The organism is Nocardia sp. SYP-A9097, from assembly GCF_009649815.1.
Classification (GTDB): domain Bacteria; phylum Actinomycetota; class Actinomycetes; order Mycobacteriales; family Mycobacteriaceae; genus Nocardia.
The window spans coordinates 57,672-115,342 of record NZ_WJIC01000017.1 but is presented as its reverse complement, the minus strand read 5'-3'; the positions used below and the strand labels follow the sequence as shown (position 1 = coordinate 115,342).

Sequence of the window (57,671 nt, the reverse complement as noted above, 5' to 3'; positions counted from 1 at the left end):
CGACTTGGGTTTTGTTGTTCCGGATGATGTTCTCCATGGTGCCGAGGTTGATCACCAGCTTCGCCAGCACAGCGGAGTTCTCCCGCATGGCCGTCAGGTACTCATCGGCGAAGGACAGCGTGCGCGAGATGTCGGCGTTCTGCCGGTCCAGCATGCCGACCAGGTCCGCGGCCGCGCCCACCGTCGCGCGAATCGACTCCGGGCTCTTGTCCAGCGACGCGGACAGTACGGCCAGGTTCCGCCGCAGCACCGTCCCGTCGATCTCCCGCACCGGCTGCACCGCGTCCTGGAACGCCTGGGTGAGGTTGTAGGGGATCATTACCCGTTCCATCGGAATTACCGCTCTACCAAGAGGTTTGGCGCCTACCGGCTCGGCCGCGAGATAGTAGCCGCCGACGACGGTGAGCATCCGGATATGGAGTACGGTCTGATCGCCGAGGAAGACGCCGTCCTTCGCGGTGAACTCCATGCGCACCCGGTCAGAGAGCAGCGTCAGCGATTTCACCTTCCCCACTGGGATTCCGGCGACGCGCACATCGTCGCCCTCCCGGATCGTGCCGGCCTGCGACAATTCCGCGCGATAGGTCTTTTCGGGGGTCGTCCCGGTCAAGTAGACGACTCCGATGGCCGCGACCAGGACGAGCACCGCGCACAATCCTCCAATGCCCCAGCGCAGATCGCTGTGCCGGAGGGCCGCGTCGGACCGTCCCCGCGAAACAGGTAGCCGCGCAAGGCGTTTCACGAGTTGCATAGGACGATCCTCTGTCCGGCGATCAGGATGCCGATGGGGTCGGGGGCCGATGCCGCGCCGTGCGAGCAGGTCGGCGGCGCATCCGGACCGGTTCCGGGCAGCGCGGCGGCGATCGACTGGATCAGCCCGGGCATCCGCTCGAAGACCGCGACCGCGTCGTAGGGGTCGGGAAAAGCCTGCTTGAGCAGTGCGTCGAAATCGCGGTCCTGCTGACCGGTGAGCCCGAAGGTGGTCAGCAGACTTCGCAACGGCTGCAACACCGGCGGGATCTGATTGGAGAAGTCGACCAGTCCGGGCAACTTGTCGGTGATGACAACGAACAGATCGGTAAGGGAGCCAAGGAGTTTCATCGCGTCCCCCGAAGCGCCGCCGATGTGATCGGAGACCTGGGCGATGTTGGTGACCAGGGTCGAGAGCACCGCCTGGCGGTCCGAGGCATAACGACTCAGCTTCTCGATCGCGCCTAGCGCGGGACCCAAACCGGTGCCATCACCCTCGACGAGGGCGAGCAGACTCGTGGTGAACTGGTTCAGATCGGCGGGTGAGAGTTCGCGCAACACCGGTTGCAGGCCGTTGAACAGCGCCGTGATGTCGAAGGCCGACACCGTCTGGTCGACACCGAAAGCCGTTCCCGCACGACGTTTTTCGCCGGGTTGATCCGGCTGCACGATTTCCAGATATCGGAAGCCGGTGAGATTCTGGTAGCGGACCGCGATCTTGGTGTTGGCGAACAACGGACGATCGGACGCAACGGTGAATCGCACTCGCGCGAGTGCGCCGTCCAGATCAACGCCCTGCACCTTGCCGACCTGAACGCCGTAGAGCCGCACGTCATCGCCCGGCCGCAGACCGTTCGCATCGGTGAACATGCCGGTGTAGCCGTCGGTGTGGCCGCTCACCGGCCGTTCGATGAGTTCGAAGACCCCGGCCAGCACGACCAGCATCGTCAGGGCCGCGAGTGCCACCCGAACCAGCAGGGAACGAGTCTTCATCGGCCGCCTCCACCGACCAGCGCAGCCAGCGGCGTCGCCAGACCGGGTACGAGATCGAGTTCGGCGCGCGCGGTGAGCACCGGTCCGTTCGGAGAGTCATGGAAGGCGAGGCCGAGCCGATCCACCAGCTCACTCAGCTGGGCAGCGGAGCCTTGCGGATCGCTGACCGAGCCGGTGATCCGGTCGAGCATCATCGTCATAATGGGAAGCAGCCCAGAGAAATACGGCTGTGCGGTGCCGAACAGCTGGGTGACCACCGGCAGCAGTCCGTTCTGGATGTTGGACCACAAATAGCCGAACTTGGCGATATGTTCCTCGTCCCGCAGATAGGAATTGTTGTAGCTGGCATCGAGCACGGTCAGGCCACCGGCGAGCATGGGCGGGGTCCCGGACAGGGCCGCGCCGTAGCGACCGAACAGCACCGAAGGCGGCATCTGCGCGGTCTCGGTGTACGACCGCACCGTCGTGCCGATCGCCTGCAGGAGCGGAGTGAACGCGCCCAGGTCCCGGGAGAAGGTATGTAGCAACCCGGTGAGCTGTGGGGTCAGCACCTGTTGGGTGAGATCGCCGGTGGAGTTCAGCAGTGCGGACAGGGTCGCGTCGCGAACACGATCGCGACCGGTGAGGTCCACCTTCGAGCCATCGGCCAGCAGCACGCCACCGGTATCCGGATGCAGTTCGAGCGCACTGATACCGAAGAGATTCCCCGGCACGTAGGCGACGGACAACGCGTTGGTCAACCCGAAGAGCTGGGAGCGGAACAGGCTCAGCGCCACCTGTTTACGGCCCTGTCCGGCGAAGTCGATGGCGTTGACCGAGCCGACCCGAACACCGTCGAGTCGGACATCTGTTCCTGGTCCGATCCCCTCACCGACGTAGCCGACGATCAGAACCACATCGATTTCGTCCGCCGACGTGGAATCGGGCGTCAACTGCCAGGCGGCCACGCCGAACAGCATGAGCACGACCGTGACCACACCCAATACTCGCGCTTTGCGCGGTCCGACTTCCGAACCCGGCAGTGCATATACGGGCATATCCTCACCCCGTGAACGCGATGGGAGATTGAAATCCCCACAGCAGAATTGTCGCGACCATATCAAGCGCGATGATTGCCACCAGGCTGGCGCGAATAGCGCGGCCCGATCCGATTCCGACGCCCTCAGGGCCACCCGTCGCGAAGAATCCCTGATAGCAGTGGATCAGTACGACGGCTATGGCGAACACCACCACCTTGATGATCGCGGCGAAGATATCCCACGGCACGATGAATTGATCGAAATAATGGTTGTAGGTACCCGAAGGGGTGCCATGCACAACGGTCACGATTACCTCGCAGGAAAAGTAGCTGAGAATCAGTGCGACCACGAAAGCCGGTGCCACCGAGATAATTCCGCCGATCACGCGAGTGGTCACGACGAACGGCACGGATCGGATTCCGAGCGATTCGAGGGCATCGATCTCCTCCGATATGCGCATAGATCCGATCTCCGCGGTCATCCGGCACCCGGCCTGCGCTGCGAAGCCGACCCCCGCCGCGATCGGCGCCATCTCCCGGGTCACGCCGAAGGCCGAGATGAGTCCACTGAGCTGCCCCAGTGACAGCAGGTTCAGCGCGCTGAAGGCCTCGATGCCGATCGAGGCCCCCATGGCCGCGCCCATCAGCATCATCAGCGGCACCACGCCACCGCCGATGATCACCGAACCACGGCCCCAGGTCATATCCGTTATGACGGTGATGGTTTGGCGGCGGTAGTGCACCAGGGTGTACGGCACCGAGGAGATCACCTGCCAGCAGAACCCGATCACGAATCCGATGGAGTCCACCGGCCGCATCGGATGTACGTGCCGCGGTAGCCGATTCACCCAGCGCAGACCGGCGGGACGGTACGGTGTGGCCGCCATCAGGCGATCCTGACCGGCAGGAACATGGTCACCACCTGCGTAATCGCGGTATTGAGCACCACCACCGCGGCCACCGACATCACCACCGCCGCATTGACACCGTCGGCGACACCGCGCGGACCGCCCTTGGCCTCCAGCCCACGCTGACAGGCGATGACCACAACCAGGAAGCCGAACAGCGTCGCCTTGATCAGCGAGACCCACACGTCGATCGGGGTCGTGAAGGAACCGAAGGACTCCCAGTAACTGCCCGGAGTGACATTCAAGACCGTCACCGAGACCGCGAAGCCCGCGGTGACACCGACGAAGATGATCAGAATATTGAGCAGCGGGGCGATCAGCATCATCGCGGCGATGCGCGGCACCACCAGGCGCTGGATCGGATCCACGCCCATCACCCGCATGGCGTCGACCTCCTCGCGGACGGTGCGCGCACCGAGGTCGGCGGCGATCGCGGCCGCTCCGGCGCCACCGAGCAGCATGGCCGTCGCCATGGGCGCGCCCTGTTTGATGACGCCGAGCCCGCCCGCCGCGCCGATCATCGAATCGGCCCCGAGCTGGGAGACGATATTGCCGACTTGTGCGGAGACGATGACACCGAATGGAATGGCCATCAGGATGCTGGGTATCGCGGTGACCCGAATCAGAAACCATGCCTGGGCGAGGGTTTCGTGCACCTGAAACCGCAGCCGGAATGCGTCCACCGCTCCAATTCGAGTCGCACTCGCTCCGATTCGCAGTGCACGGCCGAAAGTCGCCACGCTGGAAAGTACTGTTTCGGTGAAATTCCGGCGCAACACCTCCGCCGCTTTCGCCTGTTCCGTTGGTGGATCGAACAATTCCGTGCTGGACATCGAACTCCCTGCCGAACCGGGGCGCCGCTATTGATTCGGGAAAGAGTTCCACTCGGTCCCACCGGCTCCCCATGCCTTGGCGAGACGCTACCATATGACCTGGACCACATACCAGACATCAGTCCAGAATTTCGAACAGATTGATGTCAGGCATGTGTCCATAGGAGTCGGTACCCATCGGCCGACTGCTTCCGGTGCGCTCAGCGGCCGTCGAGCATGGTTGCGAGGGCGGTGACCGACCATGGTTCGGCCTGTAGATGATCGCGATATCCGAGCACCTCGGGTGCCGGGCGGGGGAATCGGCCGACAAAACCACCCGCCGCGATGAAGACCTCCCCGGTGATCGACGCCGAGATATCGGCGGCGAGATATAGGTACAGCGCGGCCGCGTACTCCGGCGGCGGAGCGTCGAGGGATCCACGCATGGTCACTTCATCGAGCAGGCCGCGCTCGTGCAGCCGCTGAATGTGCGCTTCATAGTCCGGCCCGGTCGACAAGCGGGTCTTGGCACCGGGGCAGACCGTGTTCACACGCACCCTGTGCTCCTTCAGCTCGGCTGCCATGGCCAGACTCAGGCTGGTCACAGCACCTTTTCCCGCCGGGTATCCGGTTCCGCCGTAGTCGCCAAGGTAGGCGAAGGATCCGGTATTGATGATCGACCCGCCCTTCCCTGCCGCCATCAGCGGCGCGGCTACGCGACAGGTGTTGAATACGGTCGTCAGGTGCGAATCCAACAGCGCCTGCCATTCGGCCGGGCTCACTTCGAGGATCGAGGACCGAGGCGGCTCGGCGATCCCGGCGCAGTTGACGAGAATATCGATCCCGCCGAAGGCATCGACGCACGCCGAGACCAATCCCTGGGCGGTGTCCATATCGGCCGCCGATCCGGCGAAACCGACCGCTTCACCACCCAGCTCCCGGATGCGCTCGACCGTGCGCGCGACCGCCTGCCCACTACGGGAATTGACCACGACACCGGCGCCGTGGCGGCTCAGCAATTCGGCCACCGCCGCACCGATGCCACTGCCACCTCCGACAACCACCGCCGCCCGACCGCTGAGGAGTTGCTTTTCGATCATGTGGCTCCTTCGAAGTGGCGCAACATCTTTCGGCCGATCAGGATCGAGATTGCGCTTTCTGCTGAGCAAGCACCGTGCCCACCACGCCGTCCAAGCGGGTGCCGGCAGGCCATCCCACGTAGTGGCACAGGAACAGCGCGATCTCCCGCAACTGTTCGGGAGCGAGTTCCTCGTTGCGCAGCGCGGCCCCGACCTGGATCTCGGCGGTATCGAACAGCCCTTGGGCAGTCAGGGCGCCGAGCAATAGGAGGCGACGATCGCGCACGGTGAGCCCCGGCCGGGACCAGATGTCGGCGAAGAGATGATCGGCAGTCACCGCGAAATGGTCGCCGGGTCCGTCACGGAATTCCCAACCGTAGACCTCGCTCATTTTCGCCAGGCCGCGCGTGCGGGTTTCGGCGGGAGAATCGGTGTGTGCGGGGATGGTCATGATGCCCTGTCCTCTTGATCGACGGCGGGTACGACGCCGAGCCCGCGGCCGAGGCCGTCCAGCCCGAGCGACGCCAGTGGAAGGGGGACGCCCAGGCGGTCGCCGAGCTCGACAGCCAGCGTCAGATCCTTCTCCCCGAGAGTGCGGACGTGGCTGAAGATGGAGAACCAGAAGTCCTCGGGATCTATCGCGGCCGTGTTGTCCCGCAACATGATCGCGCCGGGACCACCGGTCACCGCGTCGGAGTGGCGGACGACCTTGCCCAGTGCGGCGATATCGAGCCCGGCCGCCTCGGCCAGGCGTTGGGCTTCGGTTGCGGCCGTGAAGGATACGAAATGCAGCAGGTTGCGGGCGAGCTTCATGCGGGTGCCCGCACCCACCGGACCGGCGTGCACGATCAGATTGGCGAAGCTGCTGAACGGCTGCCGAATCCGGTCCACCGCGTCGGCGGTGCCGCCGACCATCACCGCCAGGGTTCCGGCTTTCGCCGCGCCTGCCCCACCGCTGACCGGCGCGTCGACGAACTCGACCGCCTGCTCGGCACAGACCACGGCGAGCTGCTCGGCGGTCCGATCACTGATGGTGGAGTGCACGGCGATCACGGTCCCCGGGCGGGCCGTGCGAAGGATTCCTCGCCGACCGATCACGACCTCACGGACCTGGGCATCGTCGACCACGGTCACACCGATCACATCGGCCTTGGCACCCAGCTCCGCGGCATCGCCCACACCTGTGGCTCCGGCCTCGACGAACGGCAGGATGGCCTCCGGTCGCACATCGCAGACCGTCAGTCCACCAGGCCATTCCAGCAGTCGCCGGGCCATCGGCTTACCCATATTGCCCAGACCGATGAACCCGACGGCGAGTCGATCGGCGGCATGCTCGGCGGTGCTCATGACCGGATGATCTGTCCGCCATCGACATTGAGGATCTGGCCGGTGACCCAGGCCGCCTCGTCGGAGAGCAGATACAGGCAGGCGCCGACCAGATCGTCGGGGGTGCCCATGCGCTTGATCGGGATGCGGGACACCATCTCCTTGACCAGATTGCCAGGGGTCACGGTCTGCGTGGCCTCGGTATCGATCGGGCCGGGCGCGACAGCATTGACGCGGATCTTGCAGCCACCCAGCTCATTCGCCAATTGCTGTGTGAGACCGTTGATTCCAACCTTGGCGAGGCCATAGAAGCCGGAGTACAGCCAGGCAGCGGTGGAGGACTGGTTGACGATGGAGCCGCCGCCGTTGGCGTTCATGTTCTCCCAGACGGCGCGGGTCATGTTCAACGCCCCGTCGAGGTTTACGCCCATGAACTTCTTGTAGTAATCCCAGGGCACCGTGACCAGTAGGTCGAGTTTCATATCGCCGTAGATGGCGGCGTTGTTCACGAGATGGTTGATCGCCCCGAACTCGGCGATGGTGAATTCGGCCAGTGTCTTGGCGGACTCGGGATCGGCGACATCGACGCGGTGATAGACGGCGGTGCCGCCGTCGGCGACGATCTCCTTGGCGACCTGCTCCCCGCGCTCAGCGTTGAGGTCGGCCACGACCACCTTCGCACCCTCTGCCGCAAGAGCTTTGGCGTAGACGGCGCCGATGCCCTGCGCGGCGCCGGTGACGATCGCGGATCGTCCGATGAAACGTGCCATGGTTGCACTCCTAGTCATGGGTGTAGGTGTTCGAAAGATCAAGCGGGCGTGGCGATCAGCTTGGTTTCGAGGTACTCCTCGAAACCGGCGACACCCATTTCGCGCCCGATGCCGGACTGTTTGTAACCACCGAACGGCGCGTCGGCGTGATACCAGAGACCACCGTTCACACTCAGGGTGCCGGTGCGAATACCGTTGACCACACGGTCGATTCGCTCGGGGTCGGTACCCCAGACCGAGCCTGACAACCCGTACGGAGAGTCATTGGCAAGCCGAATGGCGTCGGCGTCACCGTCGTGCGGGATGACCACCAGCACCGGGCCGAAGATCTCCTCCCGCGCGACGGTGGCGTTGTTGTCGAGATCGGCGATGACGGTGGGTTCAATGAAGAAACCGCGCGACCGATCCTCGGGACGGCCACCGCCGGTCACGATCCGCCCACCCTCGGCGCGGGCGATTTCGAGATAGCGTTCGACGCGGTCGCGCTGGGCGGCGGAAATCAGTGGGCCGCAAATGGTTCCGGGATTGTTCGGATCGCCGGGCCGCATTCCGGCCATGGTCTTGGCGGCGGCCGCGACGGCATCGGCGTATGCCGCACGCGGTACCAGCAACCGGGTGGTGAGCGCACAGCCCTGCCCGGCGTGCACTGCCACGGAGAACGCGGTGTAGCTCACCGCGGTCGCGATATCGGCGTCATCGAGGACGACGGCGGCGGATTTGCCGCCCAGTTCCAGAAAGGTGCGCTTGAGGTTCACCGCGCCGCCGGTCATCACCGCGCGGCCCGTGCGGGTGGAGCCGGTGAACGAAATCATGTCCACGCGTGGGTCTTCCACCAATTGCGCACCGATGCCGTGACTGTCGGAGGTCACGATATTCACCACTCCGGCGGGGATGTCGGTGTGTTCGGCGATGAGCGCGCCCAGCACCGCCGCGCACCACGGGGTATCGGGTGCGGGCTTGAGCACCACCGTGTTGCCTGCGGCCAGCGCCGGGCCGAGCTTGGCGAGATTGATCTGATGCGGGAAGTTCCACGGCGTGATCGCGCCGACGACACCGACCGCTTCGCGCCGGATCTGCCGTCGACTGTTGATACCCATCTGCTCGGCGGTCCCGAGATCGGTTGCCCAGCTGTAGTTCTCGCTCAGATCGGCAGCGAAGGACAGGTCGCCGACCGGCCCCTCCAGTTGCGGGCCGCTGGTGAGCATGACCGGCGCACCGGCCTCGGCGATGGTGATCGTGCGCAATTCTTCGATATGCGCACGCAGTGCGTCACGCAGCTGGCGAACACAATGGGCGCGGAAGGCGTGATCGCGAGACCAGTCGGTGCTATCGAAGGCGGTGCGCGCTGCCGCGATCGCGGCGTCCATATCGGCGGCGGAGGCATTGGCCGCGTGGCCGAGTATCTCCTCGGTGGCGGGATCGACCGTCGCGAAGACACCCGACCCACCGGGGAGCAGTTTGCCCCCGATCAGCAGTGGGGTGCCTTCGGCAGGGACCAGGTCATTCATCATACGACTCCCGAAACATGTCTGGACAGCTGTTCGGAATATAGTTCGGAAGGCTGATCGGGCGCAAGCGTCAATTGCGGTGCACGCCAGCGGGAATCCGCGCGGCGAAGCACTCGGCGACGGCACCATCGCCGACACCGAGGCTTGTCGCGGACTATTTCTCGTAGTACCGTCCGGACACATGTCCATCATCTGTCCGGACAGAGATCCCGGGAAGGATTTCCAATGACATTGGTCAAGCCGCAGCGTGTTTCCGGAGGCGGGGGCGAGCACGGGCACCTGGAGGAGTTCCGTACCGATCCCATCGCGTTGATGCGCCGCGTCCGCGCCGAATGCGGCGATGTCGGCTCCTTCGAACTCGCCGGCCGCGATGTCATCCTGCTGTCCGGGGCCGAGGCCAACGAGTTCTTCTTCCGCGCCGGCGATGACGAACTCGACCAGGGCGCGGCCTACCCGTTCATGAAGCCGATCTTCGGCGACGGCGTCGTCTTCGACGCTCCGCCCGAACGCCGCAAGGAGATGTTGCACAACCAGGCGCTGCGAGCCGAGCATATGCGCGGGCACGCCGGCACCATCGCCACCGAAGTCGAGCAGATGCTCGCGCGCTGGGGTGACGAGGGCGAGATCGATCTGCTCGAATTCTTCGCCGAACTGACCATCTACACCTCCTCGTCCTGCCTGATCGGGGTGAAATTCCGCAATCAGCTCGACGAGCGTTTCGCTCATCTGTATCACGAGCTCGAGCAGGGCACCGACGCGCTCGCCTACGTCGACCCCTACGCACCGATCGACAGTTTCCGCCGGCGCGACGAGGCGCGTGTGCAGTTGGTCGAACTGGTGCAGGGGATCATGGATCAGCGCGAAGCCAATCCGCCTGTGGGCAAACAGGATCGGGATATGCTCGACGTACTGATCTCGGTGAAGGACGAGCAGGGGGTGTCCAGGTTCTCGGCCAGTGAGATCACCGGCATCTTCATCTCGATGATGTTCGCCGGGCACCACACCACTTCGGGCACCGCGGCGTGGACGATTATCGAATTGCTGCGGCACCCTGAACTGCTGACCGAGGTGGTCACTGAACTCGACGAGCTGTTCGCGGACGGCTCCGAGGTGAGTCACAATGCGCTGCGCCAAATTCCGACGCTGGAGGCCACGCTCAAGGAGACACTGCGCCTGCACCCGCCGCTGATCATTCTCATGCGCATCGCCCGCGACGAATTCGAGGTGTGCGGACACCGGATCGCGCCCGGCGACATGGTCGCCGCGACTCCCGCGGTGTCCAACCGGATTCCGGAGGATTTCCCCGAACCCGACGCCTTCGAACCCGGCCGCTACCTCGATCCACGGCAGGAGGATCTGATCAACCGATGGACGTGGATTCCGTTCGGCGCTGGCCGGCACCGCTGTGTCGGAGCGGCTTTCGCACTCATGCAGTTGAAGGCCATCTTCTCGATCCTGCTGCGGGACTGGGAATTCGAGTTGGCGCAGCCGTCGGACAGTTACCACAACGACCACTCCAAGATGGTGGTGCAGCTCGCTCAGCCCTGCCGCGTCCGCTACCGCCGCCGTCAGCGGTGACTCCGACCGGAGTCCCTGGTCCACAACGTTGTTGACCCAACAGGAGGAAGCTGTGCCAGCTCCAACCCTTCCCACCGGATTCGATTTCACCGATCCGACCCTGTGGGAAACCCGCAATCCCACAACGGAATTCGCGGAACTGCGCCGTACCGCACCGGTGTGGTGGAACGCGCAATCGGATGAGACCTCCGGCGGCTTCTGCGACGGCGGCTACTGGGCGATCACCAAACACGAGGACATCAAAGAGATCTCGCGCAAGCCGGACCTGTTTTCCTCGCAACGCAAAGGTTCGATCATCCGTCTGCCCGGCGAGGTCACCATGGAGCAAATCGAACTGACCGGTGCGCTGTTGGTGAATATGGATCCACCCAAGCACACCAAGATCCGGCGCATCATCTCCAAGGGTTTCAGTCCACGCGCGGTCGAGGGACTGCGTGCGGCGCTGGCCGAGCGGGCCGAGCGGATCGTGCACGCGGCCAAGCGAGACGGTGGCGGTGACTTCGTCGAGCAGGTCGCGTCGGAGTTGCCGCTCCAGGCCATTGCCGAATTACTCGGTGTGCCGCAACAGGATCGGGGCAAACTGTTCCGCTGGTCCAATGCGATGCTCAACTACGATGATCCCGAATTCGGCGACACCAGCACCACCGACTCCTCCACCGCCGCCTCGGTCGAAATCCTCGGCTACGCCTGGAATATGGCCGAGGAACGGCGCGCCGCGCCCGGCCACGATATCGTCACCCAGCTCGTCAACGCCGACCTGGACGGCGAGGCGCTGGGTTCCGACGAATTCGGATTCTTCGTCATCCTGCTCGCCGTCGCCGGCAACGAGACCACCCGCAATGCGATCACACACGGAATGAAAGCCTTCATCGACCACCCGGATCAATGGGAGCTGTACAAAGAGCAGCGGTCACGAACCGCACCGGACGAGATCGTCCGCTGGGCCACCCCGGTGGCCGCCTTCCAGCGCACCGCCACCGCGGACACCGAACTCGGCGGACAACTCATCCGCGCGGGCCAGCGCGTCGGATTGTTCTACAGCTCAGCCAATTTCGACGAGGACGCCTTCACCGATCCGTTCACCTTCGACATCCAGCGCGATCCCAATCCGCACCTGGCTTTCGGCGGCACCGGCGCGCACTTCTGCGTCGGCGCGAATCTGGCGCGCCTGGAAATCGACCTCATGTTCAACGCGATCGCCGACGCCATGCCCAACCTGACCCAGATCGCCGAACCCGAACGGCTGCGCAATGGTTGGATCAACGGCATCAAGCACTGGCAGGTGCGTTATGCCTAGGGAGAAGGTAGGCAAGACCCGCCTCAACTGCCCGTGCGGTGAATACATTCGCGGCTTCGACGAAGCCGACCTCATCGCCAAGACACAAGCGCACCTGGCCGAGAACCATCCCGGGCACGACTACTCCCCCGACGAGATCCTCTTCATCGCGTACTGAAAGCAGGATCCATGTCCGAACCCACCCCTGCCGGAGTCGAAGCCACCCGTCGCCGTCTGACCGAGAAGCAAGCCGATACCGTCGACCGCCTGACTGCTTCGGCGGTTGCGGTGCTGTCGCGGGAAGGCTACTCCGGCACGACAATTCGACTCGTGGCCGCCACGGCAGGAGTGGGCACGGCCACCGCATACACCTACTTCTCGTCCAAGGAACATCTGATCTCCGAGGTCTTCTGGCGACGGCTCACCGCCTCTGCTCCGGTGCGGATCGACGGGGCGGGTCCGACCGACCGGGTCGTCGTGGTGCTCCGGCAGATCGCGCTGCTGGTGGCGGACGAGCCCGCCCTGGCCGGCGCGATCAGCAATGCCCTGCTCGGCGACGATCCCGATGTGAAGCATCTGCGCGTTCGGATCGGATCGGAGATCCGCCGCCGTCTCGCTGAGGCGCTGGGCTCCAATGACCGCGAACGCCTCGACATGCTCGAGTTGCTGTACTACGGCGCCATGCTGCGCAGCGGCATGGGCTATCTGTCCTATGCCGAAGGCGCCGATCTCCTGGAGATGTGCGTAAAGCGAATGTTGGCCTGACCTTTCGAAGAAATGAGCACAAGAATGCCCCAACACGTGCAGGGCGTGATCGCCCGGGCGAAGGGTGCACCGGTAGAGGTGACCACCATCGTGATTCCCGACCCCGGACCGGGTGAAGTGGTCGTCGACATCGCCGCATGCGGCGTGTGCCATACCGACCTCACTTACCGGGAAGGCGGAATCAACGATGACTTCCCGTTCCTACTCGGCCACGAAGCGGCAGGGATCGTCGAAAGTATCGGCGCCGGAGTGGATTCCGTCGCACCAGGCGATTTCGTGATCCTGAACTGGCGTGCGGTCTGCGGCAACTGCCGAGCCTGCAAACGGGGCCGGCCGCAACACTGTTTCGACACCTTCAACGCGACACAGAAGATGACACTCGAGGACGGCACCGAACTGACATCGGCCTTGGGCATCGGCGCCTTCGCCGATAAGACACTCGTGCACGCCGGTCAGTGCACCAAAGTCGACCCCGCGGTCGACCCGGCCGTCGCCGGACTGCTCGGCTGCGGAGTGATGGCCGGGCTGGGTGCGGCGATCAACACCGGAAACATCGGCCGCGACGACTCCGTGGCGGTCATCGGCTGCGGTGGTGTCGGCGACGCGGCGATCGCCGGCGCTCGCCTGGTCGGAGCGCACACCATCATCGCCATCGATCGCGATGAGCGGAAACTGGGCTGGGCCCGCGAACTGGGCGCGACCCACACCGTCGACGCGACCACCACCGATCCTGTTGCACGCGTTCAGGAAATCACGGGCGGGTTCGGCGCCGACGTCGTCATCGACGCCGTCGGCCGACCCGAAACCTGGAAGCAGGCGTTCTACGCCCGAGATCTCGCCGGCACCGTGGTACTGGTCGGCGTGCCCACCCCCGATATGACCTTGGAGATGCCGCTGATCGACTTCTTCTCCCGCGGCGGAGCTCTCAAATCGTCCTGGTACGGCGACTGCCTGCCCGAACGCGATTTCCCCACCCTCATCAACCTGCACCTGCAGGGACGGCTACCACTGGAGAAGTTCGTCACCGAGCGAATCGGCCTCGCCGACGTCGAAAAGGCTTTCCACACCATGCATTCCGGCGAAGTGCTGCGTTCAGTGGTGCTGCTCTGAGTGCACAACGTTCCACCAGCACACATCTGGCGGCCATGCACGCGCCGACTGCCCTGCACGCAAACAAACTCCTGCGACGCCTACTGTCCTGAGGTCCCGCCACGCACGTACGGCGTGGGCGTCCCGGGCTTCATTGCCGTTCCCCTGATGGTTGCGAGGCTCGGGCCTGCGGGAATCGACTCCAACTGCCGCGCAGCCCAGCAGGCAAGCCGCAACCCCGGGCGGAGCAAGGTCGAACCGGACCGCATGAACCACGTTGCCAGCGGCGAGATTCGCGGATCCGACGCCGCGCGCGGCGATCCGTATTGACCGCGGCGGCGCCCATCCTCCAGTTGCCAGTCGACTATGTCGTCGATCTCCTCGGAGGTGAGAGGCTCGAGCGAGAATCCCATTCAAGCCCTGTCTGGTTCCGGGTTGCCGAGGCGGCCAGCTATGACCCGCCACGGGTCTGCGAACGGAGTCGAGTCACCACGATAAGGCGACAGACGCTGAAAATACATACGCATCAGCGGCGACACCGCTACCGCCAAATACCGCAATAGCCTTGCCCTGGTGCGGATTTCATCGAGCATGGACGGAAACGAATGGTGCTGAAAACCCAATACCCGCTCGGAGCGGCTCGTATCCATCCAGTCCGTCACGAACCAGTTCTCCCCGCTCTGCGGATCACCGGGCTTGCCCACCGGGACTGCGTTCACGAGCCCTGCGGCAGCGGCGACAGATTTTCCGAGGTCGGATTGCCGAAGCCGGTGCGACGCATCCCCACCGATGAGGAAGACCTCGCGGGCGGAGGGTGTGGACACCGCCGTAGTGAACGCCTCGGCCACATCACGAACATCGACGGTGTGAATCCTGCCATCGGCCGGCAGCGCTGCCTCGAAACAGAGTGTGTCCTTGTCGATGTCGAGTTTCAGCTCATTCGTCAGTACTCCGCCCAGGCGAAGAATGACCCATTCCAGCCCCGACTCACGAACCAGCGCTTCGGCCTCCAACTTGTGGGCACCGTATAGATCCGTCGGGCCGAGCGGTGTTTCGGGCCTGAGCAGGCTCTCGGTGCGATGTGGATTGCGGGGCCCGTACACGGCGACACTCGAGGCGAGGACGAACCGCGGGGGCGTGGACAAACTCGCGGCGGAATTCAGCAGCGTCGCAGTGGCATCGACATTGACCGCACGCGCGAGTCGAGGCCGCCGGTAAGCCGCAGGCGGGATGATCGCGGCCAGATGGATGATCGCTCCGGGACGAACTTCCTTCACCAGGCTCTCGACTTGGTCGGTCACCGTCAGGTCGGCCCACCGCACTTCGACCTGCTCGTTTACCAACGCGGCAGCAGCGCGGCGATTCCCCGGCAGATTCAGATCCGTTGCTACGACACGGAACCCGCGGGCCACGAGCGCGTGCGTGACCGCCGATCCGACGAGCCCGAATGCCCCCGTTACCAGAACTCGGCCGGGCGTCCCTGCGTAAGTCATGACGCGAGAATGAACTCGGCGGCCTTCTCGCCGATCATGTAGGACGGAGCGTTGGTGTTGCCGCCGGTGATGCTGGGCATGATCGAGGCATCGGCCACCCGCAGCCCCTCGATGCCACGCACCCGCAATTGCGGATCGACCACCGCACGCTCGTCCACGCCCATACGGCAGGTACCCACCGGGTGGTAGACCGAGTGGACCCGATTGGGCAGCTCACGACGCAGCGCGGACTCGTCTCGAAAGTCGGGGCCGGGGGTCAATTCCTCGGTGATATCGGGAGCGATCGACCGGTTGGCCATGATCTCGCGAATGATCCGGATGCTCTCGATCAGGAATTCGGTGTCCGCGGGATCGGTCAGGTAACCGGGGTCGATCAACGGCGAAGCTAGCGGATCGATCGAAGCCAGCCGCAGCTCGCCACGACTCCGGGGATAGATCAGCGTCGGGAAGATCGTCAGTGCCGCGCGCCGGTCCACGGTGTACAGCTTGTCCAGGTCCTGGTTGGGCGACGGATAACCCCACGGCAGGACATGGATCTGTAGGTCCGGAATATCCTCGGCGAACGACGTTTTCGCGAAACCGACCAGCTCGAACAAGGTCCGGCCGAACCAGGTGCTACCAGGCTTGGCGAGCTCGCGCACCATCGCCGCGGCCATATGCGAAGGAATCGAACGATGGCGCGCCTGCGCGGTGACGAAGGTCAGCGGCACGAACAGGTGATCATGCAGATTCTGCCCGACCGGCAGGTCCGCATGCACCGGCAGCCCGAGCTCGCGCAGGTGTGTGGCCGGGCCGATGCCCGAGAGCATCAGTAGTTGCGGAGATGCCATCACGCCGGCGGAGACCACGACTTCCTTTGCCGCACGGATGATCCGCCGCTCACCCCGCGCGATCACTTCCACGCCGGTGGCCCGGCCGTGCTCGATCACCACCCGCGTGACATGAGTTCCGGTGCGCACGAACAGGTTCGGACTGGGGCGGTCGGTGAGGTAGCCCCGCGCGGAGCTGTAGCGCAGACCGCCGCGCACGCTCTGCTGGAAAACGCCTACGCCCTCCTGTGATTCGCCGTTGTAGTCGGCGATCTCGGGAACGCCCAGTGTTTCCGAGGCCGCGCCCAGCCACTGCTGTGCGATGGGCGTGAGGTCACGCTGGCGGGTCACCTCGATCGGACCACCCGCACCCCGTAGATCGCTCGCCCCACCCTCCCAGTTCTCCAGGCGCTTGAACGCGGGCAGCACATCGGCATAGCTCCATCCGCTGCAACCCTCAGCGGCCCAGCGGTCGTAGTTGGCACGGTTGCCACGCACGAACAACATGCCGTTGACCGAGCTCGAGCCGCCCAGCACCTTGCCTCGCGTCATCGGGATCGCACGATCGTTGGCGTGCTTCTGCGGAACCGAGTACTGCTTCCACGTCAACCGCTTCTTCAACCCGGGAACGGTGTGCACCATGGCGATCGAGCCTGGTACCGAGACCAGCCGCGTATTGTCCTTTCGCCCGGCCTCCAACAGGATCACACTGGCACCGGACTCGGCGAGCCGACTGGCCACGATGGCACCGGCGCTGCCGGCACCCACCACCACGTAGTCGGCCTCGACGGGATCTGATTTGCGGATGGAACGAGACATACCCAACTACCTCTGTTGTCGTTCAATACGATTCGGGCGACTGCGGCATCCTCATACCGTGGTGCTCGCATATCGCTGATCGGTGAGTGCGCGCAGGTTGCGCAGGAATCGCCGAAAAGCCAGGTTCATCAGCGGGCGCGCGAGCCGAATGGATATGTTCGTCGGCGCGTTTCCACTCATCGCCAGCGTCCAGGTCAACCTGCATCCACCGGGTGTGGGAACGATGCGGTAGTCCTCGGCGAACGCGGTGATCCCACTGGTCCCGCTCTCGTTGAACCGAAAGGCCAAGTGCGTGTTCGGTTCCCAGGCCAGGAACTCCTCGTTGCCGACCATCCCCGCGCGCATGTGCACCGTGCGGGTCGTGCCGACTCCACGCGGTTCCGGGCTGGTCCAGGTCACCGCGGTGATCACCGACGCCCACCGCGGCCACGCCGAGGCATCGGCCAGGACCTCGAACACCTGCTCGGGAGTGACGTTCAGCTCGACGCTGTTGGCAAAACGGTGCGGCGCTCTCTCCACGAACGTGGTGTCGACCGACTGGCACGGGTGCAGCGTGGACATCGGAGTCCTTCCTGAATTCTTCTCTCGGCAAAGCCCGCACAGCCGTGCGCACCTGCGCGACCATTCGAAATGGACAGCTGTCCGGACAGTACTACTAACATATGGACAGAACAAGGTCTAGAGACGATCGGGAGTGGCCCTCTACCGCGATCCCCCGTTATGCGAAGTTGCGAATATTGCCAACCGAGTTGACAGTTCACCCCAGCGGGAGAATTGTCGACAATCTTCAATAAACTATCTCGGGATCAGCTTATACACGCTGTCGCCCCTGTAAACGAGGTTCCCCATGGCCACTACATCAGACGCCACCACTCCAGAACCCAGAGAACACGCTCCCGGCAGCGATGAGGCGCTGCTGGAGAAAATGGGCTACAAGCAGGAGTTGAGCCGGTCCCTCGGCTTCTTCTCGTCCTTCGGTATCCAGTTCTCCTCCATCGCGATCGCCTCATCCACGTTCACGACCCTCATCGTCGGACTCGGATTCTTCGGACCGGCCTCGTTCTGGTCGTTCGTGATCGGCGGAGCACTGCAGGTGTTCACTGTGGGATTGGCTGTCGCGCAGCTGGTTTCGGCCTATCCACTCGCGGGCGGGGTGTATCAGATCACGGGGCGCATCACCGGTCGACCGTGGCTGGCCTGGCAAACCGGCTGGCTCCTGGTGATCGCGCACGCGGTATCGGTGACCGCGGTGTCGGTCAGCATGGCCCCCTTCCTGGCCAGCTGGTTCGGCATAACACTGGACTCGAATATGCAGACCGCTGCGTGGGCCTCGGGAATCATGGTGTTCGTCACCTTGTTCAACATCGCCGGTGTCAAGGTGGCCGCGCTGCTGAACAACATCGGCGTGATCGCCGAGATAGTCGTTGTCCTGCTGATTATCGGTAGCCTCTTGGTGGTCAAACATCCCACCCAGCCGCTGAGCTTCCTGAACAACACCGGGGGAACAGTTCTCGGCGGCCATTGGTGGGGGCCGGCGTTGTTCGCGATGATTCTGCCCGCCTACCTGATCTCGAGCTTCGACGCCACCGGCAATGCGTCCGAGGAGACCCAGGGCGCGAACAAGATGGCGCCGATGTCTTCGGTGGTGGCCAATGTCTCGGCTTACCTGGCCGGTGCATTCATGATCGCTTTGGTCTTCTTGGCCATCCAGGATCTTCCCGCGGTAATGGGCAGCGCGGTCCCGTTCAAGGACATACTCGACACCGCACTCGGCCGAACCTTCTCCACCGTCATCGAGGCAGTCGCCATTGTGGCGCTGCTTGCGGCCATCGCCATGTTGCAGCTGACCGGAATCCGCGTGCTGTGGTCGCAATCGCGCGACGGGCAAATGCCCGCCGCGCCATGGATGCGGAAGGTCAGTCGGCAGCAGATTCCGATCAACGCGACCCTCACGATGCTGGTCGCCTCGCTGCTGATCGGCCTGTGGTCTTCACTGCTTTCGGTGCTCGCCGCGATGACGGCGCTGGCGTGGGCGTTCGCCTACACGGTCGTGGTGGTCGTCGGGCTCTGGGCGCTCGCGAAGAAGAAGCTGCCCGAACATCCTTGGCATTACGGCAAATTCAGTGTGGTCATCTTCGTTCTCGCCGTGATCTGGTCGTTCGTGATCTGCGGCGTCCTGGTGGCTTCCGATCCCGTGCACGTCGGGCTGGGCCTGGTCGGGGTGATCGCCGCCGGTTGTGTTGTCTACCTGTGCATTCCCGCGAGCCGACGCGGACGATCACGGGACACCGCACCGGGTCATGTGTAGTCAGCGACAACGAACAGGAGAACAGCGATATGAAGCTGCAAAGCATCGCGTGCTATTCGGTGGACATCCCGGCAACAGGCGGCTCGTATGTGATGTCACACGGGCGCGACCTGGCCGCATTCCCGGCCACCATCGTCAAGGTCACTGCGGACAATGGCCTCACCGGCTGGGGAGAAGCGGGAACGCTCGGCAGTAACTATCTGAACGGCTTTCCCGCCAGCGTCCGCGAAACCATCGCGGAGCTCGCACCTTTCGTGTTGTCCTGCGATCCGATGGAGGCGGGCGTTCTCGTCGACGGAATGGACGCCCAGTTGATCGGACACCTACCGGGCAAGGCAGCCATCGACACCGCGCTGTGGGACCTCCGGGGCAAGGCCCTCGGCCTACCGGTGGCCGCCCTCCTCGGCGGCGTCAAACAGCGCCGACTCGGCGCTTTCCAGGCCATCAGTCTGGCCAGCCCACAACATATGGCCGACGAAGCGCTTTCCCACGCCGAGTTGGGTTTCCGACGATTTCAACTGAAGCTCGGCGAAGATCCGATCACCGATGCCGCACGCACCCGGGCCGTCGCAGAAGCGGTGCACGGCATTTCGGAGTTCATGACCAGCGACGCCAATCGCGGGTGGACCGTAGGGCAGGCCAAACGGTACCTACAGGCGGTCGGCGACATCGACACCTATGTCGAGCAACCTTGCGCGACCATGACCGAACTCGCCCACCTCGCCCACCTCAGCCGACTTCCGCTGATGCTGGACGAAAGCGGGCAAACCTGTGAAGATGTGCTGACCGCACAGCGTCTCGGCGTCGCCGACGGTCTCAACCTCAAAATCACTCGGGTCGGCGGTCTCACCAAGGCCGCCCGCATCCGCGATTTGGCCGCGGCCACCGGCATTTCCATTCTGGTCGACGAACCTCAGGGGGCCGATCTGGCTACGGGGACCATGGCACAATTGGCCGCAACCATCGACCCGCGCGGCTTCCTCGGAGTCTCCTACTTCATGGGCGACCATATGACGCTGTCCTATCAAAAGGACCGGGGCGCGACGGGTCCCACCTTCGAAGCGGGAGCCGTCGTCCTCGGCGAGGATCCCGGACTAGGCGTCTTGGTCGATGAAACCCTTTTCGGCGAGCCGATTTTCGTGCTGACCACCAAGGACCTTTGATCCATTTCGCCCGGTCCGGGCAGCAGGGTGGGACCTGGAATGCACTGATAGGTCCCACCCTTCGAGGACGGTGGCACCTATCAGTGCAGGTAGGTCGCGGTCTGGCCGGCCACCAGATCCACCAGATCCCGCTGTGCGAGTTCGAAGTCGAGCCGATGCAGTCCCCAGGTGTCATTCGGGAGAGCGGGCAGTAGTGCAGCGCCAGGTCCGGAGACCATCAGCACGTGCGGTCCATCACCGCCGGTGCACTGCGCACTGAACCCGCCGGAGGCATTGCCGACGCCGATGCCGTGGAGCGAGGCCTGGAGATTGTCGTGCAGCGAGGCCGGATTGGTGCACAGCACCTCGTAATCGGGTCCGTACGGGGGGTTCCCACGGACGGTCGAATCATCCGGGACCTGCGGCGAAACACCAAAGGCTGTATCGGACGGCGGCGTTTTCGAGAAGGACGAGTACGCGATGACGCAGCCGATCTGGCCCGGATCTGTACACGCCGGAACGGACGAGAAATCGCCGCCGACCATCGAACCCTTCCGGACCAGCACGTCGCCGCCCAGCAGCACCGCCGAAACCAATTGCGACTGCACGGGTTTCCCATCGATCCGATTGTGGATCAGCGTCCGGAGCATTCGGGCGCCCTGCGAATGCCCGATGAGCACCACGCCGCGTCCGTTGTTGTGGTGGGCCAGGTAGTCGTCCCAGGCGTGTTCGACGTCCTGGTATGCGAGGTCTGCCGCGGTGCTGCGGTCCTGCGCTGATGCGGAGAACCAGGTGCGCAGCGTCGCCTGCCGGTACACCGGAGCCCACACATTGCAGTCCGTGCCGAAGGGTCCGGCCTGCGCCCGCGCCACTTCCCGCAACTCCAGCGAGGCGTCGAAGTTCGCGTTCGCGGTCTGCTGCCAGGAAGCGGTGGGATAGACATAGAAGCAGTCGACGGGCGCGCCCGAGCGGCCGCCGCACGGGTCACCGACTCGGCCGGGGCCGCACAGCCAGGCGCTGGTCGGTTCGGTCGCTGCGGTAGGACCGGTGATCGCGCAACCCGCGACGACCGCGAGCACCGCGCTGCACCAGAGCACCGAAATCAGGATACGGATGGTCAACACGGAACCCGAGCGGCTTACGCCCGTTCCTCGAAATCCCTATGGACGTCTGACCACAGGGATACCGCGCGTCCTCGGGACCCGAAGAACTCGATTTCGCGTTTGATGCCCGAACTCTGATCCCACCCGGGAACATCCAGGACGATCAACTCGTCCATCATCTCCATGAATACCGCATCGATCGGAGCCCAGAGCTTACCGACGACCGCGGACTCCTCCCCCAATGCCTCATTGATCGGATGCGACATCGACACCTGGCTGAAAACGGCGTGGCCGGAGCGCACGATCGTCGCGGCAACCTCGTTGCACTGCAGGAAACGTACGTACACGATCGCCGGATCGGAATTGCTGTAAGGACAGGCTAGGAAGATCTTTCTCATACCGCTTTCGATTTCATCATGAGACGACTGCCATGGCGGATATCAATTCGGCCAGGTGTCGGAGAGGGTGTATCCGGTCGGGAAGGGGTCGGCGGGATCCAGGCCGACCTGACTCAGTTCGGTGATATAGGCCTGTCCGCTCACCCGTGGGACAACGGCCGGATAGTCACCTACCCTCGTGTCACGGACGATCGAACTGGTGAATCGGCTGCCGATGATGGACTCGTGCACGAACTGCTCGCCGATCGCGATCTCACCCCTGGCCGAAAGCACCGCCAAACGGGCGGAAGTTCCTGTCCCACAAGGTGATCGGTCCAGTCGTCCAGGGGATACGACCACCGCGTTGCGGGCGGTCAGCACACCGTCGACACGGGACAGCGGACCCGTGAACTCGGTCTGGGTGATACCGGCGAACTCCGGGTTCTCCGGATGTACGACCGGTATCTGTTCAGCGGCTGCGGTTTTCAGCTTTTGGCCGAGACCGCAGATGTCACGACCCTCATCGGGGGTGAGTGCCAGCCCGAACTGGCGGGCGTCGGCCAGGGCATAGGCCATGCCACCCCAGGCGACGTCGACGGTGATCGTGCCGTATCCGGCGAGCTCCAACGGCACATCGAGGTGGTAGGCGAAGGCCGGCTGATTCTCCAACTCGACGCTGGTCACCTTGCCGTTCTCACAGGTGCATCGAATCTTGATCAGTCCGGCCGGTGACTCCAGCACCAAATCGGTGACCGGCTCGACCATTTCAATCATGCCGGTCTCCAGCAACGCGGTCGCCACACACATCGTATTGCTGCCCGACATCACCGGATACTCGGCCGATTCGGCGATGACATAGCCCAGCTGCGCATCCGGATGTGTCGCCGGGACAATGAAGTTCACGCAATGCGTCACCGAGCCGCGCGGCTCATGGAGCAGCAATTGCCGGAGGTTGTCACGGTGATCCCGGAAGTAGCGCATCTTTTCGAAGACCGTCGCGCCGGGCACGTCCCCGATGCCGCCGGTGACCACATTGTTGATCTCGCCCCCGACATGGCATTTGACGACATTGACGACCCGGCTCCAACGCATTGCATTCCTCCGTTGCTGAGTGTGCTTGTCACGGACTTGCGATGTCATGACGATCCCGCACGGGCAGCGGCGCGTTGTCGCCGGGTGCGCCGAGGGAAATAGGATGAGGCCGACGGGGAGACGATGGCCCGCCGGCCTCGGCACGGATCTGCTCTCAGGAACTACCGCACAGATCCGTGCAGTTCAGGGGCTCAGCTCGCCGAGTAGTTCAGTCCACTCTCGGCGATGAGCTTGGTCAGTTCGTCCTTCTTCTCGGCGGGCAGCTCGCCGTACGGCGCGCGCGGGACGCCGAGATCGACGCCGACCGCGGCGGCAGCCGCCTTGGTCGAGACCGCGTAGCCCTCCTTACCGAGGAAGTCCAAGACGTTCCACAGCCGCTTGAAGATCACCAGTGCCTCGCCGTGCCGTCCGGCCTTCGCCAGCTCGTAGATGGCGACGCATTCCTTCGGCGCGAAATTCGGTGCGCCCCAAATGGATCCGGCGGCACCGGCGGCGAAGGCGGGCAGCACGATGGTGTCCCAGCCGACGAAGGTCTCGATCGCGTCACCGAGATTGAAGATCAGGTCGAAAGCCTGCTCGATGGAGCCCGAGGTGTCCTTCACGTACTTGACCGCGTCGGTCCGTTCCAGCAGTTCACGGTAGAAGGGGCGGTCGTAGTTCACCCCGGTGATACCCGGCAGGTTGTAGGCGATCACCGGCACGCCAGCGGCCGCGCCGACGGTCGCGAAGTACTCGATGATCTCCGGCCGGGTCGGCGGCTCGTAGAACGGCTGGACCAACAGCACGGCGTCCGCACCCGCGTCGGCGGCGTGCTTGGACAGCTCCACCGCTTCGGCGGTCGAGGTGGAACCGGTCTGCGGTGCGACGGGTACCCGCCCGGCCGCCTGTTCGATGACGACCTCGTTGACGCGCTTGCGCTCGGCGAGGGTCAGGGCCGCGAATTCGCCGGTGCTGCCGCCGGGAACCAGGCCGTGCAGGCCGTTTTCGATCAGGAAATCGACGTGGTTGCGCAATGCGCCCTCATCGACCGATCCGTCTGCGGCGAAAGGAGTCGATACGGCGGCGAGAATGCCGCCCAGCTTCTTGGTCATGGGAATTCTCTCTGTTGACGATGGAATCGGCCGCAAGCTGACAGGCCACCCGGTCGAGCGTGGAGATGCTCGCTGATTCGACAGTAACACTTTTGCATATTGTCGACAATAGTCTGGTCGACTTTAATCGGGAGTGGCCGATTCGATCCCCTCACAGATCGAGTCGGCCACAGTCATCGGGCTTGAACGACGGTGCGTCAGCGATAACTGCTGGGGTGCAGCGTGATCTGGCCGAGGGCGAGTGACGACAATCCACGCTCCGCGGACTCACGCCAACTCGGGACGGAACCCGGCGTCCCCGAATCCGCCGAAGCCTCAGCTATGCCGATGGTGACCGGCCCGCGCGACACATCGAGCCGGTCCAAGATCGACCAGGGCACCCGGAACACCCGCCCGGGCGTCGCCGGCCAGGCCACTCGCCGCGCGGCGACGATCGTCCCCTGCTGTGCCAGGGTCACCGTCGGAAACCTCACGAACTCATCGGTCCACAGCAGTAGGCGGTGGCGGGGCGGGGCGGGGTCGGTAGGACGGACCAAACCCGGTGCGGCCCAACGAAACGGCGGCGCGGCCAGAATCCGGAGTGTCCCGTCGTCCTGCGCCGGGAACGGCGCGCCATTCAGGTACTCCGCCACTCGGTCCGCGACGAAGGTGCCGTCCAACGCGGCGATATCGGCGGTATCGACAGGATGCAGTGTGTTGCCCGCGGCGAAGACGCCGGATTGGCTGGTGCGCAGAGCGGTATCCACCAGTGGCCCATTGGTGGCCGGGTCGAGCTCGATTCCGGCAGAACGGGCCAATTCGTGATCGGGGATCCAGTCGCCGGTGAAAATCACTGTGTCACAATCGATCACGCGCCGGATACCGGTATCGAGGTCTTCGATCTCGACGCCTTCGACACTACCGCGCCCGATCACCCGCACCACCCGGGTACGGGTGGCCACCGGAACCCGCAGAAAAGCCCGCCCGGCGATATTGAACGCGCCGTAGGACTCCGGTGCAGGGTACTGGCTGGTCATCATGACCGGCCGACATCCGGCGTGCCGCAGGGTGAGCACCGCCGACCAGCTCACCAGTTCGGCACCGACGATGACAGCGCGGCGTCCGACCTCGCGGTGCTGCAAATGCACCATCTGCTGAAGCTGACCGGTGGTGTACACACCGGCCGGGCGATCGCCGGGGATCAGCCGGGCCGGTCGGGCACGCTCTCGCGCACCGGTCGCCAGGACTACCGAATGAGCCGCTATCCGCAGCAATCCGTTTGGCGTCGTGACGTCGAGCGATCGGTCGTCGTTTATCGCCGTCACCGTTGCTTCGGTGAGAATGCTCGCCCCGGCGAACTCCGCTTCCGCGACAAGTCTTGCCGCGTACGCGGGCCCGCTGATGAAGGTGTGCATGTCGCGAATCCCGTACCCCGGGTGCGCGCAGTGGCGTGGCACGCCCCCGGCCCGGGCCTCCCGGTCGAGCACCAGCACCTGTCGAGAGTGTTTGTCGCACAGGCGTTTCGCGGCCGCCAATCCGGCCGGGCCCGCTCCGATGATGGCGACGTCGGTGGCGATGACGGTGCGGGTGGAATCGGTGGCGGTCAACGTACGGACTCCTTGCTCGTAGTTGCGGTGCCGGCCGTCGCAGTCACGGCCGCCCGTCCGGCGCACGGATGCTGTTCGACGATCGCGGTGACCTCCGCGCCGCAGAAGAACCCTTGGCAGCGGCCGTTCATCGCGCGCGTGCGACGGCGCAGCCCGTCCAGATCCGTTGGGGGAATGGTCGATTCGTAGGCATCGCGGATCTCGCCGGCGGTAACCCGCTCGCAGAAGCAGACGATCTTGCCGTACCGACTGTCCCGGGCGATCAGTTCACCGTCCTGGTAGGGCCGGGTGAACGCCTCGCCGATATTCGGCATGCGAGGAGGGGCGGGCAGCTCGGCCCGTCGGGGTCCCAGCGCACCGGTCAGCAGGTTCTCGACATATTCGGCGACCGCCAGTCCGGAGGTCAGTCCGGTGGAGCGGATGCCACCCACGAGTACGTACCGCCGATCCGCGTCCACCTCGATCAGATAGTCCGGATGATCGATGGCCGCCCGCAATCCCGCGTACATGGCGGTGACCTCTTCGCGCATCAGCGCGGGCATGAGCTTGGCGCCCTTGCCGAGCAGGAATTCCACGCCCGTGTCCGAGGTGCCGGTGGCATTGCGATCGGTCAGATCCTCCGCCGTCGGGCCGAGCATGACATTGCCGTAGATGGTCGGGCTGACCAGCACGCCCTTACCCAGCGCGGTCGGTACCGGAAGCACGATCCGGTTCACCAGCGGCCGGGCGAGCTTGTCGAAGACGAACAGTTCACCCCGGCGCGGGGTGACGTGGAAACGGGCGAATCCGAACGCGTTGTCGAGGTAGTCCGCGCCCAAACCCGCCGCGTTGACTACCCAGCGGGCGCTGATCGGTCCGTCGGAGGTGTGCAGTACGGTCCGGGAATCCTCGACCGTGACGGCCTCGACCCGGCGGTTCGTATGCAGGCTCACCCCGCGTCGTACGGCATCGGTGGCCAGCGCCAGATTCGTTGTCCACGTGCAGATGATCGATTCATCGGGCACCGTGAGGCCGCCGAGCGCGCCCGGACCGAGTGCGGGGACCGCATCGTAAACCGCTGCGGCATCGACGATTTCGCAGCCGTGGTATTCATTGCGAATGGCCTTGTCCCGCAGTCCCGGCAGGGCCGCCAGCTCTTCGTCGGTCCAGGCGACCAGCAGGGCTCCGGTGCGCTCGATCGGAATACCGGTGTGGCCGGCGTACTCCGACAGCAATTCGTAGCCACGCCGCACCAGCCGCGATTCCAGGGTTCCCGGTTTGGCGTCGAAGCCGGTGTGCAGGATCGCGGTATTCGCTTTGCTGGTGCCGTCACCGACATCGCCGCGCGCTTCGATCAGGGCGATCTTCAGGTCGTAGGCCGCCAGCGCGCGTGCGATGGCGGACCCCACGATCCCGGCCCCGACGACCGCGAAGTCGTAATCGGCTGCTGAGCTAGGAACGGACATCGTGCACTCCTCTCGGAAGGTTCGCCTCGGCAGCGGCCCTCCACTGTTCACGGAACTCGGTCGCGCGCTCGCGTGACCAGCGCGGTTCGTGGACGCGGGCGGGCGCCCGCGGTCCGAGGGCCTCCTCGATCGATATCGACGGCTCCCATGCCACTCGCGCGCACGCCGCGGCGCCCAGCGCGGTGGCGTGCACGCTCGGATAGACCTCCACCGGCAACCCGGTCAGGTCGGCGGTGGCCTGCATCAGCCGCTCCGACGCTGTCAAACCGCCGTCGACCCGCAGGCTCGACAGCGGATGCCCCAGATCGAAGATGGTGGCATCGACCAGCTCGGCGGTCTGGGCCGCGATACCCTCGAGCACCGCCGCGATCAACTGCCCGCGTCCCGTGGACAGCGTCATGCCGGTGAACGAAGCCGTCGCATCACTGCGCCACCAGGGCGCGGCCAACCCGGCGAAGGCCGGCACACATTTCGCACCGGCGGAGTCCGCGGCCGCGAGAGAATCCAATTCCCTTGGGCCGGAGATCAATCCGAGATCCTGCAGCCAGCGGACAGCCGAGGCTGCCGTATAGACCTGCCCGTCCAAGCAGTACCCCGTGCTCTTACGGATGGTCGATGCGACCGAGGAGGTCAGACCGACACCGGAACGCACCGGCACCGCACCGGTATGCGCGAGCAGGAAGACACCTGTGCCGAACGTACATTTGGCGGTGCCGGCCGTCAGACAATGCTGGGCCAGCAGCGACGCCTGTTGATCAACGATGAGGCCGCCGACCGCCATCGACGCGCCGAAGGCATCGGTGCTGCCCACAATCGTGTCGTTGTCGACGATCTCCGGCATATCCTCGCCCCCGAGTCCGAAGAGCTCCAGCAGTTCCGCATCCCAGCCGCCGTCGTCCAGATCGGCGAGCAGCGAACGACTCGCCGTGGTGCGGTCGGTGACGAAAGCCCCGGTGAGCTGGTGCACGATCCAGCTGTCGGTGGTGGTGACCACGCCCCGGCGAGTGATGTTGTCCCGCAACCAACTCATCTTCGGTGCGGAGAAATACGAGTCGAGCACCAGACCGGTGCGCTGTTCGATCCGACGCCGATCAGGCGCGAGGGCAAGGCACTGCGGGTCGGCTCGGCGGTCCTGCCACACGATGACAGGACTCAGCGGCCGCCCGCTCTCGCGATCCCATGCCAGGACCGACTCACCCTGGTTGGCCACGGATACCGCGGACACGGGCGTACCCGCCTGGGCGATCGCCCGACGCCCGGTCTCCAGCACCGAGTCCAGCAACGCCGCCGGATCCTGCTCAACTCCGCCACCGTCGAAATAGTCTGGGCGCAGCGGAGTTTCGGCAATGGACAGTAGTTGGCCGTCGTCCGCGACGACCAATGCCTTGGTCCCCGAGGTGCCTTGATCAATCGCCAGGACGGCCACTGGGTTCTCCTTTCATCAGTTCCGGCAGCGGCTCATATCGCACGGTGTGGTCCTGGATCCGCCAGACCTCCACGCCGCCGTTGTAAAGGTCGATCAGCCAACAGAGGCCGCGCCGGGACGGGACGGTCGTTGTGATCCGCCCCCAAGCCGAAACCCGGCCCGACCCCCGTTCGACCCGCCGGATCCACTCGCCGACCTGGAGAGGGCGGACGATCTCATCGGACATTTGCGGTCATCAGCTTCATCCGAGATTGACGATGACGTGCTTCTCGCGGGTGAACTCGGCCAGCCCGGAGGTCCCACCCTCCTTGCCGTAACCGGATCCCTTGAACCCGCCCAGCGGTCCCTCCGGACCGACGACCATGTGGTTGTTCACCCAGACCACGCCCGCCTCGAGGGCGTTGACATTGCGCAGCGCACGTCCGATATCGCGAGTCCACACCGAAGCGGCCAGCCCCTGCTCGACCCCATTGGCTTTGTTCAGCGCGTCGGCCTCGTCGGTGAAGGTCTGCACGGTCGCCACCGGGCCGAAGATTTCCTCCTGCACCAGTTCGTCACCTTGGCGCAGCCCGGTGATCAGCGTCGGCTCGAAGAAGTAGCCGGGACTGTCGATGACGTTCCCGCCGGTGAGAACTCGCGCATGCGGCGGGCGGTTGGCGACCAACTGCGCGACCCGGTCCCGCTGCTGTTCGGAGATCAGCGGTCCCAGCACGGTGGACTCGTCGTGCGCGTCGCCCACCTTCGTCGCCACCAGGCTCGCCGCGAGCGCCTCGGTGAACCGATCGTGAATGGACTCCGCGACCAGCAGCCGGGTCGATGCCATGCACTCCTGGCCCGCGTTGAACAGGATGCCGTTGGTGAGAATGGGCAGCGCGGCGTCGAGATCGACATCCTCGTGAACGATGACCGGCGCGTTGCCGCCGAGCTCGAGCACCAGGCGCTTCGGCCCGACACCGGCGGCTGCGGCAATACTGCGGCCGGCGGCCGTGGATCCGGTGAACGACACCAGCGCTACGTGCGGATGACGCACCAGCGCATCGCCGACCACACTCCCCTGACCGTTGACCACATTGAGTACGCCGGCGGGCAAAATCGTCTGTGCCAATTCCGCGAAGCGCGCCGTCGCGAGCGGAGTCAACTCGGCGGGCTTGAGCACCAATGTATTTCCCGCCACCAATGCGGGCGCCACCTTCCACACCGCCTGCCACAACGGGAAGTTCCACGGGGTAATGCCCACCACGACGCCGAGCGGTTCCCGCCGCACGAAACTGGTATTGCCGGGGCTGTATTCAGCGGACGCCATCGACGACAGCGTCCGGCCCGCACCGGCGAAATGTCGCAGCGCGTTCACAATGCCCGGCAGCTCGTCGTCCCGCACCGCGCTGAGCGGTTTGCCGGCGTCGAGGCATTCCAGCTGGGCGAGCTCTTCAAGGTTGAGCTCGACGAGATCCGCCAGTTGCAGCAGCAGGTGCGATCGAGTGCCAGGCGAGAGGGCCGCCCATTCGGGGAACGCCGCGTGTGCCGCGGCGACCGCCTGGTAGGCGTCCTCGAGGGTCGACTCGGTGAATTGCGCTACGACGGCACCGGTCGACGGATCGCGAATTTCACGAGTCGTCTCGCCCGATCCGGGCACCCGCACTCCGCCGATCAGATTGTTGATTTCGCGTAGAGGCGTAGTCACTGTCATGAGCTGGAATTTCCCTTCGACGAGGTGAGGATCGCCCTCACAGTTGTTCCTGGTTGGTATCGATGGACTTGCCCCGCCTGCTCGCGGGGATGGCGCGATAGATCACACCGCCCGAGACGATGACCGCCAGCATTCCCAGGCCGACGTGCACCGGATCGGACTTGATCAGCAACGCGCACAGCACCAGCGACCAGACGATGGAGAGGATGAAGATGATCGGACTCACGCGGCCGTAGTGCCACGGATGCTCCGGCAGCTTGCCGCGAAGTACCGCGTAAGCGCCGACGGTCACGACCACGCCGTAGGACAACCCCCAGGCCAGCGCCGTCATCGCGGTAAGCACGGACAGCAGGGACGACCACAGGGCAAAGACCACCGACAGTGCGAAGATGGTGAGCGTGGCATTGAACGGAATACGCTGTGCGCTCACCTTGCGCAGCCAGGGCGCAGCGGGAATCTGGCCGTCGCGGGCCTGCGCCCACAGCACTCGAATTCCGGTGAGCTGCAACATGACCAGCGCGGCGAAGAGCGCGACGATCGCGACGGCCTCGAAGACGTTCGCGAATGCCGTACCGACGGCGGTATCCAGGATCAGCTTCACGGGTGTGTCACTCGCCATCACGGCGGGAAGGTCCTGAATCGCCAGCACGATCAACGCGATCATGAAAATGCCGATGATGTATGAGGAGACGTTGGCCAGCACCGATGCCAGCGGGGCTTTGAGGGCCGCGCTCTTGGTCTCTTCGGAGGCGTTGCCGGTGGCGTCGAACGAGGAGATCAGGTAGGCGGGCAGGATCATGGCCAGCAGGAACGGCACGAACCAGTGGCCGGAGTTCACCGTCCCGCCGGAGTCATTGAGGAACGACAGCGGCTGGGTCGGATGTTTGACCACCAGCAGCACGCCGATCAGCGCCACCACACACAACACCTCGGCCGCGACCCCGATGTTGTTGAAGATCGCGGCAACCTTGACCCCGGCGAGATTGATGAGCGTGCCGAGCACGATCAATCCGATCGCCCAGGGCATCGCATCGCTCTGCTCGGTGAAGGTCACACCGAACCAACCGGCAATGAACGGGGCGATACTCACCGCGACGGCGGTTACGGCGACGGTATGGGCGATGAGCAACCACCAGCCGGTCTGCCAGGCCAGCCACGGCTTACCGGTGATGCGCCCGGTGATCTGATAAACGCCACCAGCCAGCGGATAAGCCGAAACTAGTTGTGCGACAGCCAATCCCACCGTGAATACCTGCAACCCGCCGCCGATCAGGAACGACCAGAACGAGGCCGGGCCGAAGAATCCGAAACCGACGATGAGGGTGGTGAAGACGCTGGACGCGATCGCGATCGAGGTGAACTGCACCCCGAACGACGAGAACAGGCCCAGCGAGCGGTCGAGCTCCTGCTTGTAGCCGAGCATCTCCAGATACGCCGTATCGGCATCGGCGACGACCGGTTCGAAACTTCCGGTGGACTCCGGCGAAACGTCCGACAGCTCGGGTTGCTCAGGAATTGTTGACATGTACGGCCTCGCTTGCCTGATTGAGCGTGGTCCCTCGGCGCGAAGTGGCCGGGTTACCGATATGTGAGCCGCGAACGGCGGCTGAAGGATGGACAGCGATGTCGATTCCTGAAGGATATCAGTCTACTGTCTTTTGTCGACAATAATACTAACTCCCTGTGTCTGCGATCACAAAGCGTTTCGCCGAAGTTAATTCTCGGTCATCGCAGACCGAGGTGCCGTTCCGCCGCGGTGAGCTCGACCAGCTGCCGCGCGGTCGAGTATCCGAGACCGCGCAACCGCGCCGCGAGGACGATGAACAGTTGCCCGGCAGTCACCGCGTCACCGAGCGCGTGATGCCGGTCGGTGACCGGAACCCCCAGCGAATCACACAACCACTCCAGACCGGGCTCGCCGTGATGGCCGGCGGGACCCAATCCGGCGGCACGCGCCATGGCCGCGGTATCGATGACCGGGGCCGCGAACGCGCGCCCATTGCGCCGGAAAGCCCTTGTCAGCAAGGCGGATTCGAACCATGCCGAGTGCGCCACCAGCACTGCACCCGACAGCAGCCGATCCAGGCGGTCCACGGCGTCACCTTCGGGGGGCGCGGCCAGCAGATCACACGGCCGCAACGTATGGACGGCAATGGACGGACCCGCCAACGCGGTGCTGGGCCGAACGAGACCGTATTCGCCCTGCGACGACAGCACCACGCCCGCGCGAATGGGGACGGCACCGTAGGAGACGATGCTGTCCGCAGTGGGGTCGGGGCCGGTGGTCTCGAGATCGATGACCAGGTACTCCGCCGCGTCGACCGCACAGGCGAGCGGGTCGGCGCGACGACGGAACGAACCGATCATGACAGCCGGGAGACCCATTCGCTGTCGAGGCGGTTCTGCACCTCGGCCACCGATCGGAAGGCCTCGCGCAGGTAGCGGCGGGTCAGCGTATCGAGGTGGCCGGGCGCCACCCACGTCGTCGGGCGAATGCCTTGGCGGATGGCCTCGATCTCATTGCGCAGGATGAGTTCGTAGACATATTCGAACGCGCGGACAAGGGTTTCGCATTCGTCGCCGGTCAGCAGATTGGCATCGGCACCTCGGCGCAGGCGGGTGACCGTCGATCCTCGGTCGTCACCGGTGACGATGGCGATCCACCGCCCCAGCGATGCGATCGGCGTCAGCCCACCGGCTTTCAGATCCAGATGGCCACGATTCGCGCCGGAGTGTTCGACGACGAAGTTGCGCACGAAACCCACCGGTGGCCGGCGCGCGACGGTGTATCGCAGCAGCGCCGCCAGATAGTCGCGGCTGCGCGTGGTGCCGAGCATCGCGTCCGAAACCGCCCGTCCCACAGAAAGATTGGTCAACGGCCTGCTGTCGGCGATCATGGAGGACAACAGCAGCGCGTTCTCCTGGGTGGGGGTCGTGATCCATGAGGTAGCAGTGCTCACCCAGTCAGGCAGCGACTTCGCGAACGCGGGGTTGGTCGCGTTCGCGCCGTCCGCACACCGGGCCAGACCACAGCGCTCCACATTGGTCAGGATGTTGTCGGCCCAGTGATGCAATCGGCCGAAAGGTGAGGGCTGACCGGGCAGGTCTTCCCAGACCAGTCCGGTGTCGATATCCGAGAGCGGCAACGGTTCCCGTCGCGCCACCGACCCCAGCACCAGCCAGGATGTCCCATGCGGCACGAGGTCGTCGCCGATCTCGGTGAGCGCGATGACCTTCTGCAACAGGGCATCTATTACCGCGGAGAGCAGACCCGCCACGTGCATCACCGATACACCGGTGTCGCACAGCTCCACCCAGGTCGGCTTCAGCAGCGCCGCCGCGGCGGCGAGTTCGTCGATGGTGGTCGCGGAGTCGATGGCACGGCGGATCACCAGCGGATTGCGCACCTCGGCGGAGGCCAGGTCCACCACCCGCAGGATTCCGATGGGCCGCTCGCCTTGACCGGCCACCACCAAGTGGTGCAGTCCGGATTCGACCATCGTCAGGAAGGCGTCGGCCACCAGTGTGTCCGCGCCGATAGCGGTCGCCGGGAAGGAGGTGATCTTCTCGACCGGCGTATTCGCATCGAGACCTCCACTCCCCCAAGCGTTTCGGAAGTCGTTGTCGGTGACGATGCCGTATTCGTCACCCCGCCTCAGCAGGGCGCAGGACTGTCCGGCCGCGGAGATGATGTCGGCGGCCTCGGCGATGGTCGCATCGATGGGCAGCCATACGACCGGACGCATCTGCTCCCGCGCCGCCCGCACCGACTGATCGACCAGACCCGAACGCGCCAGGCGCTCGCGGGTGACCAGAGTGCCGTAGTGGCGGAACCGCAGCCGCTCGGGATGCTGCAATCGCGGCCGCGGATCGGGCAGCCGATAGCACAGTGTGTCTTCCGAAGCCCGCACCGAGAGCGGCGGCGCGAGCCCGGACAGCACCGAAATATGGCCGAAGGTTTCCCCGGGGCCGAGCACGTCGATCACCCGGCCACGGTCGAGCACCTCGACCTCGCCGGTACGGACCACATAGAAGTGGTCAAGCGCTGCGGCACCGGCTTCGACGATCACCGAGCCCGCGGTGAAGTACTGGACATCCACCAGCCGGGCGAGCGTCTGAAGGTCGTGCGCCTCTAGGTTGTCGTACGGCGACTGACTGCCCAGAAAGTCGCTGTACTCACGCATCCGGCGTACCGGTCCGCCCAGCTTCGGGTATCACACCGTGCACATGACGATCGATCTCCCGGGTGATGGCGGCCAAGTCCCCGGAGTCGATGATCGTCATCAGCCGTTCATGCTCGGCGACAACATCATGCAGATCAGCGAAGGACCGGTGATCCACCGACAGGAACATTTGCAACTGCGCTTCCCAGCCATGCCAGAGATTGAGCAGCAGTCCATTTCCCGACAACTCATAAAACACCCGGTGAAACCGCATATGCGCGCGCACGCTCTCGCTGAGGTCACCCCTGTCGGCGGCGCGGGCCATATCCTGTAGTGCGCGCAAAGCCTTCGATCGGCCCGGTCCCTGGAGTTTCGGCAGCGCCAATTCGATCGCGTACGGCTCGAGCCGCCGCCGAATGTCGGCCATCTCCTCGACCTCACGGGGGCTCACCTGCGCGACGAAGGCGCCGCGATAGGCGACCTTTTCCACCAGGCCCTCATCGGCGAGGATGCTGAAAGCCTCACGCAACGGCGCCCGGCTGACGCCCAGATCCGCTGCCAGATGGGCCTCTCGGAGCTGGCTACCCGGCGCGAGCTTGCCGTCGAGAATCGCGCTGCGCAGCACGTCCGCGACCGCGCCGGGGGTGGTTCGCTGCGCGATTTTGCCGAATGTGACCTCGTCGTCGGCGGCTGAGCCTGCCCGCTGCGGACGGTTCGGGGCGACAGTCATCTGCTGTCCTTTCTGACGCCGGCCTTCGGCGGCGTGCCCTCCATGGCTGATCACACACCGCTATCTGTCGAAGGTTCTGTTGTCGACAATAGAGCAAAAAACCGTGCTCGGTACTAACCGCCATCCGTCGCGACATAGAAATGGCCGCGTTCCAGCACCGGGTCGAGAATCCCGGACTCCAACTCGTCGGCCGCGTCTTCCAGGCCCGCCGGATCCCGGTGCTGCCCGGGGTAACCGATCAGCGCCTTTACCTCCGGTGTCATGAAATACGCGCCGGCCACGACATTCGACACCGGAGTGAAAGCATCGATGTCCTGCGCCCAGAGCTTTTTCAACGCCGCGCGTAAGTCCTCGTCCGGCACCCCGGCGAGCTCATCGATGACCCGGATAATGGTTTCGAAGGCGTCCGCCCGCGCGGCCAAAGCCAGTTCCAGGTATCGGTCGTAATCCTTCGCTTCGCTGGCAACCGGATTCGGACCGGCGGCGGGGATCAGACAATCGGCGATGCGTAGCAGTCCCTGCCACTGCAGGTGATCCAGCGGCCGCGGTGGGAGCAGGCGGCGCGGTGGTACCGACGGCCGCGGCGTTTTCGACCGCAGCGACTCGAGCGGCGAATTATGTGTCATCGTGCGGCCTTTCCGTTGAGGTCCTCGACGAGTTGTTTGCCCACTCGCAGCGCGAGGGCCGTGATCGTGCAGGTGGGGTTCGCCGAACCGGAGGTGACGAAGATGCTGCCGTCGGCAATGTAGAGGTTGTCGACGTCGTGGGCGCGGCCGTAGGAATCGACGACCGACGTCGCCGGATCGTCGCCCATGCGGGCGGTGCCGAGCAGATGGCCCGGTTGGTCGATCCACAACTCCTTGGTGAAGATCCGCCGGGCACCGGCCGCCTCGTGCAGTTCCACCATTCGATCGACGGTGAATTTCAGGATCTTGCGGGTGTTCTCGCTGACCCGGTACTCGATCTTCGGTGCGGGCAACCCGTCGCTGTCGACCTGATCTGCCGACAGGGTCACCCGATTGTGTTCTTCGGGAAGGTCTTCCACGTTCGCCGCCCACAGGATGCCACTGTTCGCGGCACGGGCGACATCGTGAATCGCCGGCCCCCAGAGCTCGTCGAAGTCCAGCGCACTGTGTTCGAGGATGGCGTTGAGCGGCCCGGGTGTCGGCAGGGCATGCAGCTTGGCCCCGCGGACGAAGTCGCGCGCGGGATCGGTGTCGTAGAACTGCATCGAATGCAGCAGCTGGCCGGCCGGGCCCCGCCAGCTCTCCAGGTTCTCGTCGTAGAACCCGATCGCGCTGCAATTAGGGTGCAGCATCAGGTTGCGGCCCACCTGCCCGGAGGAGTTGGCCAGACCGTCGGGATGCGATTCGTCGGCCGAGAGCAGCAGCAGTCTGGGTGTACCGATTCCGTTGGCGCACACCACCACTGCCCGCGCGGGCTGGAAATGGATCGTTCCGGAGCGATCGATCCACTCCGCGCCGGTGGCCTGCCCAGATCCGTCGGTGCGCACCCGGCGCACGCGCGCGCCGGTCTGCACTTTCGCACCGGCCTGCTGCGCCTGCGGCATGTAGATCAAATCGAAGGACGCCTTGGCGCCCTGCGGACAGCCCCATTCGCAGACGCCCATTCGTGCGCACTGCGCGAGGGTCTTATTTTTCTGACTGGGAATGGCGTTCGTGCCGGGCCACCAGTGCCAGCCGAGTTTGTTGGCGGCCGCGGCGGCCGTCATGCCCGGCTTGCCCAGCGGGTGCGGCGGCAGGGGGTACTCCAGCCCCGACGGATAGGCGGTATCGCCATCCAGGCCGGAAACGCCGATGAACCGGTCGACCTCATCGTGATACGGCTTCAGGTCGTCGTAATCGATGGGCCAGTTGTCGGCGACGCCATCGAGGGTCTTGACCCGGAAATCCGACGGGAGCAGACGCGGCCACTCCGCACCGTAGAAGATGGATCCGCCGCCGACCCCGTTGAACATCACCGGCCACATATCCGAATCGGTCACGTCGACCGGGTAGTCGGCGGGCAGGGCGCGCACGTTCGGGTCGTGCGCCCAGTCGTGCTGGATGAGCAGTTCCCACTCGGGATGGTTGGCCGGAAATTCGCTGGGATTGACCCAGTCGCCCTGTTCCAGGCACAGCACCGAGAGTCCGGCAACCGCGGCGGTGTGCGTGACAACCGCCCCGGACGGACCCGCACCGATCACAAGCACGTCAACGGGTTCATGCTGGACGACATCAGCCACGGGCTCAGGCTCGAGAGTAGTCACGTCGACCCCTTTCGTCGATTGTCGACAGGTTCACAATACGTGCGGTCGCCGATTTCGCCGCCCGAACCGGGCGACGCGGCGAATCCGATCAGGCTCCGGCGAGAACGCCGCCGTCGACGACGAACGCCGTTCCGGTGATGGCGGTCGAGTGGTCCGAGAGCAGGAACGCGACGGAGTGCGCGATTTCCAGCGGCAGGATCGCACGACCGATCGGCTGGAAGTCGGCCAGCCCGGATTCCAGGGCTTCGCGCCCGCCGAGTGCGGTGTAGTGCGGCACGTTCAGTGGAGTGTCCACGAAACCGGGGCACAGCGTATTCGCCCGGATCCCCTGCGCGCCGAAGTCCAGCGCGATCGCCTTGGTCAGCGTCAGCACCGCTCCCTTGCTGGCGGTGTAGGTGGTCAGCAGCTTCTCCGCGCCGATCGAGTTGATCGATCCGAAGTTCACGATCGACCCGCCACCGGCCTTCAGCAGCTCCGGGATGGCGTACTTGGAACCCAGGAAGACACCCTTGACGTTCACGTCGAAGGTCAGCTGGTAGTCCTCGACGGTGGCATCCAGGATCGTGCCCGGAATCAGGATGCCCGCGTTGTTCACGATCCCGTCGAGTCGGCCGAACCGCTCCACGGTGAACTCGATCAACGCTTTGATCTGTTCCTCGCTGGTCACATCGACCACACGACCGACCAGCCGGTCGCTACCGACATCGAGCTTGGCCAATCCAGATTCGGAATGCACGGTAGCCACCACGCGCGCACCCTCCTCGTGGAGGTGCAGGGCGGTGTCCAAACCGATTCCGCCGCCGGCACCGGTGATGATGACAACCTTCTCATCGAGCAAACCCATTGACGCCCATCTCCTTCAGGACCGAGTGCACTCATGCACATTGGTTATTGTCGACAATCGACTGACCCAGTGTGCCTGCCCGGGTCCGCGAAATCAAGCGGCAGCGCCTCCCACTTCCGGGCTGAGGATCACCGTCCGGCAAGCACCAAGACCAGAGCCAGCACAGCCGGTGCGGTCTGGATCAACACAATTCGCCGGGAGACCGTCACGCCGCCATAGCAGCCGGCGATCGCGACGCAGAGCAGAAAGAAAATGAGCGCCGCGGAACTGGTCGGTCTCGACGCGACCAAACCCCAGACCAAACCTGCTGCGAGAAAACCGTTGTAGAGGCCCTGATTGGCAGCCATGGCCTTCGTCTGCTCGGCGAGTTCGGCGCTCACACCGAAGATTCGGCGGACCCGTGGCGTGGTCCAGAGGAACATTTCGAGCACCAGGATATAGCCGTGCAGAGCGGCGATCAGGCCGGCGAGAATTTGTGCGGATAGATACATGAGGCGACATCCTGGCAGATCATCGCCGGTTCTACGGGCAGCGACGAGCCATTTACCCGCTCCAATTTTCGTTCTCCTCGGCGGTTGATCGAGGTCGGCGCCCGTGGGGGGTGGCTGTTCGGACGGAGTTGTGGGCGTTGCGGCCATTCGGGTTTGCGTGCCCGGCACGCGGTCGGTCGCGGTGGTTATCTACAACTCGGCTGCACGTCATGTGAATGGCGTTCCGATTCATCGAAGACGACGACTCGAGGGCCCCTCGTCGCCCGTTCGCGCGACTCCAATCGGTATGCAGGCCAAGCGCTTCGGACCAGCGGCTCAGCTCTTCGACTCGTCACCTGAATGGGAGTACAAATCATGCGTCATGTTCGAATGTCACTTGCGTCGGCTCTGACCGGCGCTGCCGTGCTGGCGACACTGGTGACCGGGACCGGCGCCGCCAACGCGGCTCCGGACACACAAATCGACTGGAACACCCACGTCGAGGGCGGCACGGTCGTCGCCCAGGTTACTTCGGGGGGCTTCCGGCGTGCGGGCGACGCGATCGAACTCACCAACTCGGCCGGAACGGTCGTGCTGCGGGTGCCGCTCACGTTCAAACTGGCCGGACGGTCGATCCCGTTCAGCGCGGATATCAGCGGTAGCACGCTGCGTTTGACCGCTGATCAAGCCCAGTCGGCAGCGCTCGACCTCGCCCCGGTTTCACCGGTGCCCGCCAATGAGCCGGTGGCCGCGAAGGCGACCGCGATCGCCGCGCCGGTCGGCACGCAGGCCGCCGAACCCACGCAGCACGATATTCCGGGAGCCATTTCGCTGGGCACCGCGATCGGTGCGGCCGTGGGTGGTGCGATCGGCTTCGCCGCGGGCTGCGCACTCGGTGCGCTCGGGACCGGTGCCGCCACCGGTGTGCCGACCGCCGGTATCTTGGCCATCCCCGGTGCGATCATCGGCTGCATCACGCTCGGAATAACTTTCATCCAAGCCGGAACCGTCGCGGGTGCGGCGGTCGGTGCGGGGGTCGGTGCCGTGGTCGGCGCCATTTTGCCCGCATGATTCGCTGATCCCACGGCTACCGCCGAATACGCGAGCCAGCAAGCTGGCACACTTGCCAGGCCCGCACCACGCGGGCCTGGCAAGACCGTATTGAGAGCAGCGCCTCAGGGAATTCGAGATCGCCTGGGACCCAACGCCTTCCGCGAAACTCCTCGGCGACAATCTGATCGTCGCCACCGGCGACAGGATCGATTTCCGGCGAACCCTCGAAGCGACCCCGGCAGCCACGGAGCCTACTCCGGAACCCGCCCTACCCTCACAACCACGAGGGCGATCACCTGTGATCGCTGCGGACGGGACGAGCGACGGGGTATGAGTATCCCCAACAAGTGACCTGAGAGCGTCTACAGCGCAACGCGTTCTGCGAGTCTCCCTCTCATGTTCACGAATAACGTTGTCAAAGAGGGTGTTCCGGCTTCCGGACGCTCTCGAAGAATCCCGCGCGGACTACGGGCTGTTGCCGGAATAGCGGTGCCGGTGATGTGCATCGCCGCTTTCGTCACCGCCGCCGGTTCCGTGGTGCACGCCGACGAGCCAGTGCCCGCCCCTCCGTCGTCTTCCGCCCCTCCGTCGTCTTCCGCCCCTCCGTCGTCTTCCACCCCTCCGTCGTCTTCCGCTCCCCCGTTGTCTTCCGCCCCTCCGTCGTCGTCCGCCCCTTCATTGCCTTCCGCCTCTTCGCCGTCTTCCGCGGGTTGTAGCCGACCGGCGCCCGCGAAAGGGGAAACCACCGTGAGTTTCCGGGGCAGCCAGAAGTCGGGTAAGTACACGCAAAATGTTCCGGCCAACACGGCGAATCAGCCGTTGCCGGTCGTCATTGCCCTGCACGGCTTCCTGGAGAACAGGGCCATCTCCGATTTGGGCAGCGGTTTGGGCGATTACGGTTACCAGAAAGGCTTCGTCACGATCACCCCGCAGCTTGATCGGCTGGGGTTGTCGCAATGGGACGTCGGCCAGGGCTCGGCGGACATGACCTGGGTGTCCGAGGTGCTCACGCACGTGGAATCCACCCTCTGTGTCGACCAACGGCGAGTCTATGTGACCGGGCTTTCGATGGGCGCGTTCGCCACCAGTTCCATCGGCTGCCAGTTCGCCGATCGTGTCGCGGCCATCGCTCCGGTAGCGGGACTTCGGGACTTCGACTGGTGCCATCCGTCACGGCCGATACCGGTGATCGCGTTCCACGGCACCAGCGACCCGATCGTTTCGTATACCAATCCGCCGGTAACCGATATCGCGGCAGCCTGGGCCCGCCGCGACGGATGCACCGGTGGGCCGACAAGGACGACGATCGCCTCCGATGTCGTCCTGGACAAGTATTCGTGCCCGACCGGGGTCGACGTTCAGCTGTACTCGATCATCGGCGGCGGTCATATCTGGCCCGGCAGCACCTCACCGCTCTACCCGGAGTTCATCGTCGGCAAAAATACGAAGTCAATCCGTGCCACGACCCTGATCTGGGACTTCTTCGCCGCTCATCCGATGAGCACCTGACCGATCCACTCGGTTCGCGGATACGCGACTGAGCCTGCCCCGCCCGAGCTCTCTCGGGCGGGCTTCGCTTTGTGCTCACCCGGCTTGCGCATTTGGGCCCGCGGTCTTGGCTACAGCGGCTCAGTTCCGATCATTTCGTACCGAGAGCGGTGAGCGGCCGGTCCAGCGGATGTAGGCCCGCCGGAATTCACGCCCGTCGCTGAAACCCATTTCGCGGGCGATCGCGTCGATGGTCAGCGTCGACTCGCGCAGCAGGAGGGTCGCGCATCGTGCGCGGACCCGATCGCGAACTGTACTGAATCCCTCACCCGCAGAGGATAATTGGCGTCGCAACGTCCGTTCGCTGAGATTCAGGCGCCGGGCCACGGCGGTCACAGTCAAGGGTGTGCGAGCGTGGCCTTCCAGCAGAGCCTCGACCGCGAGCACGATGTCCTTTTCGACATTGTGCGAGCTGATCAATTGACGGCAGGCGGCCGCGGCGACGGTACGGGTCGGTTCGTGGTGGTGTGGCAGCCGGTGGGCCAACAGGGCAGCCGACACGCGCATGCGAGTGGCTCCCGCGCCGAATACGACCGGGCAGCGGAAGAATCGTGCGTACTCGTCAGCGTAAGCTGGTGCCGGATAAGATAATTCGACCGACGATGGCGATCGACCGGCGCCGAGCATGGTTCGCAGGAATGTCACCGCGGTGCACAGCGCCTCCTCGAAAAGGAAGATCTCCAGCGCCGTATCGGTTTCCCGCTGGCGCAGGTTCAGCACGACCTCGCCATCGAGTATCTCGAAGTCGACGTCGACCAAGCTGCCCGACGCCAAATGCAATTCGGAACCGAGCGCGAGGGCGTCGCCGAGTGTCGCGCAGGAACTCAACGCGACACCGAGCAGCCCCATCGATATCAGGATGTCGCGCTGACCCAGCCGTATGCCCCAGGGGCCGGGAGGAAGTGCGCGCAGGGCGCGACGCAGCACGGTGGCGGCTTGGTCGTAAGAAACCGGCGCATTGCCGGAATCAAGCAGTCGCTCGGCATCCAATCCGGTTTCGGCGAACCAGGATCCGGCCGACAGGCCGAGATGCAGGCCGATTTCCACCACCCCGGACAGCACGATCGGGGGAATGACCGCGTCCGTGAGTGCTTGCGGTTGCGGCGCCACGTCACACCTCCTGATAGACACACCCGGCGTGGCGATCACCCGCTGTGAATTCGATTGCCGTGCAGGGATTCTGGCAAATCCCAGCACCCGCCATGTGACGGCGGGCACCGGGTGGGCGATTGCCACGCCGGATGCTCTTTCAGCTTGCCAGCGGGGACTTTTGCGGCCAAGCGGCATACCTGACCCGAAAGTCGCATACTTCCGCTACATCTCGACGTCGATGGTGTGGTCGCGCAACATCGACTTCTCGTCGCGGGCTACACCCTCGCCTGAGAGACCGAGGGTTGACGTAGTGATGGAGCCGACAATTCGTACTGTTGACCAGGTGCTTCCGGCGCTGTTGAGTAACGCTTCAGGAGCACGACGACCGGATGGGCCCCAATGATTGTCAAGGAGTGGACCGGATCCGAGGTCCAAGCGCTGCGAAAGGTCGCGCTCCGCGAAACGCAGGAGGAATTCGCCGCGTCGACGGGTTTCTCTGTGCACACGGTCCGGAAATGGGAGAAGACGACCTTCGCTCAACCTTTGCGAGGCCGAGCAGCGGAAGCGATGGATACGTTGCTCGCCCGCCTCGACGATCGGCAACGGGAGCGGTTCCACGCTGCGGTGCGCCGCCCGCCGATGGAAGCGATCGGTCCGGCTCGCGAGTGGCACGACGCCCTGAACCCATCAGCCGCCCGAGGCTCATACCCGTTTGTGGGTACCAGCACCACCTACGATGCCGGGCTCGCGGCCGACGCCGAGAAGTCCATGGAATTCGCCGAATGGGCCGGCGATACCCAAACGGGCCGGTTGGCGGTCGACGCCTTGGCCTACGAGTTGGCCAGGATCGCACAGAGTTACGTCCACGGTCCGCCACAGCCGGTGCTGTCCGAGCTGGCGGTTCTTCGAGGCGAAATACGTCGAGCGCTACAGGCCGGGCCATCTCCGCAACGAGCCACCGAATTGCTGTTTCTGGGTTCGCTGGCGATCGAACTTCTCGCCCAGGCCACCGGCGTTCTCGGCACCACGATCGTCGCCATGCAGCACGCCGTCGCGGCCGAATCGCTGGCAGAGCAGGTTGGCTACCAGGACTTGCGAGCGTGGGTCATCGGTACCAAGGCGCTGATCGCCGAATGGAGCGGAAACCTCCCGGCGGCACTGGCTTTCGCGCGACAGGCCGCGGCGTTCGCCCCTACCGGGCATCAGCGGCTCCGGCTGGCGGCGATCGAAGCGCGATGCGCGGCTCGGCTCGGACAGCACCGGGACGCCCGCGCCGCGATCACGCGGATTCTCCATGGCATCGAGGGCGGATCCACCGGCGCGGACGCCGTCGCGCAATTCGGTGGGGCACTGCACTTTCGGCCGGCGAAGATGGCGTGCTACATCGGTACGACATACCGAATCCTCGGCGACAATCGAAATGCCGAACTGTGGGCGCTGGAAGCCGTGCACGGGTATTCCACCGGCCCGGCCGAGGAACGTTCGTACGGCCACGAAGCGGTCGCCCGCGCCGACGTGGCGATCGTCCGCATCGAACGGGGCGCGATCGACAGCGCCGACGAGGTCCTGGAACCGGTATTCGCCATGCCCGATTGCCAACGCGTGCACCGTGTTATGGAAAGCATGCGCGCTGTCCAGAAGTCGTTGCACACCACCGGCGGTACATCCGGTGCGGCCGCCGCGGCCCTCGGTGCGCGCATAGACGGTTTCACCGCCACCGATCTATCGAGACCGGAACAGACGTTGCCCTGCTGGACATCCGGTGGCGGTCTCAGCCTCAGAGTGGGCGACACCGGTCAGTAGCGGAAGTGATTGCCCCACAGCGGAGTCGGTCACGAACAGCGCCGCTCTTCGCTCGGATACGCAGAGTTCGAGGTTCACCCGGGCAATCACAACCGTAAGCTCGGGTAACGAAGTAGAGTTGATTCCGCTCGGCCTGTCCGACCGCAGGTCCTGGAACTCCCAAACCGCGAGGACCATAGCCGGCTCATTCTTAGCCCGGCCCTTCGATACGCCCGCATATTGCTGCCGCTACCCGGCACGAAGACGCCTCGATACCTCGCCGCCAGACCACCGCCGCCGACCTGCGGTCGAACCCAGCGGACCGCGCCGAACTCGCCGCACGCCACAACCGAAGAGGAGTTGGCCATGCAACACACACGCTTGGGAACATCGGGATTGAAGATCAGCCGAATCGCACTGGGCTGCATGAGCTTCGGCGACCCCGCCCAGCGCATGTCCTGGGTGCTCGACGACGCCGCCGCCGAGCCGATCTTCCGCCAGGCCGTCGAACTCGGAGTGACATTCTGGGACACCGCGAACATCTACGGCTTGGGCACCTCGGAAGAGATCGTCGGCCGGGCGTTGCGGAAGTACACCAAGCGCGAGGACGTCGTGCTGGCCACCAAATTGTTCATGCCGATGCATGAGGGCCCGGGCGGCTCAGGTCTGTCTCGCAAAGCAGTCTTGGAGCAGATCGATGCCTCGCTGCGCCGCCTGGGCACCGACTACGTCGACCTGTACCAGATCCATCGCTTCGACCCGGACACCCCGGTGGAGGAGACGATGGAGGCACTGCACGACGTGGTCAAGGCAGGCAAGGTCCGCTACCTAGGCGCATCCTCGATGTGGGCGTGGCGCTTCGCAAAGATGCAACACGCCGCCGAGACGAACGGCTGGACCCGGTTCGTGTCCATGCAGGACCAGTACAGCCTCACCCAGCGAGAAGAGGAACGCGAGATGTTCGGGCTGCTTGCCGACCAGGGTGTGGGGTCGATCCCATGGAGCCCACTGGCCGGGGGGAGAATCGCCCGGCCCTGGGGCGAGGTCTCGACCCCCCGCGGCGAGACCAACACGGGCAAGGACCCGTGGGGCCGCCCGACATTCCTGGACACCGACCGAGCCATCGTCGAAGCCGTCGCGAAGATCGCCGAGGCCCGCGGCGTATCGATGGCCCAAATCGGCATGGCATGGGTCCTGAAGAACCCGATCGTCTCCGCCCCGATCGTCGGCGCGACCAAACCCCATCATCTCGCCGACGCCGTCGCAGCCCTCGATATCGAGCTGACCGACAAGGAGATCGATTCCCTCGAACAGCCCTACGTTCCTCGAATGCCCACCTTCTTCTGACCCGTACACAACAATCTGAATCGCCCCTGGGCGCTCACCAAGGTAGTGGGTGCGCCTCGACGCACAACCCGGTGAGCGGCCGCCGAGATGGTCGCCGGAGGTTCTGCTCGGTGACCAACCGTTCCACACACCGAATTCAGCGCAAATGTACGACTTTCAGGTCAGTGCGAGCGCTTGGCCGCACTCGTCCGGGCGGCCAAGCTTGAAGCGCACCCGGCGCGGCAGTCACCGACCGCGATACCCGTCATCACCGGACGAGTACGGTGACTTCGCCAGATCTCTTACACGGCAATCGAATCCGCCGTTCTGGAGCCGCGCCGGGTGCCCTCATCGGAGCGCCCGCCGCGTATGCAATTGACATCGGCCATTACGAGTTCCCGGCCCGATCGCAATCGCCACCGATCGCGGCGTCAGCCGCTGCCCCACCTGATGAGCTCGCGGCAGATTCCGGGGTCTGCTACAGCCATTGACCACGCATAGGAGATTCCGATCGGTTCGGCAATGCAATTCGGGGTTGTGCTCGGCGATGATGAACGGGTGATGAGCCTTTCGACCGCCGGGGTAGCGGCGTTTTCCGGTGCCGTGCTGTTCGGTTCGGAGATTCCCGGCGAGTACCGGATCGATCGGTCCGGGTATGAACCATCCGGCGCACCAGAGGTCGTCGTGCGCGCGGTGGACGTCGATGACGTGCGACGGGCGGTGACTCTGGCTGCCGAACAAGGTCTTTCGGTGGTGGTGCGTGGAGCCGGAACCGGATTGGCCGGTGGCGCGTCGGCCGGGGCGGGGACGCTGGTGCTCGACGTCAGTGGGCTGCGCCGGATTCTGGAGATTTCGACCGTCGACGAGTGGGCGGCCGTCGAAGCGGGCGTGAGCGGGGCGACGCTGGACGCGGCGGCCGGACTGCACGGTCTGCGCTATACGCCCGATCCGGCCAGCATCGCCATCTCGACGATCGGCGGCAATATCGCCACCAATGCCGGTGGCCTGCGCTGCGTCAAGTACGGGGTGACCGGTGACGCGGTACTCGGGCTCGGCGTCGTGCTTGCGGACGGCAGCCTCGTGCACACCGGCCGCCGAACGGCGAAAGGTGTTGCGGGGCTTGATCTGACCAGGCTGTTCACCGGCTCGGAGGGAACGCTGGGGGTGATCGTGGAGGCCGTGGTCCGATTGCAGCCGGTACCGGTGCAGACGCTCACCGTGGCGGCCTATTTCGATGATGTCGAGCAGGCGGCCGCCGCCACCGCGGCGGTACTGGCCGCGCGCGTACGTCCTGCGATGCTGGAACTACTGGACGAGGCCTCGTTACGGGAAGCGCAGGATCTGCTCGGCGTGCGCACGCGGTCCGCCGGTGCGTTCGTGGTGGCGCAGGCCGACGGATTCGGCGCCCGGGCGGAGGCCGACATCATCTCGGATGTGTTCCGGCAGTACACCTCTCGCATTCAGGTGGGCGATGATGCCGAGGCTGCCGCAGAACTGCTGGCGATCCGCCGCGCGGCCTTACCCGCGCTCGAACGGCACGGGCGGGCCTTGATCGAGGACATCGCGGTGCCGCGGTCCCGAATCGCCGAGGCGGTGCGCCGGATCACCGAGGTCGCCACCCGCCACCACAGTCGTATCTACACCTTCGGACATGCCGGGGACGGCAATCTGCACCCGATCATCGTGGTGCCCGGCGACGATGCGGGCGCCGCTGCGCGTGCCACCGCGGCCGCCGATGAAATATTCGCCACCGCACTGGAATTGGGCGGCACCATCACCGGTGAACATGGTGTGGGAGTGCTCAAGCGGCAATGGCTCGAGCGCGAACAGGGACCGGATGCCCTGCGAGTGCAGCGGCAGATTCGCCGTGCGCTGGACCCGCAGGGGCTGTTCAATCCGGGAAAGGCGTACTGATTCCGGTCGCGATCGGCCGCCCGGTCTCCGAACTCCACTGCGACCAGGAACCCGGGAACAGCGCCGCATCGATGCCGAGGACCCGCAGCGCGGCGATATCCACCGCCGCGGTGACTCCGGAGCCACAGTACGCGCCCACCCGGTCGGCGTCGCGGACCTGCTTGAACAGCGCTTCCAATTCGGCTGCCGGACGGAAGAATCCGTGTTCGTCCAGGACCGCGCCGCTGGGCACATTCCGGGCGCCGGGCACATGCCCCGGCACCGCATCGACCGGTTCGACCTCGCCGCGGAATCGCTCCGGTGCCCGCGCATCGATCAGTGCGCCGGCGTCGGCCAGCACCGCCGCTTCGTCGGCGTCCACCGTCGCCAACGCACCGACATACAGATCCTCGTGCTCGATATGCACATCACCGAGCGGTGGATGGACGGCGCCCGCGGCCACCTCACGCCCGGCCGCCACCCAGGCACCGAGGCCACCATCGAGAATGCGGATATCGGCGATTCCGGCTGCCCGCAGCACCCACCACGCACGCGCTGATCCGGCTCGATTCCAGTTGTCGTACACGATGATCGGAACACCGTCCCGCACTCCCCAGCGCCGGGCCGTCGCCTGCAGCGCCGATCCCGACGGCAGCGGATGACGTCCCCGGCCCAACACCGAGTGGTCGGACAGTTCGGTCTCCAGGTCAACGTACACCGCTCCGGGAATGTGGCTCTCGGCGTACGCATCTCGCCCATCCGGGCGATCCAGCTGCCACCGCACATCGAGTACGACGATCGGTTCGATCGCGGTGATCAAGTCAGCCAGTTCATCGACGGTGATGAGAGTTTCTGCACGGGAAGGCATTATGCGACACCTCGTAGTCGTCGGCCGGTCATGGAACGGTAGTGCGCGGTAATCGCATCGATGGCAGTGCGCTCGATATCGTGAGCGAGCCCTCGCCGCGCGACCAATCGCACATCGATCGACCCCATCGCGGGCAGCGCGGACACCTCGGTCACTCCTTCGGGGACGGCGGTATGGAACGGCAGCAGGGCGATTCCCAGTCCGGCTTTGGCCGCGGCCAATACGCCATCGAGATTGCCGGATTCCGCGGTCACCGACACCTGGTAGCCGAGTTCGGTGAGTCGCTGTACCGCACGCTGGCGCAGTCCGCACGGCTCTTCGAAGGCCACCAGGGAGATGGGTTCGGGGAGGCGCGGCAGCTGCCAGCGCGGCCCGGCCACCCAGCGCAGCCCGAGTTCGCCGACCTCGCTCCCGACGGGATCGCCATTGCCGCCCAGCACAACCGCGAAATCGAGGGCGCCCTTGAGCACCGAATCGGTGAGTGCGGTCGACCGGTCGATCCGGAAATGCAGATACGTCTGGGGATACGCCTCACGCAGTACTGCGAGCAGTTCCGGCAGGAGCCCGTCGGCGGAGTGCTCGGTGGAGCCGACACTGATGCGCTGATGCTCGGCCGGCATGAATCGGGCCAGCATTTCATCGTGCACCGATAGCAGTGCGCGGGCCTCTACCAGCAGGCGTTGCCCGTCTGCGGTGAAATGTGAACCGCGCCCGTCCTTTTCCAGCAGGGGCAGCTTCAGCCGCCGTTCCAGCAGGCGAATGTGCTGGCTGACCGAAGGCTGGCTGAGGTGCAGGGCATCGGCGGCCCGGCGAAAACCACCGGTATCGGCGATGGTCACCAGCGTGCGCAGATGTGTCAGATCCAGCGGGTCCGCCATGTTGCATTCCACCTTGTGTAGGTACGACAAGTCGAATTGATCCAACTAGGCTTCGACGCTTTTGTGTACCGTTCGAATCTGCGAGATCGAAATGGGTCGAGTGTATTTCGACTATCGGTTGCTATCGGCAATACGAACTGAAATCCATGAAAAGAACTCTGGTTTCGACCCACCTGTGCTCCTTAGCATGGCCGAAATACATCGAGCGCCGTCTCCGAGAGGAATTTCATGACTGCCGATCCTGCCGCGGATGCCGTGCCCGCCACTGCGGCCACCGAGGTCGAATTCATCAGCCTCACCCATACCAATGCCTCGACCGAGCTCACGCCGATCCCGTCCCGGGGGATCGACCTGCCATTCGTGCGGCGGTATGTGCGAACACTCGAGGATGCCGGATTCGACGCCACCCTGCTGCCGTACGGCTCGTCCTCGGCGGACTCGTTCGTCCTCGCATCGGCCGTCGGGCAGCTGAGCGAGCGGCTCAAGCCGATTGTGGCGGTCCGCCCGAATACGGTGTTCCCGACGGTAGCGGCGCAGCAGCTGGCCACCCTGGACCAGCTGACCGAGGGCCGCGCGGTGGTACACCTGATCTCCGGTGGCAGCGATGCCGAGCAGGCACGCCAGGGCGATTACCTCTCCAAGGCCGAAAGGTATTCGCGCACCGGCGAATTCGTGGACGTGCTGCGTCGGTCGTGGACCGAGACACAGCCGTTCTCCCATGCCGGCGAGCACTACCGATTCGACAACTTCGGGCCCGGATTCCCGCCGTACGCCGCAGCCATTCCGATTTCCATCGGCGGGCAGTCCGATGCCGCCTTCGAGATCGGCGGTCGCCAGGCCGATATCTTCTCCTTCTGGGGAGAACCGCTGGCCGACATCGCCGCTCAGATCGAGCGCGTACACGGTATTGCCGAGGCGGCCGGGCGCAGCGACCGGCCGCGTATCTGGGTGACCTTCCGTCCCATTATCGATCGCACCGACGAGCTGGCCTGGGCGAAGGCGCACGACTATGTCGATCGCATCTCCCGCACCTTCGAGACCGGCGCCTTCCGCAACGCGAGCAAGGCCACGCCACAGAATGTCGGGTCGCAGCGCGCACTGGAATTCGCTGAGCGCCAGGAGATCTACGATCGCGCACTGTGGACCCGGACAGCGGCCGCCACCAACGGCCAGGGCGCGTCGACGGCACTGGTCGGCAGCCCGGAGACGGTGGCAGCGGCCATTCTGGACTACATCGACCTCGGCGCGAGCCTGGTATCGATCCGCGGATACGACACCCTCAACGACGTCATCGACTACGGGCGCTATGTGCTGCCCCTGGTTCGGCAGGAGCTCGAACACCGTAAGGCCACCGGTCGGCGCGGGACCCTGCAGGGCGAGCATCCGGGCGCACTGACCACGGCCGGTCGCTCGTGACCACCGCGGCCCGCACCCTCGTGGTTCCGGACACCTCCCCCGCCGCGCTCGCGGCTCTGACCGCCGAAATCGCCGCCACGGCGGCCACATACGATCGCAGTGGCGCCGTGCCGGAGGCCGGGCTGCTTGCGGCGCAACGCGGCGGCTATCTCACCGCCACGGTGGCCGCGCGCTACGGCGGCCCTGAACTGGGTCACAGCGATGTGGTGCGCATCCTGGTCGCGATCGGCGAGGGTGATCCGTCGGTGGCGCTACTGGCCGCCAACAACCTGGGTGCGCATCTGGCGCAGGCGGCCGCCGGACACTGGCCCACGGAGCTCTACGCGGACCTGGTTCGCCGGTCTGCCGAACAGCCAACGCTGGTCAACGCGGTGCGCGCCGAGCCCGAACTGGGTGCGCCCGCCCGAGGCGGCCTGCCCGCGACAATTGCCCGACGCACCGAGAACGGGTGGATTCTCGATGGGCACAAAACATTCGCCACCGGCGGCACCGCTCTGGCCTACCACCTGGTGTGGGTACTGACCGATGAATCTCCAGCCCGGGTGGGACATCTCATCGTTCCGGCCGAGGCCGACGGCATCACCTGGCACGACACCTGGGATCACCTCGGGCTGCGCGCGTCCAATACCCACGACGTCAGCTACTCGAATGTCGCAGTGCCGCTGGAGAATTTCTCCGAGATTCCATTCCAGAACGGCGTCTACCGCGACCCGGCAGTCGCGACCGGGCCCGCCTCCTTCGGGCACGCCGCACTGTATGTGGGTGTAGCGCGCGCCGCCCGCGCCGCCTTCGCCGAGTACGCGCGCACCCGCGTGCCGACCGCGCTCGGCAAACCCATCGCCGAGACCGAGCGCATCCAGGTTGTAGCCGGTGAGATCGACACGCAGATTGTGCAGGCCGAGACCCTGCTGTACGGCACACTGCACCGGCTCACCGCCGGTGAACCAGAAGTGGCGCAACAACTGTCGGCAGTGAAGGTGCTCATCGCACGGTCGGTGATCGCGGCGGTACAGACCGCTGTGGCCGCGCTCGGCAACGCCGCGCTGACCCGGCATCACCCGCTCGAACGCCATCTGCGCGATGTGCTGTGTGTGCGCGTGCACCCGCCCCAGGAGGACGCGGCCCTGCTCAGCGCAGGCCGGTCACTGCTTGTTCCGGACCTACCCCGAGGAATCACCCCGCGATGACCACCACCAACCGTAGTACCCACGCCGCACGCAAGACCGGAAGGCGTTGCGCCGCAGCCGTTGCCGCTGCGATGACCCTGCTGGTCAGCGCCTGCGGCAGCAACAGCGGTACGGCCAGCGGGCCGTCCGGCGAGGGTAAGGACCCGGTGCGCGGCGGCACCCTCAGTATCGCGTTCTGGCCGGACAATGCGGCCTTCCCCTGCATCGACCCCTTCCAGACCTACTGGATCGAACACCGCTCGCTGATCCGCAATTTCGCTGATTCACTGACCGATCAGAACCCCGATACCGGAGAGATCGTGCCGTGGCTGGCCACCGCCTGGCAGATCAGCGCCGACGGCCTCGATTACACCTTCACCCTGCGTGACGGAGTGACCTTCGCCGACGGCGCGCCGCTGGACGCGGCGGCGGTGAAAACCAACTTCGACGGCTTCCTCGATGCCGCTCACACCTCGAACGGCACCGCCTACGGCACGAGTTATATTGTGGGACTGGAATCGACTCAGGCGATCGACGCCAAGACGGTCCGCTTTCACTTCAACCGGCCGAACGCCTCCTTCCTGCAGGCGACCTCGACCACCAACCTGGCGCTGCTGTCCCCGGCCTCCTTCCAGAAGACACCACAGCAGCGCTGCCTCGGCGATGTAGTCGGCTCGGGGGCGTTCAAACTCGACAATTACACGCCGGGACAGGGTGTTTCGCTCAGTCGCCGTACCGGCTACCGCTGGTCGTCGCCCTTCAACAAGAACAAGGGTGACGCGTACCTGGACAAGATCCAGGCCAGCTATGTCGCCGAGAACGGTGTACGCACCGGCAACCTGGTCAGCGGGCAGATCGATATCGCGTGGCCGCGCAACCCGTTCACGGTGGAGGACCGCGACCTCATCGGCCGCTCGGGCGCGTACCTGCGCTCGCGCCCGCTGCCCGGCGTCTCCTACACCCTGTATCCGAATGTGAGCGACGGTCATCCGCTGGCCGACGATAATGTGCGCCAGGCGCTGCACCACGCGGTCGACCTGAAGACCTTCGCCGCAACGACTTTCGGGTCGGACTACCCGGTGGTCGGCGGACCGTTCGACAGCACCACGCCGTACTATGCCGCCCAGAGCGGCAAGCTCGCCTACGACCCGGAACAGGCCGCGAGCATTCTGGATGCGGCTGGTTGGAAACTCGCACCCGGCGACCAGTACCGCGCAAAGGACGGCAAGCGGCTGACACTCGTCTGGCCGATCGCCCCGGGCACCACGGGTTCGGAGCTCTTCCAGGACCAGTTGCGCAAGGTGGGCATCGAATTGCAGCTGAAGACGATCACGGCGGCCGAGCGCAATGCGGTCATCAGCGGCGGTCAGTACGACCTGCTCGATACCTACTTCACCCGCGCCGATCCCGGTGCGCTGCAGTTCATCCTGGTGGAGGCGCTGGCCAATTCGAAGGCGCTGGCACACAACGCACAGAAGCCGGACACCGCCGCGCGGGTCGCCGACCTCTTCAGTCGCGCCGTACAGTCGACGGATTCGGCTGCCCGCCAGCAGATCTACACCGAATTGCAGGGTGTGCTGATCGACGCCGGGGTCACCTTCCCGCTCTTCGAACGCGTGCAGTACGCCGGAATTCGTAACCATGTCAACGGTTTCCGCTTCACCTCCGAAGCCTTCATAGATCTGGACGACGTCTGGATCCAGCCGTGATTCGCTACCTCGCCGGCCGGATCGCGCAGGCGGTCGGCGTGCTCTGGGCGGCGTTCACGGTCACCTTCGTGGTGCTGTATCTGCTGCCCAGTGATCCGGTGTCGATCCAACTCGGTGCCGCCGGTATCGAAACCGATTCGCTGACGCCGGCGCAGTTGACCGCCGCCAAGGCGAAGTACGGGCTGGACCGGCCGGTGCTGGACCAGTACTTTTCTTCGCTGACCGGCGCGCTGCACGGCGATTTCGGCACCTCGATCGCCAAACAGGCTCCGGTGAGCCAGCTGATCGCCGAACGGATCGGCGGCACACTGACACTCAGCCTGCTCGCCGGTGTACTCGCGGTGCTGCTCGGCACCACGATCGCCTATCTCGCCGCCTTCGTGCGCATCCGACCATTGCGAGTCCTACTGGACCGCGCGCCGGCGATCGGTGTCGCGGTGCCCTCGTTCCTGGTGGGGCTCGTGCTCATCCAGTACTTCTCGTTCGATCTGGGCTGGCTGCCTTCCTCCGGCTCCGGCAACTGGAAGTACCTGGTACTGCCGGTGATCACCATGTCACTGCCCGGTGCGGCGCAGCTGGCACAGGTGCTCGGGCGCAGCTTCCAGGAGACCCTGCGAGAGCCGTACATCGTGACCGCGCGGGCCAAGGGACTCTCGCGCGCGACGGTCCAGTTGCGACACGCCTTCCGCAATGCCGCCCTGCCCGCGCTGACCATTATCGGAGTTCTGGTGGGTCTGACCGTGACCAGCGCGATCGTGGTCGAAACCATGTTCAACCGCAACGGAATCGGCCGGCTGGCTCAGGAATCGGTACTGGCCAAGGACGTTCCGGTGGTGCAGGCGATCGTCGTGATCGCCGCCGCCGGATTCGTGTTGATCAATCTGATCGTCGATCTGCTCTATCCACTGCTGGATCCCCGCATTGCCCACCCCGCGCACGCAGAGGTGAATTGACATGGTGCAGAGCCTGATTACCGTTTCGGGCGGCGCGAACGCTCAGATACCCGCCCAGACCTTCGACGAGGACGCGGCCCTGGCCGGCCCGATCTCCGAGGGCGGAGTCCGCACTCACTCACGGTCCCGGCTGCTGGCTCGGCGTCCTGGTTTCGTGGTGGCGAGCCTGCTGATCGCCTTCGTCATCCTGGCGGCGTTCGCGCCCGCCCTGTTCACCGGCCACGACCCATACGCCACCGCCCCGGCCGAGCGCCTGCGATCACCCAGCGCCGCACACCTTTTCGGCACCGACGACCTGGGACGCGATCTATGGACCCGCACGCTGTACGGGGCCGATCTCACCGTCAAGGCCGCGCTCATCGCCATTGCCATCGGATTATGCGCGGGACTGCTACTCGGGGTGGTCTCCGGCTTCCTCGGCGGATTCTTCGACGCACTGATCATGCGGATCGTCGATGTGCAGCTGGCGATTCCGGGAATGCTGCTGGCCCTGGCCATTGTCACCGCGCTCGGCTTCGGCACCATTCCGGTCGCAATCGCGGTAGGCGTCGCGACGGTGCCGGGCTTCGCGCGCACCGCACGCGCGGAGGTACTGCGGGTGAAGACACTGCCGTATGTGGAGGCAGCACGCGCCGGCGGCGGATCGTGGCCGCGGGTGCTGATCCGGCATGTATTGCCGAACTCCTGGGGTTCGGTGCTGTCGCTGGCGGTGCTGGACTTCGGCACGGCAATCATTGCCGTGGCCGCCCTGAGCTTCCTCGGCTTCGGTGCGGCACCGCCACGGGCGGAGTGGGGGTCGCTGGTGGCCGGTGGGCGCAGTTTCCTGGTCACCGCGCCGTGGGTGTCGTTACTGCCCGGTGTGATGGTGGCGGCAACAGTATTGGCGCTCAACCACATCGCACAGACGCTACGGGAGGTAGGGCGATGACCCGGGCCACTACCGCCGAGCGTGAGCGCACCGGCACACCGATCGTCGAAATCGACAGTCTCGCAGTGGGTTATCTCCAATCGGGCATCGTCGAACCAGCGGTGCACAGCGTCACGCTCGCAGTGCGGCCCGGTGAAATCGTCGCGCTGGTCGGTGAATCCGGTTCCGGCAAGTCCACGACCGCACACGCCGTGATCGGCCTGCTGCCCGACAGCGCGCGAATCACCGGTGGATCGATCCGGGTCGGCGGCGTCGATCTCGTCGGAGCTCGCGAGCGACTGGTGCGCTCGCTGCGCGGGTCGACCATCGGACTGATCCCACAGGATCCGATGCTCGGCCTCAACCCCACCCAGCGGATCGGCGCACAGGTCGCCGAGGCGGTGCGCCTGCGCGGCCTCCGGGGTGCGGCGGCGGATGCCGAGGTGCTCGACCTGCTGCGCCAGGCCGGGCTGGACGATCCGGAGCAGCGCCTGCATCGTTACCCCCACGAATTGTCCGGCGGTCAGCGGCAGCGGGTACTGATCGCGATCGCGCTGGCCGGTCGGCCCGAGTTGATCATCGCCGATGAGCCGACCAGCGCACTGGACGTGACCGTGCAAGCGCGCATTCTCGATCATCTCGAATCGCTGGTGCGCGAGAGCGGTATCGCGCTGCTGATCATCACCCATGATCTGGCCATCGCCGCGGACCGCGCCGACCGGGTAGCGGTAATGCGGCACGGCAGGATCGTCGAATCCGGCACGCCCACAGAGATTCTCGTCGACTCCGAGAACGCTTACACCCGGCGGCTGATCGCGGTGGCGCCCGCGCTCGCACACGAGGGTGCGGTCCGGCCACGCTTCCAGCTCTCGGCACAGGAGGCCCTGGAGGGTGAACCGATCCTCGAACTCGACTCGGTGACAAAGCAATTCCGGGCGCCACGTGGCAGCCGGGGACAGCGCGTGACCGCACTGGACAACGTATCGGTGCGCGTCGCGGCCGGGCGCACGCACGCCGTGGTGGGCGAATCTGGTTCCGGGAAGACCACCATGCTGCGCATCGCCATGGGTCTGGAAACACCCACCTCCGGCTCGGTGCGGTTCGACGGCAGTGATATCGCGGGATTGTCCTGGCGGCGATTACGGCCACTGCGGCGACGGTTTCAACTGGTGCACCAGAATCCGTTCTCCTCGCTCGATCCGCGATTCACAGTGCGCGACAGCATTATCGAGCCGCTGGTGTCCTTCGGGATCGGCAGCCGCGCCGAGCGGCACGCCCGCGCCGCCGAACTACTGGACCAGGTGGCGCTGCCCCGCACCGCACTGAACCGGCTGCCCGGGGAACTCTCCGGCGGACAGCGGCAGCGGGTCGCCATCGCCCGGGCGCTATCGCTGCAGCCGGATCTGGTGCTGCTCGACGAACCGGTCTCAGCACTGGACGTTTCGGTACAGGCGCAGATCCTGCAGCTGCTGCTCGACCTGCAGCAGCGGCTCGGCCTGGCCTATCTGTTCGTCTCGCACGATCTGGCCGTGGTGGCACAGATCGCGCACACCGTGTCGGTGTTCGACAAGGGCACGGTCGTCGAATCCGGCTCCGTCGCCGATGTTTTCGGCAATCCCGCACATTTGTCCACCCAGCGGCTCATCGCCGCGATACCGGGCCGCCGGGCGCTGTCCGGCCACCCACCATCCGATCTCACTGAAAGGGATATCCCGTGAGCGCAACAACCGACACCTGGGTGGCCGACTGGCAACAGTGGCATACCGACCGCGCTGCCGAAGCGACGGCCGTATACGGCATTGCCGCCGCGTCCGGCACGCACTGGCTGAGCGAAACCCCGCTAACCATCGCGGGTGTGCCCGGCAGCTGGGTCGCCGAGGCGGGGCGGGCCGTCGGCGACGGCCCCGGCCTGCACCTCGAACTCGCGCCCGGCGAACGGCACCAGAGCGGAGAGCTGCTGCTGCAACCCCTGATTCGCGCCGGAGCGGTCGCGTTGCGCGTCTTCGACCCACAGGCGTCCACCCGGACCACCTTGCAGGGGATCGGCGCATTCGACCCGGACCCGGCCTGGGTGATCGATGGCATTGTCGAAACTACCTCGGCGGCCCTGAAACTGGATCATGTCGACGGCTTCGTGAGCGATAACGACGGTGTGAGCATCAGGCTGACGATCAACGGCCGGGAAGTGGTGCTGTGGGGCACCGCGACTCCGGCCGGAGGTATCCAGATCACCTTCGCCGACACAACCAATGGCGCGGAGACACAACGGTTCCGGTTCCTGACCGTCGCCGCCCCGGATGCGCAGGGCCGCGTCGTCGCGGACTTCAACCGCGCCTACCTGCCACCCTGCACCT

Annotated in this window: 51 protein-coding genes (2 of these 51 cut by a window edge); 19 read left to right on the top strand and 32 right to left on the bottom strand. The window is 65.2% G+C overall.

Annotation, left to right across the window (positions count from 1 at the left end; genetic code table 11):
* The 10 genes from GFY24_RS28350 to GFY24_RS28305 all read right to left on the bottom strand — a co-directional run.
* On the bottom strand, positions 1-751 hold the 5' portion of the coding sequence (locus GFY24_RS28350; RefSeq protein ID WP_153808173.1) for an MlaD family protein. 281 nt of this gene lie to the left of the window's left edge; 751 of the gene's 1,032 nt are visible here — the first part of the coding sequence; the start codon lies at positions 749-751; its stop codon lies off the left edge, out of view.
* Complete coding sequence (locus GFY24_RS28345; RefSeq protein ID WP_153808172.1) at positions 739-1,743, bottom strand: MlaD family protein; 1,005 nt, start codon at positions 1,741-1,743, stop codon at positions 739-741. The genes GFY24_RS28350 and GFY24_RS28345 overlap by 13 nt, the downstream gene beginning before the upstream one ends.
* Positions 1,740-2,780: an MlaD family protein gene (locus tag GFY24_RS28340; protein WP_153808171.1), complete on the bottom strand. Its 1,041-nt coding sequence runs from the start codon at positions 2,778-2,780 to the stop codon at positions 1,740-1,742. The genes GFY24_RS28345 and GFY24_RS28340 overlap by 4 nt, the downstream gene beginning before the upstream one ends.
* A gap of 4 nt (positions 2,781-2,784) precedes the next feature.
* On the bottom strand, positions 2,785-3,648 hold the full coding sequence (locus tag GFY24_RS28335; protein ID WP_153808170.1) for an ABC transporter permease: 864 nt from the start codon (positions 3,646-3,648) through the stop codon (positions 2,785-2,787).
* On the bottom strand, positions 3,648-4,502 hold the full coding sequence (locus GFY24_RS28330; protein WP_153808169.1) for an ABC transporter permease: 855 nt from the start codon (positions 4,500-4,502) through the stop codon (positions 3,648-3,650). Before GFY24_RS28330 ends, GFY24_RS28335 begins: the two co-directional genes overlap by 1 nt.
* Positions 4,503-4,702: 200 nt before the next feature.
* Positions 4,703-5,581, bottom strand: coding sequence for an SDR family NAD(P)-dependent oxidoreductase (locus GFY24_RS28325; RefSeq protein ID WP_153808168.1), 879 nt, complete (start codon positions 5,579-5,581; stop codon positions 4,703-4,705).
* A 37-nt stretch (positions 5,582-5,618) separates the two neighbouring features.
* The gene (locus GFY24_RS28320; protein ID WP_153808167.1) at positions 5,619-6,011 is read right to left on the bottom strand and encodes a carboxymuconolactone decarboxylase family protein; all 393 of its coding nucleotides are present in this window, start codon (positions 6,009-6,011) and stop codon (positions 5,619-5,621) included.
* Positions 6,008-6,907 (bottom strand): NAD(P)-dependent oxidoreductase, encoded by a 900-nt coding sequence (locus GFY24_RS28315; protein ID WP_153808166.1) that lies wholly within the window; start codon positions 6,905-6,907, stop codon positions 6,008-6,010. Before GFY24_RS28315 ends, GFY24_RS28320 begins: the two co-directional genes overlap by 4 nt.
* Positions 6,904-7,656, bottom strand: a complete 753-nt coding sequence (locus GFY24_RS28310) for an SDR family oxidoreductase (protein WP_153808165.1) — start codon at positions 7,654-7,656, stop codon at positions 6,904-6,906. Before GFY24_RS28310 ends, GFY24_RS28315 begins: the two co-directional genes overlap by 4 nt.
* A gap of 38 nt (positions 7,657-7,694) precedes the next feature.
* The gene (locus GFY24_RS28305; RefSeq protein WP_153808205.1) at positions 7,695-9,164 is read right to left on the bottom strand and encodes an aldehyde dehydrogenase; all 1,470 of its coding nucleotides are present in this window, start codon (positions 9,162-9,164) and stop codon (positions 7,695-7,697) included.
* Between the two features lie 225 nt (positions 9,165-9,389).
* Here GFY24_RS28305 and GFY24_RS28300 point away from each other — a divergent pair, with 225 nt between their 5' ends.
* From GFY24_RS28300 to GFY24_RS28280, 5 genes are read left to right on the top strand one after another with little or no spacing between them, the layout of a single operon-like run.
* Entirely contained in the window at positions 9,390-10,742 is a 1,353-nt protein-coding gene (locus GFY24_RS28300; RefSeq protein WP_153808164.1) for a cytochrome P450, read from the top strand.
* A 52-nt stretch (positions 10,743-10,794) separates the two neighbouring features.
* Positions 10,795-12,039 carry a cytochrome P450 gene (locus GFY24_RS28295; protein ID WP_309231444.1) on the top strand — a complete coding sequence of 415 codons (1,245 nt, stop codon included), beginning with the start codon at positions 10,795-10,797 and terminating at the stop codon, positions 12,037-12,039.
* Positions 12,032-12,196, top strand: a complete 165-nt coding sequence (locus GFY24_RS28290; RefSeq protein WP_153808162.1) for a DUF1059 domain-containing protein — start codon at positions 12,032-12,034, stop codon at positions 12,194-12,196. Before GFY24_RS28295 ends, GFY24_RS28290 begins: the two co-directional genes overlap by 8 nt.
* 11 nt (positions 12,197-12,207) lie before the next feature.
* Entirely contained in the window at positions 12,208-12,783 is a 576-nt protein-coding gene (locus GFY24_RS28285) for a TetR/AcrR family transcriptional regulator (RefSeq protein WP_153808161.1), read from the top strand.
* A 24-nt stretch (positions 12,784-12,807) separates the two neighbouring features.
* Positions 12,808-13,893, top strand: coding sequence for an S-(hydroxymethyl)mycothiol dehydrogenase (locus tag GFY24_RS28280; protein ID WP_153808160.1), 1,086 nt, complete (start codon positions 12,808-12,810; stop codon positions 13,891-13,893).
* Positions 13,894-14,285: 392 nt separating this feature from the next.
* On the opposite strand, the gene GFY24_RS28275 is transcribed toward GFY24_RS28280, so the two are convergent.
* The 3 genes from GFY24_RS28275 to GFY24_RS28265 are packed head-to-tail and all read right to left on the bottom strand — an operon-like array spanning position 14,286 to position 17,545.
* On the bottom strand, positions 14,286-15,365 hold the full coding sequence (locus GFY24_RS28275; RefSeq protein ID WP_153808159.1) for an NAD(P)-dependent oxidoreductase: 1,080 nt from the start codon (positions 15,363-15,365) through the stop codon (positions 14,286-14,288).
* Positions 15,362-16,993, bottom strand: coding sequence for a GMC family oxidoreductase (locus GFY24_RS28270; protein ID WP_153808158.1), 1,632 nt, complete (start codon positions 16,991-16,993; stop codon positions 15,362-15,364). The genes GFY24_RS28275 and GFY24_RS28270 overlap by 4 nt, the downstream gene beginning before the upstream one ends.
* 51 nt (positions 16,994-17,044) lie before the next feature.
* Complete coding sequence (locus GFY24_RS28265; RefSeq protein WP_375336117.1) at positions 17,045-17,545, bottom strand: SRPBCC family protein; 501 nt, start codon at positions 17,543-17,545, stop codon at positions 17,045-17,047.
* 295 nt (positions 17,546-17,840) lie between these two features.
* Between GFY24_RS28265 and GFY24_RS28260 the strand changes: the two genes are divergently transcribed.
* Both GFY24_RS28260 and GFY24_RS28255 read left to right on the top strand, forming a co-directional pair.
* Positions 17,841-19,301, top strand: a complete 1,461-nt coding sequence (locus GFY24_RS28260; protein WP_153808156.1) for an APC family permease — start codon at positions 17,841-17,843, stop codon at positions 19,299-19,301.
* A 29-nt stretch (positions 19,302-19,330) separates the two neighbouring features.
* On the top strand, positions 19,331-20,464 hold the full coding sequence (locus GFY24_RS28255) for a mandelate racemase/muconate lactonizing enzyme family protein (protein ID WP_153808155.1): 1,134 nt from the start codon (positions 19,331-19,333) through the stop codon (positions 20,462-20,464).
* An 80-nt stretch (positions 20,465-20,544) separates the two neighbouring features.
* Here the strand turns inward: GFY24_RS28255 and GFY24_RS28250 are convergent, their stop codons facing one another.
* The 16 genes from GFY24_RS28250 to GFY24_RS28175 all read right to left on the bottom strand — a co-directional run bounded on the left by GFY24_RS28250 (position 20,545) and on the right by GFY24_RS28175 (position 38,894).
* Positions 20,545-21,564 (bottom strand): DUF3089 domain-containing protein, encoded by a 1,020-nt coding sequence (locus tag GFY24_RS28250; RefSeq protein WP_153808154.1) that lies wholly within the window; start codon positions 21,562-21,564, stop codon positions 20,545-20,547.
* A gap of 17 nt (positions 21,565-21,581) precedes the next feature.
* Complete coding sequence (locus GFY24_RS28245; RefSeq protein WP_153808153.1) at positions 21,582-21,944, bottom strand: DUF1937 family protein; 363 nt, start codon at positions 21,942-21,944, stop codon at positions 21,582-21,584.
* Between the two features lie 42 nt (positions 21,945-21,986).
* Positions 21,987-23,015 carry a proline racemase family protein gene (locus GFY24_RS28240; protein ID WP_153808152.1) on the bottom strand — a complete coding sequence of 343 codons (1,029 nt, stop codon included), beginning with the start codon at positions 23,013-23,015 and terminating at the stop codon, positions 21,987-21,989.
* A gap of 191 nt (positions 23,016-23,206) precedes the next feature.
* Complete coding sequence (locus tag GFY24_RS28235; RefSeq protein WP_153808151.1) at positions 23,207-24,106, bottom strand: dihydrodipicolinate synthase family protein; 900 nt, start codon at positions 24,104-24,106, stop codon at positions 23,207-23,209.
* Positions 24,107-24,303: 197 nt separating this feature from the next.
* Complete coding sequence (locus GFY24_RS28230) at positions 24,304-25,692, bottom strand: NAD(P)/FAD-dependent oxidoreductase (protein WP_153808150.1); 1,389 nt, start codon at positions 25,690-25,692, stop codon at positions 24,304-24,306.
* The gene (locus GFY24_RS28225; RefSeq protein ID WP_153808149.1) at positions 25,689-27,137 is read right to left on the bottom strand and encodes an NAD(P)/FAD-dependent oxidoreductase; all 1,449 of its coding nucleotides are present in this window, start codon (positions 27,135-27,137) and stop codon (positions 25,689-25,691) included. Before GFY24_RS28225 ends, GFY24_RS28230 begins: the two co-directional genes overlap by 4 nt.
* The gene (locus GFY24_RS28220; RefSeq protein ID WP_309231442.1) at positions 27,124-28,563 is read right to left on the bottom strand and encodes an FGGY family carbohydrate kinase; all 1,440 of its coding nucleotides are present in this window, start codon (positions 28,561-28,563) and stop codon (positions 27,124-27,126) included. Before GFY24_RS28220 ends, GFY24_RS28225 begins: the two co-directional genes overlap by 14 nt.
* A gap of 241 nt (positions 28,564-28,804) precedes the next feature.
* Complete coding sequence (locus GFY24_RS28215) at positions 28,805-30,250, bottom strand: aldehyde dehydrogenase family protein (protein WP_153808148.1); 1,446 nt, start codon at positions 30,248-30,250, stop codon at positions 28,805-28,807.
* Positions 30,251-30,287: 37 nt separating this feature from the next.
* The gene (locus tag GFY24_RS28210; protein WP_375336116.1) at positions 30,288-31,673 is read right to left on the bottom strand and encodes an APC family permease; all 1,386 of its coding nucleotides are present in this window, start codon (positions 31,671-31,673) and stop codon (positions 30,288-30,290) included.
* Between the two features lie 302 nt (positions 31,674-31,975).
* Positions 31,976-32,617, bottom strand: coding sequence for a PolC-type DNA polymerase III (locus GFY24_RS28205; RefSeq protein WP_153808146.1), 642 nt, complete (start codon positions 32,615-32,617; stop codon positions 31,976-31,978).
* Positions 32,614-34,434: a putative nucleotidyltransferase substrate binding domain-containing protein gene (locus tag GFY24_RS28200; protein ID WP_153808145.1), complete on the bottom strand. Its 1,821-nt coding sequence runs from the start codon at positions 34,432-34,434 to the stop codon at positions 32,614-32,616. The genes GFY24_RS28205 and GFY24_RS28200 overlap by 4 nt, the downstream gene beginning before the upstream one ends.
* Positions 34,427-35,143 (bottom strand): GntR family transcriptional regulator, encoded by a 717-nt coding sequence (locus tag GFY24_RS28195; protein ID WP_153808144.1) that lies wholly within the window; start codon positions 35,141-35,143, stop codon positions 34,427-34,429. Before GFY24_RS28195 ends, GFY24_RS28200 begins: the two co-directional genes overlap by 8 nt.
* A 113-nt stretch (positions 35,144-35,256) precedes the next feature.
* Positions 35,257-35,769, bottom strand: coding sequence for a hypothetical protein (locus GFY24_RS28190; protein WP_153808143.1), 513 nt, complete (start codon positions 35,767-35,769; stop codon positions 35,257-35,259).
* Positions 35,766-37,388 carry a GMC family oxidoreductase gene (locus GFY24_RS28185; RefSeq protein WP_309231441.1) on the bottom strand — a complete coding sequence of 541 codons (1,623 nt, stop codon included), beginning with the start codon at positions 37,386-37,388 and terminating at the stop codon, positions 35,766-35,768. Before GFY24_RS28185 ends, GFY24_RS28190 begins: the two co-directional genes overlap by 4 nt.
* Positions 37,389-37,500: 112 nt before the next feature.
* Positions 37,501-38,256, bottom strand: a complete 756-nt coding sequence (locus tag GFY24_RS28180) for an SDR family NAD(P)-dependent oxidoreductase (protein ID WP_153808142.1) — start codon at positions 38,254-38,256, stop codon at positions 37,501-37,503.
* Positions 38,257-38,384: 128 nt separating this feature from the next.
* On the bottom strand, positions 38,385-38,894 hold the full coding sequence (locus GFY24_RS28175) for a DUF1304 domain-containing protein (RefSeq protein WP_228566724.1): 510 nt from the start codon (positions 38,892-38,894) through the stop codon (positions 38,385-38,387).
* A gap of 222 nt (positions 38,895-39,116) precedes the next feature.
* On the opposite strand from GFY24_RS28175, the gene GFY24_RS28170 reads away from it, so the two are divergent.
* The gene (locus GFY24_RS28170; protein ID WP_194853047.1) at positions 39,117-39,797 is read left to right on the top strand and encodes a hypothetical protein; all 681 of its coding nucleotides are present in this window, start codon (positions 39,117-39,119) and stop codon (positions 39,795-39,797) included.
* 480 nt (positions 39,798-40,277) lie between these two features.
* On the top strand, positions 40,278-41,288 hold the full coding sequence (locus GFY24_RS28165; RefSeq protein ID WP_153808139.1) for a PHB depolymerase family esterase: 1,011 nt from the start codon (positions 40,278-40,280) through the stop codon (positions 41,286-41,288).
* A gap of 120 nt (positions 41,289-41,408) precedes the next feature.
* Here the strand turns inward: GFY24_RS28165 and GFY24_RS28160 are convergent, their stop codons facing one another.
* Entirely contained in the window at positions 41,409-42,437 is a 1,029-nt protein-coding gene (locus tag GFY24_RS28160; RefSeq protein WP_194853046.1) for an AraC family transcriptional regulator, read from the bottom strand.
* 549 nt (positions 42,438-42,986) lie between these two features.
* Between GFY24_RS28160 and GFY24_RS28155 the strand changes: the two genes are divergently transcribed.
* The 3 genes from GFY24_RS28155 (at position 42,987) to GFY24_RS28145 (ending at position 47,441) form a co-directional block, all read left to right on the top strand.
* Complete coding sequence (locus tag GFY24_RS28155) at positions 42,987-44,222, top strand: hypothetical protein (RefSeq protein WP_153808137.1); 1,236 nt, start codon at positions 42,987-42,989, stop codon at positions 44,220-44,222.
* Positions 44,223-44,567: 345 nt separating this feature from the next.
* Complete coding sequence (locus tag GFY24_RS28150) at positions 44,568-45,548, top strand: aldo/keto reductase (RefSeq protein WP_153808136.1); 981 nt, start codon at positions 44,568-44,570, stop codon at positions 45,546-45,548.
* Between the two features lie 501 nt (positions 45,549-46,049).
* Positions 46,050-47,441 carry an FAD-binding oxidoreductase gene (locus tag GFY24_RS28145; protein ID WP_228566723.1) on the top strand — a complete coding sequence of 464 codons (1,392 nt, stop codon included), beginning with the start codon at positions 46,050-46,052 and terminating at the stop codon, positions 47,439-47,441.
* Here GFY24_RS28145 and GFY24_RS28140 read toward each other — a convergent pair.
* Together GFY24_RS28140 and GFY24_RS28135 are read right to left on the bottom strand one after the other, a co-directional pair.
* Positions 47,419-48,288: a sulfurtransferase gene (locus GFY24_RS28140; RefSeq protein ID WP_153808135.1), complete on the bottom strand. Its 870-nt coding sequence runs from the start codon at positions 48,286-48,288 to the stop codon at positions 47,419-47,421. The two genes, GFY24_RS28145 and GFY24_RS28140, sit on opposite strands and share 23 nt — an antisense overlap.
* Positions 48,288-49,166: a LysR family transcriptional regulator gene (locus tag GFY24_RS28135; RefSeq protein WP_153808134.1), complete on the bottom strand. Its 879-nt coding sequence runs from the start codon at positions 49,164-49,166 to the stop codon at positions 48,288-48,290. The genes GFY24_RS28140 and GFY24_RS28135 overlap by 1 nt, the downstream gene beginning before the upstream one ends.
* 228 nt (positions 49,167-49,394) lie before the next feature.
* On the opposite strand from GFY24_RS28135, the gene GFY24_RS28130 reads away from it, so the two are divergent.
* The 7 genes in view from GFY24_RS28130 to GFY24_RS43455 are tightly spaced (at most 1 nt apart) and all read left to right on the top strand, a layout consistent with a single transcriptional unit that may run on beyond the window.
* Positions 49,395-50,582 (top strand): LLM class flavin-dependent oxidoreductase, encoded by a 1,188-nt coding sequence (locus GFY24_RS28130; protein WP_153808133.1) that lies wholly within the window; start codon positions 49,395-49,397, stop codon positions 50,580-50,582.
* A complete protein-coding gene (locus GFY24_RS28125; protein ID WP_309231440.1) occupies positions 50,579-51,769 on the top strand; it encodes an acyl-CoA dehydrogenase family protein in 1,191 nt (396 codons plus the stop codon). The genes GFY24_RS28130 and GFY24_RS28125 overlap by 4 nt, the downstream gene beginning before the upstream one ends.
* Entirely contained in the window at positions 51,766-53,457 is a 1,692-nt protein-coding gene (locus tag GFY24_RS28120) for an ABC transporter substrate-binding protein (protein ID WP_153808132.1), read from the top strand. Before GFY24_RS28125 ends, GFY24_RS28120 begins: the two co-directional genes overlap by 4 nt.
* Complete coding sequence (locus tag GFY24_RS28115) at positions 53,454-54,410, top strand: ABC transporter permease (RefSeq protein ID WP_309231439.1); 957 nt, start codon at positions 53,454-53,456, stop codon at positions 54,408-54,410. The genes GFY24_RS28120 and GFY24_RS28115 overlap by 4 nt, the downstream gene beginning before the upstream one ends.
* A gap of 1 nt (position 54,411) precedes the next feature.
* Positions 54,412-55,338, top strand: coding sequence for an ABC transporter permease (locus GFY24_RS28110; protein WP_153808130.1), 927 nt, complete (start codon positions 54,412-54,414; stop codon positions 55,336-55,338).
* Positions 55,335-57,035: an ABC transporter ATP-binding protein gene (locus GFY24_RS28105; protein ID WP_153808129.1), complete on the top strand. Its 1,701-nt coding sequence runs from the start codon at positions 55,335-55,337 to the stop codon at positions 57,033-57,035. Before GFY24_RS28110 ends, GFY24_RS28105 begins: the two co-directional genes overlap by 4 nt.
* Positions 57,032-57,671, top strand: partial view of a DUF1684 domain-containing protein gene (locus GFY24_RS43455; protein WP_309231438.1) — the 5' portion only. Its footprint extends 98 nt past the window's final position; the window shows 640 of its 738 coding nt (coding positions 1-640); it begins with the start codon at positions 57,032-57,034; its stop codon lies beyond the right edge, outside the window. The genes GFY24_RS28105 and GFY24_RS43455 overlap by 4 nt, the downstream gene beginning before the upstream one ends.

Excerpts from the sequence above, each read along its gene's own strand:
- GFY24_RS28345 (WP_153808172.1), bottom strand. The coding sequence starts at position 1,743 with ATGAAGACTCGTTCCCTGCTGGTTCGGGTGGCACTCGCGGCCCTGACG.
- GFY24_RS28340 (WP_153808171.1), bottom strand. The coding sequence starts at position 2,780 with ATGCCCGTATATGCACTGCCGGGTTCGGAAGTCGGACCGCGCAAAGCG.
- GFY24_RS28335 (WP_153808170.1), bottom strand. The coding sequence starts at position 3,648 with ATGGCGGCCACACCGTACCGTCCCGCCGGTCTGCGCTGGGTGAATCGG.
- GFY24_RS28330 (WP_153808169.1), bottom strand. The coding sequence starts at position 4,502 with ATGTCCAGCACGGAATTGTTCGATCCACCAACGGAACAGGCGAAAGCG.
- GFY24_RS28325 (WP_153808168.1), bottom strand. The coding sequence starts at position 5,581 with ATGATCGAAAAGCAACTCCTCAGCGGTCGGGCGGCGGTGGTTGTCGGA.
- GFY24_RS28320 (WP_153808167.1), bottom strand. The coding sequence starts at position 6,011 with ATGACCATCCCCGCACACACCGATTCTCCCGCCGAAACCCGCACGCGC.
- GFY24_RS28315 (WP_153808166.1), bottom strand. The coding sequence starts at position 6,907 with ATGAGCACCGCCGAGCATGCCGCCGATCGACTCGCCGTCGGGTTCATC.
- GFY24_RS28310 (WP_153808165.1), bottom strand. The coding sequence starts at position 7,656 with ATGGCACGTTTCATCGGACGATCCGCGATCGTCACCGGCGCCGCGCAG.
- GFY24_RS28305 (WP_153808205.1), bottom strand. The coding sequence starts at position 9,164 with ATGAATGACCTGGTCCCTGCCGAAGGCACCCCACTGCTGATCGGGGGC.
- GFY24_RS28300 (WP_153808164.1), top strand. The coding sequence starts at position 9,390 with ATGACATTGGTCAAGCCGCAGCGTGTTTCCGGAGGCGGGGGCGAGCAC.
- GFY24_RS28290 (WP_153808162.1), top strand. The coding sequence starts at position 12,032 with ATGCCTAGGGAGAAGGTAGGCAAGACCCGCCTCAACTGCCCGTGCGGT.
- GFY24_RS28285 (WP_153808161.1), top strand. The coding sequence starts at position 12,208 with ATGTCCGAACCCACCCCTGCCGGAGTCGAAGCCACCCGTCGCCGTCTG.
- GFY24_RS28280 (WP_153808160.1), top strand. The coding sequence starts at position 12,808 with ATGCCCCAACACGTGCAGGGCGTGATCGCCCGGGCGAAGGGTGCACCG.
- GFY24_RS28275 (WP_153808159.1), bottom strand. The coding sequence starts at position 15,365 with ATGACTTACGCAGGGACGCCCGGCCGAGTTCTGGTAACGGGGGCATTC.
- GFY24_RS28270 (WP_153808158.1), bottom strand. The coding sequence starts at position 16,993 with ATGTCTCGTTCCATCCGCAAATCAGATCCCGTCGAGGCCGACTACGTG.
- GFY24_RS28260 (WP_153808156.1), top strand. The coding sequence starts at position 17,841 with ATGGCCACTACATCAGACGCCACCACTCCAGAACCCAGAGAACACGCT.
- GFY24_RS28255 (WP_153808155.1), top strand. The coding sequence starts at position 19,331 with ATGAAGCTGCAAAGCATCGCGTGCTATTCGGTGGACATCCCGGCAACA.
- GFY24_RS28245 (WP_153808153.1), bottom strand. The coding sequence starts at position 21,944 with ATGAGAAAGATCTTCCTAGCCTGTCCTTACAGCAATTCCGATCCGGCG.
- GFY24_RS28240 (WP_153808152.1), bottom strand. The coding sequence starts at position 23,015 with ATGCGTTGGAGCCGGGTCGTCAATGTCGTCAAATGCCATGTCGGGGGC.
- GFY24_RS28235 (WP_153808151.1), bottom strand. The coding sequence starts at position 24,106 with ATGACCAAGAAGCTGGGCGGCATTCTCGCCGCCGTATCGACTCCTTTC.
- GFY24_RS28225 (WP_153808149.1), bottom strand. The coding sequence starts at position 27,137 with ATGTCCGTTCCTAGCTCAGCAGCCGATTACGACTTCGCGGTCGTCGGG.
- GFY24_RS28215 (WP_153808148.1), bottom strand. The coding sequence starts at position 30,250 with ATGACAGTGACTACGCCTCTACGCGAAATCAACAATCTGATCGGCGGA.
- GFY24_RS28210 (WP_375336116.1), bottom strand. The coding sequence starts at position 31,673 with ATGCTCGGCTACAAGCAGGAGCTCGACCGCTCGCTGGGCCTGTTCTCG.
- GFY24_RS28205 (WP_153808146.1), bottom strand. The coding sequence starts at position 32,617 with ATGATCGGTTCGTTCCGTCGTCGCGCCGACCCGCTCGCCTGTGCGGTC.
- GFY24_RS28200 (WP_153808145.1), bottom strand. The coding sequence starts at position 34,434 with ATGCGTGAGTACAGCGACTTTCTGGGCAGTCAGTCGCCGTACGACAAC.
- GFY24_RS28195 (WP_153808144.1), bottom strand. The coding sequence starts at position 35,143 with ATGACTGTCGCCCCGAACCGTCCGCAGCGGGCAGGCTCAGCCGCCGAC.
- GFY24_RS28190 (WP_153808143.1), bottom strand. The coding sequence starts at position 35,769 with ATGACACATAATTCGCCGCTCGAGTCGCTGCGGTCGAAAACGCCGCGG.
- GFY24_RS28180 (WP_153808142.1), bottom strand. The coding sequence starts at position 38,256 with ATGGGTTTGCTCGATGAGAAGGTTGTCATCATCACCGGTGCCGGCGGC.
- GFY24_RS28175 (WP_228566724.1), bottom strand. The coding sequence starts at position 38,894 with ATGGCCGCAACGCCCACAACTCCGTCCGAACAGCCACCCCCCACGGGC.
- GFY24_RS28170 (WP_194853047.1), top strand. The coding sequence starts at position 39,117 with ATGTCACTTGCGTCGGCTCTGACCGGCGCTGCCGTGCTGGCGACACTG.
- GFY24_RS28165 (WP_153808139.1), top strand. The coding sequence starts at position 40,278 with ATGTGCATCGCCGCTTTCGTCACCGCCGCCGGTTCCGTGGTGCACGCC.
- GFY24_RS28155 (WP_153808137.1), top strand. The coding sequence starts at position 42,987 with ATGGATACGTTGCTCGCCCGCCTCGACGATCGGCAACGGGAGCGGTTC.
- GFY24_RS28150 (WP_153808136.1), top strand. The coding sequence starts at position 44,568 with ATGCAACACACACGCTTGGGAACATCGGGATTGAAGATCAGCCGAATC.
- GFY24_RS28145 (WP_228566723.1), top strand. The coding sequence starts at position 46,050 with ATGCAATTCGGGGTTGTGCTCGGCGATGATGAACGGGTGATGAGCCTT.
- GFY24_RS28140 (WP_153808135.1), bottom strand. The coding sequence starts at position 48,288 with ATGCCTTCCCGTGCAGAAACTCTCATCACCGTCGATGAACTGGCTGAC.
- GFY24_RS28135 (WP_153808134.1), bottom strand. The coding sequence starts at position 49,166 with ATGGCGGACCCGCTGGATCTGACACATCTGCGCACGCTGGTGACCATC.
- GFY24_RS28130 (WP_153808133.1), top strand. The coding sequence starts at position 49,395 with ATGACTGCCGATCCTGCCGCGGATGCCGTGCCCGCCACTGCGGCCACC.
- GFY24_RS28120 (WP_153808132.1), top strand. The coding sequence starts at position 51,766 with ATGACCACCACCAACCGTAGTACCCACGCCGCACGCAAGACCGGAAGG.
- GFY24_RS28110 (WP_153808130.1), top strand. The coding sequence starts at position 54,412 with ATGGTGCAGAGCCTGATTACCGTTTCGGGCGGCGCGAACGCTCAGATA.
- GFY24_RS28105 (WP_153808129.1), top strand. The coding sequence starts at position 55,335 with ATGACCCGGGCCACTACCGCCGAGCGTGAGCGCACCGGCACACCGATC.